At 68.2% G+C, this 57,671-nt stretch carries 51 protein-coding genes and 2 pseudogenes (1 of these 53 running past the window's edge); 34 read left to right on the forward strand and 19 right to left on the reverse strand.

Annotation, left to right across the window (positions count from 1 at the left end):
• A partial coding sequence (locus AB0J76_RS11670) for a transposase (RefSeq protein ID WP_364389779.1) occupies window positions 1-173 on the reverse strand: 173 nt, incomplete at its 3' end.
• Window positions 174-182: 9 nt separating this feature from the next.
• Between AB0J76_RS11670 and AB0J76_RS11675 the strand changes: the two genes are divergently transcribed.
• Complete coding sequence (locus AB0J76_RS11675; RefSeq protein WP_352328440.1) at window positions 183-713, forward strand: hypothetical protein; 531 nt, start codon at window positions 183-185, stop codon at window positions 711-713.
• 81 nt (window positions 714-794) lie between these two features.
• The gene (locus tag AB0J76_RS11680; protein WP_352328441.1) at window positions 795-1,181 is read left to right on the forward strand and encodes a hypothetical protein; all 387 of its coding nucleotides are present in this window, start codon (window positions 795-797) and stop codon (window positions 1,179-1,181) included.
• On the opposite strand, the gene AB0J76_RS11685 is transcribed toward AB0J76_RS11680, so the two are convergent.
• Entirely contained in the window at window positions 1,159-1,557 is a 399-nt protein-coding gene (locus tag AB0J76_RS11685; RefSeq protein ID WP_352328442.1) for a tyrosine-type recombinase/integrase, read from the reverse strand. The genes AB0J76_RS11680 and AB0J76_RS11685 overlap by 23 nt on opposite strands.
• A gap of 746 nt (window positions 1,558-2,303) precedes the next feature.
• Here AB0J76_RS11685 and AB0J76_RS11690 point away from each other — a divergent pair.
• Both AB0J76_RS11690 and AB0J76_RS11695 read left to right on the forward strand, forming a co-directional pair.
• A pseudogene (locus tag AB0J76_RS11690) lies at window positions 2,304-2,534 on the forward strand (integrase core domain-containing protein); the annotation flags it as partial.
• A 147-nt stretch (window positions 2,535-2,681) separates the two neighbouring features.
• Complete coding sequence (locus AB0J76_RS11695) at window positions 2,682-3,215, forward strand: adenylyl-sulfate kinase (protein WP_352330209.1); 534 nt, start codon at window positions 2,682-2,684, stop codon at window positions 3,213-3,215.
• 971 nt (window positions 3,216-4,186) lie between these two features.
• Here the strand turns inward: AB0J76_RS11695 and AB0J76_RS11700 are convergent.
• Window positions 4,187-4,333: a hypothetical protein gene (locus tag AB0J76_RS11700; RefSeq protein ID WP_352330207.1), complete on the reverse strand. Its 147-nt coding sequence runs from the start codon at window positions 4,331-4,333 to the stop codon at window positions 4,187-4,189.
• A 636-nt stretch (window positions 4,334-4,969) separates the two neighbouring features.
• On the reverse strand, window positions 4,970-6,151 hold the full coding sequence (locus AB0J76_RS11705; protein ID WP_352330205.1) for a saccharopine dehydrogenase NADP-binding domain-containing protein: 1,182 nt from the start codon (window positions 6,149-6,151) through the stop codon (window positions 4,970-4,972).
• Window positions 6,152-6,226: 75 nt separating this feature from the next.
• Between AB0J76_RS11705 and AB0J76_RS11710 the strand changes: the two genes are divergently transcribed.
• The 3 genes from AB0J76_RS11710 (at window position 6,227) to AB0J76_RS11720 (ending at window position 7,387) form a co-directional block, all read left to right on the forward strand.
• The gene (locus tag AB0J76_RS11710) at window positions 6,227-6,697 is read left to right on the forward strand and encodes a hypothetical protein (RefSeq protein WP_352330203.1); all 471 of its coding nucleotides are present in this window, start codon (window positions 6,227-6,229) and stop codon (window positions 6,695-6,697) included.
• Window positions 6,698-6,771: 74 nt separating this feature from the next.
• Window positions 6,772-6,912 (forward strand): hypothetical protein, encoded by a 141-nt coding sequence (locus tag AB0J76_RS11715; protein WP_364389361.1) that lies wholly within the window; start codon window positions 6,772-6,774, stop codon window positions 6,910-6,912.
• Between the two features lie 190 nt (window positions 6,913-7,102).
• Window positions 7,103-7,387 (forward strand): hypothetical protein, encoded by a 285-nt coding sequence (locus AB0J76_RS11720; RefSeq protein ID WP_364389363.1) that lies wholly within the window; start codon window positions 7,103-7,105, stop codon window positions 7,385-7,387.
• Between the two features lie 92 nt (window positions 7,388-7,479).
• Here AB0J76_RS11720 and AB0J76_RS11725 read toward each other — a convergent pair whose 3' ends face one another.
• Window positions 7,480-8,163 carry a pentapeptide repeat-containing protein gene (locus AB0J76_RS11725; protein WP_352329449.1) on the reverse strand — a complete coding sequence of 228 codons (684 nt, stop codon included), beginning with the start codon at window positions 8,161-8,163 and terminating at the stop codon, window positions 7,480-7,482.
• 650 nt (window positions 8,164-8,813) lie between these two features.
• On the opposite strand from AB0J76_RS11725, the gene AB0J76_RS11730 reads away from it, so the two are divergent.
• The 4 genes from AB0J76_RS11730 to AB0J76_RS11745 all read left to right on the forward strand — a co-directional run bounded on the left by AB0J76_RS11730 (window position 8,814) and on the right by AB0J76_RS11745 (window position 13,653).
• Entirely contained in the window at window positions 8,814-10,256 is a 1,443-nt protein-coding gene (locus AB0J76_RS11730) for an NAD(P)/FAD-dependent oxidoreductase (protein WP_352329456.1), read from the forward strand.
• Window positions 10,249-11,451: a saccharopine dehydrogenase NADP-binding domain-containing protein gene (locus tag AB0J76_RS11735; protein WP_352329451.1), complete on the forward strand. Its 1,203-nt coding sequence runs from the start codon at window positions 10,249-10,251 to the stop codon at window positions 11,449-11,451. The genes AB0J76_RS11730 and AB0J76_RS11735 overlap by 8 nt, the downstream gene beginning before the upstream one ends.
• Window positions 11,451-12,578, forward strand: coding sequence for a serine hydrolase domain-containing protein (locus tag AB0J76_RS11740; RefSeq protein WP_352329454.1), 1,128 nt, complete (start codon window positions 11,451-11,453; stop codon window positions 12,576-12,578). The genes AB0J76_RS11735 and AB0J76_RS11740 overlap by 1 nt, the downstream gene beginning before the upstream one ends.
• Before the next feature lie 178 nt (window positions 12,579-12,756).
• The gene (locus AB0J76_RS11745) at window positions 12,757-13,653 is read left to right on the forward strand and encodes a PaaX family transcriptional regulator C-terminal domain-containing protein (protein ID WP_364389366.1); all 897 of its coding nucleotides are present in this window, start codon (window positions 12,757-12,759) and stop codon (window positions 13,651-13,653) included.
• A gap of 49 nt (window positions 13,654-13,702) precedes the next feature.
• Here AB0J76_RS11745 and AB0J76_RS11750 read toward each other — a convergent pair whose 3' ends face one another.
• Entirely contained in the window at window positions 13,703-14,731 is a 1,029-nt protein-coding gene (locus AB0J76_RS11750; RefSeq protein ID WP_364389368.1) for an alpha/beta hydrolase, read from the reverse strand.
• A gap of 355 nt (window positions 14,732-15,086) precedes the next feature.
• On the opposite strand from AB0J76_RS11750, the gene AB0J76_RS11755 reads away from it, so the two are divergent.
• The 3 genes from AB0J76_RS11755 to AB0J76_RS11765 are packed head-to-tail and all read left to right on the forward strand — an operon-like array spanning window position 15,087 to window position 18,207.
• Entirely contained in the window at window positions 15,087-16,514 is a 1,428-nt protein-coding gene (locus AB0J76_RS11755; RefSeq protein WP_352321283.1) for a serine hydrolase domain-containing protein, read from the forward strand.
• 51 nt (window positions 16,515-16,565) lie between these two features.
• Entirely contained in the window at window positions 16,566-16,790 is a 225-nt protein-coding gene (locus tag AB0J76_RS11760) for a GNAT family N-acetyltransferase (protein WP_352321281.1), read from the forward strand.
• Between the two features lie 52 nt (window positions 16,791-16,842).
• Window positions 16,843-18,207: a M1 family metallopeptidase gene (locus AB0J76_RS11765; RefSeq protein ID WP_352321279.1), complete on the forward strand. Its 1,365-nt coding sequence runs from the start codon at window positions 16,843-16,845 to the stop codon at window positions 18,205-18,207.
• A 23-nt stretch (window positions 18,208-18,230) separates the two neighbouring features.
• Here the strand turns inward: AB0J76_RS11765 and AB0J76_RS11770 are convergent, their stop codons facing one another.
• The 7 genes and pseudogenes from AB0J76_RS11770 to AB0J76_RS11800 form a co-directional block, all read right to left on the reverse strand.
• The gene (locus AB0J76_RS11770; RefSeq protein ID WP_352321278.1) at window positions 18,231-18,440 is read right to left on the reverse strand and encodes an amidohydrolase family protein; all 210 of its coding nucleotides are present in this window, start codon (window positions 18,438-18,440) and stop codon (window positions 18,231-18,233) included.
• A gap of 804 nt (window positions 18,441-19,244) precedes the next feature.
• Complete coding sequence (locus tag AB0J76_RS11775) at window positions 19,245-19,739, reverse strand: pentapeptide repeat-containing protein (RefSeq protein WP_364389781.1); 495 nt, start codon at window positions 19,737-19,739, stop codon at window positions 19,245-19,247.
• Between the two features lie 90 nt (window positions 19,740-19,829).
• Window positions 19,830-19,925: pseudogene (locus tag AB0J76_RS11780) on the reverse strand (hypothetical protein); the annotation flags it as partial.
• Between the two features lie 181 nt (window positions 19,926-20,106).
• Window positions 20,107-22,260 carry a hypothetical protein gene (locus AB0J76_RS11785; protein ID WP_352321276.1) on the reverse strand — a complete coding sequence of 718 codons (2,154 nt, stop codon included), beginning with the start codon at window positions 22,258-22,260 and terminating at the stop codon, window positions 20,107-20,109.
• Window positions 22,253-24,301 (reverse strand): DEAD/DEAH box helicase family protein, encoded by a 2,049-nt coding sequence (locus AB0J76_RS11790; protein ID WP_352321274.1) that lies wholly within the window; start codon window positions 24,299-24,301, stop codon window positions 22,253-22,255. The genes AB0J76_RS11785 and AB0J76_RS11790 overlap by 8 nt, the downstream gene beginning before the upstream one ends.
• Entirely contained in the window at window positions 24,283-24,867 is a 585-nt protein-coding gene (locus tag AB0J76_RS11795; protein WP_352321272.1) for a hypothetical protein, read from the reverse strand. The genes AB0J76_RS11790 and AB0J76_RS11795 overlap by 19 nt, the downstream gene beginning before the upstream one ends.
• Before the next feature lie 63 nt (window positions 24,868-24,930).
• Entirely contained in the window at window positions 24,931-26,148 is a 1,218-nt protein-coding gene (locus AB0J76_RS11800) for an exonuclease domain-containing protein (RefSeq protein WP_352321271.1), read from the reverse strand.
• 862 nt (window positions 26,149-27,010) lie between these two features.
• Here AB0J76_RS11800 and AB0J76_RS11805 point away from each other — a divergent pair.
• From AB0J76_RS11805 to AB0J76_RS11825, 5 genes are all read left to right on the forward strand, one after another.
• Window positions 27,011-27,346, forward strand: a complete 336-nt coding sequence (locus AB0J76_RS11805; protein WP_352321269.1) for a hypothetical protein — start codon at window positions 27,011-27,013, stop codon at window positions 27,344-27,346.
• A 43-nt stretch (window positions 27,347-27,389) separates the two neighbouring features.
• A complete protein-coding gene (locus AB0J76_RS11810; protein WP_352321267.1) occupies window positions 27,390-27,617 on the forward strand; it encodes a hypothetical protein in 228 nt (75 codons plus the stop codon).
• A gap of 63 nt (window positions 27,618-27,680) precedes the next feature.
• On the forward strand, window positions 27,681-28,805 hold the full coding sequence (locus tag AB0J76_RS11815) for a hypothetical protein (protein ID WP_352321265.1): 1,125 nt from the start codon (window positions 27,681-27,683) through the stop codon (window positions 28,803-28,805).
• Window positions 28,806-28,913: 108 nt separating this feature from the next.
• Window positions 28,914-29,438 (forward strand): hypothetical protein, encoded by a 525-nt coding sequence (locus AB0J76_RS11820; protein ID WP_352321263.1) that lies wholly within the window; start codon window positions 28,914-28,916, stop codon window positions 29,436-29,438.
• A gap of 507 nt (window positions 29,439-29,945) precedes the next feature.
• Window positions 29,946-30,323, forward strand: a complete 378-nt coding sequence (locus AB0J76_RS11825; RefSeq protein ID WP_364389373.1) for a hypothetical protein — start codon at window positions 29,946-29,948, stop codon at window positions 30,321-30,323.
• Here AB0J76_RS11825 and AB0J76_RS11830 read toward each other — a convergent pair.
• Complete coding sequence (locus tag AB0J76_RS11830) at window positions 30,286-30,726, reverse strand: MarR family transcriptional regulator (protein WP_352321259.1); 441 nt, start codon at window positions 30,724-30,726, stop codon at window positions 30,286-30,288. The genes AB0J76_RS11825 and AB0J76_RS11830 overlap by 38 nt on opposite strands.
• Before the next feature lie 94 nt (window positions 30,727-30,820).
• On the opposite strand from AB0J76_RS11830, the gene AB0J76_RS11835 reads away from it, so the two are divergent.
• The 5 genes from AB0J76_RS11835 to AB0J76_RS11855 all read left to right on the forward strand — a co-directional run bounded on the left by AB0J76_RS11835 (window position 30,821) and on the right by AB0J76_RS11855 (window position 37,230).
• On the forward strand, window positions 30,821-32,437 hold the full coding sequence (locus AB0J76_RS11835; protein WP_352321257.1) for an MDR family MFS transporter: 1,617 nt from the start codon (window positions 30,821-30,823) through the stop codon (window positions 32,435-32,437).
• Window positions 32,430-33,056 carry a DsbA family oxidoreductase gene (locus AB0J76_RS11840; protein ID WP_352321255.1) on the forward strand — a complete coding sequence of 209 codons (627 nt, stop codon included), beginning with the start codon at window positions 32,430-32,432 and terminating at the stop codon, window positions 33,054-33,056. The genes AB0J76_RS11835 and AB0J76_RS11840 overlap by 8 nt, the downstream gene beginning before the upstream one ends.
• Window positions 33,057-34,324: 1,268 nt before the next feature.
• Window positions 34,325-35,158 (forward strand): SDR family NAD(P)-dependent oxidoreductase, encoded by an 834-nt coding sequence (locus AB0J76_RS11845; RefSeq protein WP_352321253.1) that lies wholly within the window; start codon window positions 34,325-34,327, stop codon window positions 35,156-35,158.
• Window positions 35,159-35,168: 10 nt separating this feature from the next.
• On the forward strand, window positions 35,169-36,488 hold the full coding sequence (locus AB0J76_RS11850; protein ID WP_352321251.1) for an MFS transporter: 1,320 nt from the start codon (window positions 35,169-35,171) through the stop codon (window positions 36,486-36,488).
• Window positions 36,489-36,615: 127 nt separating this feature from the next.
• Complete coding sequence (locus tag AB0J76_RS11855) at window positions 36,616-37,230, forward strand: TetR/AcrR family transcriptional regulator (RefSeq protein ID WP_352321249.1); 615 nt, start codon at window positions 36,616-36,618, stop codon at window positions 37,228-37,230.
• 60 nt (window positions 37,231-37,290) lie between these two features.
• Here the strand turns inward: AB0J76_RS11855 and AB0J76_RS11860 are convergent, their stop codons facing one another.
• Window positions 37,291-39,453, reverse strand: coding sequence for an MMPL family transporter (locus tag AB0J76_RS11860; protein ID WP_352321248.1), 2,163 nt, complete (start codon window positions 39,451-39,453; stop codon window positions 37,291-37,293).
• A gap of 22 nt (window positions 39,454-39,475) precedes the next feature.
• Window positions 39,476-40,024, reverse strand: a complete 549-nt coding sequence (locus tag AB0J76_RS11865; protein WP_352321246.1) for a helix-turn-helix domain-containing protein — start codon at window positions 40,022-40,024, stop codon at window positions 39,476-39,478.
• Window positions 40,025-40,149: 125 nt separating this feature from the next.
• Here AB0J76_RS11865 and AB0J76_RS11870 point away from each other — a divergent pair, with 125 nt between their 5' ends.
• A complete protein-coding gene (locus tag AB0J76_RS11870) occupies window positions 40,150-41,472 on the forward strand; it encodes a hypothetical protein (protein WP_364389377.1) in 1,323 nt (440 codons plus the stop codon).
• A 220-nt stretch (window positions 41,473-41,692) separates the two neighbouring features.
• On the opposite strand, the gene AB0J76_RS11875 is transcribed toward AB0J76_RS11870, so the two are convergent.
• Window positions 41,693-42,736 (reverse strand): LacI family DNA-binding transcriptional regulator, encoded by a 1,044-nt coding sequence (locus AB0J76_RS11875; protein WP_352321242.1) that lies wholly within the window; start codon window positions 42,734-42,736, stop codon window positions 41,693-41,695.
• 152 nt (window positions 42,737-42,888) lie between these two features.
• On the opposite strand from AB0J76_RS11875, the gene AB0J76_RS11880 reads away from it, so the two are divergent.
• The 9 genes from AB0J76_RS11880 to AB0J76_RS11920 all read left to right on the forward strand — a co-directional run bounded on the left by AB0J76_RS11880 (window position 42,889) and on the right by AB0J76_RS11920 (window position 55,692).
• Window positions 42,889-44,148: an extracellular solute-binding protein gene (locus AB0J76_RS11880; protein ID WP_352321240.1), complete on the forward strand. Its 1,260-nt coding sequence runs from the start codon at window positions 42,889-42,891 to the stop codon at window positions 44,146-44,148.
• 63 nt (window positions 44,149-44,211) lie between these two features.
• The gene (locus AB0J76_RS11885) at window positions 44,212-45,102 is read left to right on the forward strand and encodes a sugar ABC transporter permease (RefSeq protein ID WP_352321239.1); all 891 of its coding nucleotides are present in this window, start codon (window positions 44,212-44,214) and stop codon (window positions 45,100-45,102) included.
• Entirely contained in the window at window positions 45,099-46,007 is a 909-nt protein-coding gene (locus AB0J76_RS11890) for a carbohydrate ABC transporter permease (protein ID WP_352321238.1), read from the forward strand. The genes AB0J76_RS11885 and AB0J76_RS11890 overlap by 4 nt, the downstream gene beginning before the upstream one ends.
• Before the next feature lie 24 nt (window positions 46,008-46,031).
• Window positions 46,032-48,350 (forward strand): glycoside hydrolase family 2 protein, encoded by a 2,319-nt coding sequence (locus AB0J76_RS11895; RefSeq protein WP_352321237.1) that lies wholly within the window; start codon window positions 46,032-46,034, stop codon window positions 48,348-48,350.
• Window positions 48,347-49,288 carry an ROK family protein gene (locus tag AB0J76_RS11900; RefSeq protein ID WP_352321235.1) on the forward strand — a complete coding sequence of 314 codons (942 nt, stop codon included), beginning with the start codon at window positions 48,347-48,349 and terminating at the stop codon, window positions 49,286-49,288. The genes AB0J76_RS11895 and AB0J76_RS11900 overlap by 4 nt, the downstream gene beginning before the upstream one ends.
• Window positions 49,289-49,528: 240 nt before the next feature.
• A complete protein-coding gene (locus AB0J76_RS11905; protein ID WP_352321233.1) occupies window positions 49,529-51,097 on the forward strand; it encodes a cellulose binding domain-containing protein in 1,569 nt (522 codons plus the stop codon).
• 1,324 nt (window positions 51,098-52,421) lie between these two features.
• Window positions 52,422-53,987, forward strand: coding sequence for a pectate lyase (locus tag AB0J76_RS11910; RefSeq protein WP_352321231.1), 1,566 nt, complete (start codon window positions 52,422-52,424; stop codon window positions 53,985-53,987).
• 628 nt (window positions 53,988-54,615) lie between these two features.
• Entirely contained in the window at window positions 54,616-54,822 is a 207-nt protein-coding gene (locus AB0J76_RS11915; protein WP_352321229.1) for a hypothetical protein, read from the forward strand.
• A 96-nt stretch (window positions 54,823-54,918) separates the two neighbouring features.
• Window positions 54,919-55,692 carry a hypothetical protein gene (locus AB0J76_RS11920; RefSeq protein WP_352321228.1) on the forward strand — a complete coding sequence of 258 codons (774 nt, stop codon included), beginning with the start codon at window positions 54,919-54,921 and terminating at the stop codon, window positions 55,690-55,692.
• On the opposite strand, the gene AB0J76_RS11925 is transcribed toward AB0J76_RS11920, so the two are convergent.
• Together AB0J76_RS11925 and AB0J76_RS11930 are read right to left on the reverse strand one after the other, a co-directional pair.
• Window positions 55,685-57,382 (reverse strand): CBM35 domain-containing protein, encoded by a 1,698-nt coding sequence (locus tag AB0J76_RS11925; RefSeq protein ID WP_352321226.1) that lies wholly within the window; start codon window positions 57,380-57,382, stop codon window positions 55,685-55,687. The genes AB0J76_RS11920 and AB0J76_RS11925 overlap by 8 nt on opposite strands.
• A 105-nt stretch (window positions 57,383-57,487) precedes the next feature.
• Window positions 57,488-57,671, reverse strand: partial view of a beta-L-arabinofuranosidase domain-containing protein gene (locus AB0J76_RS11930; protein WP_352321224.1) — the 3' end only. It continues 1,766 nt past the right edge of the window; only the last 184 of its 1,950 coding nucleotides appear in the window; its start codon lies beyond the right edge, outside the window; its stop codon occupies window positions 57,488-57,490.

A 57,671-nucleotide genomic window follows, 5' to 3' on the forward strand; every position in this document is an offset into this window, starting at 1 on the left:
CAGGGGCCGAATCGTTCAGGCAGATCCCGCCAGGGCAGGCCGGTGCGAGCCCGGTACAACACGCCGTTGATCGTCCTTCGGTGGTCGTTCCACCGTCCACCCTGCTGGCCGCCCTCGGGCAGCAAGGGCCTGAGCCGCTCCCACTCCGCGTTGGTTAAGTCACCTCGACCCATAGGCCAATCGTGACGATGCAGGCACGATCAGTCAGCAGATCTAAGAAACAGCTCCTAGCCGAAGACGACGCCTGGCAGCCCGCACATGTAGCCGTGGCGCTGGGCCGCCGCGCTACCTGGACCGACCCGCTTCGCGCCGTCAATCTGTTCGGCCGGCTCATCATCCAGATCCGCTCCCATGGCCCCCAGACGCTCGCACGGTGGCTTCACTATGCCGTACGCGGCGCCGCCACCAGCGCGAACACCTCCGATGCCGCCGCCGACATCACCGCCTTGCTCCTGACCATCGCGATCCAGGCCGGACGGACACCCGCGCACGATGCCGTGCACCTGATGACCGCAGCGAAGGCAGGGCTTGCTGACGCAGCTGACCCCGATCAGCCCCCCGGTCCTGACCCGTTGCCCAGATGCGCCTGCCTTCTACGTGACGACTTCGCGCAAGAACTGTCTGCTGCGGCGGCCACGCGCCTTGCCCTTTCTCTGTTTGCGGGCCTTGCTGATCCGGATCGGTACGCGGTCCTTGAGGCGCTGCTCGCCTGATCCCTCACCTTGGCGCTCGCTCTCACGTGCGCTGCCCTGGTCATGGGGAGATGCGGTGCATCCTCATGGCAGGACATTCGTGTGGCGACGCGTTCTCCGGACGAGCGACACACCACCAGCTGGCAGCTCGACGAACAAGGTCTCGTGCTCAAGGAGATCGACCCGCGCGGCAACGTCGACGGAGCCGACCCCGACGCCTTCACGACCCTGTTCACCTATGACATCACCGGTCGCCTCATCGAGGCCAAGCTGCCGCTGGCGCAGATCGAGAACAACGGCCAGGTCGCCACAGTTCAACCCATCACCAGGTTCGGCTACAACACCACCGGTGACCAGACGCATCTGGTCAACCCGGAAGGCCGGGTAGTGGTCTCCACGTCCGACCGTCTCGGCAGGCCCACCTCCGCCACCGGGGTCAGCTACACCCCGCCCGGAGGCGCCGCCATCACCCCGACGATGTCGCTGTGAGCAGTTCGGCCAGCCGATGGACGGCGTGCTCGTCCAGCTGCGCCTCGCCGCGGTCGTAGCGCTGGGTGGTGACGGGGGAGGCGTGCTCCAGGAGCGCCTGGACCTTCTCCACCGGGACGCCCATGGCGAGCAGGAGGGTGGCGGCGGTGGCGCGGAGCATGTGCGGGGTCGGCTTGGCCACGTCCAGGCTGGCGGCACGGGCGGCGCGGCGGAGCGCGGTCTGTTGCCGCCAGCGGTCGAAGCTGCGGCCGTCGGTGCGCCGTAGCAGCAGGTCGCCGGGTTTGCGGCCGGCCAGCAGTGGCCTCAGCAGCGCCATGGCCACCTCCGGTAGCGGCACCACGATGACGGCGCCGCCCTTGAGCCGGAAGCGGATCACCCAGTGACCCGCCCTCGGGGTGGGCGGTCACGCCGAGCACGTGTACGAATCGGGTGCCGACCTCCACGACGAAGAAGACGTACAACCGGCGCAGCGTGACGGTGTCCACCGTGAAGAAATCACACGCCGGCGTGCTCGCGGCGTGGCAGCGGAGGAAGTCTCGCCAGCGGTCGCCAGCACGTCGCGGCGCCGGACCCAAGCGCCCCCGCTTGAGGACCCGACGGATCGTCGCACCGCTCACCTGATGGCCCAGATGCCGCAGTTCGCCCCGGATGCGCTCGTAGCCCCAGCGAGGATTCTCTCGCGTCAGCTGCTGGATCAACGCCACTACCGCCGAACCGTCGCAGGCCGCCCCATCCCTCGGTTCGGGTAGGTCCAGTGACGCGCGACCCAACGCCGGTGCCGGCGCAGCAGCGTCCCCGGCGTCACCAGTCGCTGTGCCCGCATCATCTCCGGCGGTCTGCGGGCCAGCGCAGACAGCACCGCCCTATCTGCCCACGACAGCCTCGGACGGCCAAGTTGACGGCGCAACACGGCGACCTCGTGCCGCAGCACGAGGATCTCCATGTTCTAGGTCGCGTTGCTACGAGTCGGCAGCGTTAGCCAGCCCACGATGCGGCAAAAGATCAGATAGAAGAGACGGAGCGCCACGAGCTGGAGCATGCGCGCCCCAGCTACTGCTCCGACCTGGAAGCCAAGACAAACCCGCAGCTCACGGTCGTGAACGGAGTATTGACACCCTTCAGGTCCAGTCCGGCTCCTGGGCCTTCACCCAGCACGCCAAGGACGCCGGCCTGTTGCCCTCGATGGGCAGCGTCGGGGACTGCTTCGACAACGCCATAATGGAGTCGTGCTGGTCTCGCATGCAGGTCGAGCTCCTCGACCATCAGCACTGGAACACTCGGATCGAGCCGGCGAACGTGATCTTCGAGTACCTGGAGATTTGGCACAATCGGCAACGACGGCACAGCAGCCTGGGCGCGCGCTTGCCTCTTTGGACGGTCGCCCAGTGTCTCGGCAGGTGATCGTACGCCTGCTCTGATTTGGCAACGGTGGGGTCGTGCTAGGCCGCGCCGTCGACCGGATGGGAGCCCGCACTCCGAGGTCTTGCCATGATGGTCTGCATGTCCACTGGTGAATCGTCCCGCGCGCTTTTGATCATCGGCACGGTGGGAGCTGGCAAGACCTCCGTTGCGGAGATGATTGGCGATCTGCTCTCCGACGCCGGGATTGCCCATGCTGTCATTGACTTGGATGCACTTCGCCGATCTTGGCCTCCGCCACCGGATGATCGGTTCAACTTCGAGATGACCCTCCGGAATCTGCGCAGCGTTGCTGGAAACTATCTGGACGCTGGGGCTGTCCGACTCGTCATGGCCGGCGTCGCTGAGACTCCAGAGCAGCGCAGGCGGTATGCAGAGGCGGTCGGCGTCGAGTTGACGGTATGTCGACTCCTTGTAGCGCTCCCTGTTGTCCGTCAGCGGCTGGCCAGGCGTCACCAAGGTGAGGAAGCCGCCCTTCAGTGGCATCTCAACAGGTCGGGCGAGCTTGACCAGATCATGGACAATGCTCAGCTCGAAGACGTTGTCGTCGAAGCCTCCGATGGTTCCGTTTCGGAGGTGGCCGAGGCCGTGATGAAAGCTATCGGCTGGGTCTGAAGCAGGCAGGTAAGCCACCAGCGGTACGAAAGCCCAGGGCAAGTCCGGACGGGGTAGGCAACTACGTCCGGGCCTCCCTTGAGCCGCAGGCAAGAGTACCGACGTGTGTCACGGAGGCTCGCATGGCTGGCCGAGCAACTCGGGCACCAGTTCGTCGAGCCGCGTCAGGAGAGCCTCGATCTCGCTGAGGGCGTGGGCGAGCAGCCACACGTGGCGCCAAAAGGCGTGGCCGCGGTCCTGGTCAGAGTGGCACGGCCCAGTTGTCGCCATCGGTCGGCTCGTCCGGTGATGTGCACTGCCAGGCGCGGCGAGATTTCTCCTCGGCATCGTTGCCCAGCCGCGGCGGGAGAGGCGGCCCTCGATCAGGCCAGGGCAGTCTTAGCCCAGCTCCGGCGGGCCCCATTGGGACAACGGCTGATCACGGTCGCGATGAGATACCGCGCACGTCACCGCGCACGTCACCGCGATCGTCTGACGACTGGTGCCCGCCCTGCGACGACAGGTCAGGGCCGCTCATTCGACCCGTCCTTGGCAGATGGCGGTGCAGGTGCGCTGGTCGGTGAGGTACCGGGTGGGATCGTGGGCGCGCGCCGTCGTAGACCACCTGGCCGGCCACCCGGTCGCTGAAGTGCGGCCGCAGATCCTTCACCACCGCCACGACGTCGCCGTGGTCGACCACGTTCGTCCAGACCAGTCTGTCACCGCCCGGCCAGCGGCTCTGCGGATCGGGGACGACCCCAGCCGGTCGAAGATCATTAGCGCGCCGAGCGGCGACTCTCGCGTGACCAGGGCGCACCCATACCCGTCCTCATCCTTGTTCTCGTGTGTCAGTGCGCACAGCGCCTCTTTAGGCGACCACCGAGCCGAGCGAATGCGCCACCCCAGCCGCGTGTCCGGCCCTTTCAGCGCCGTCACCCGATCTCGCGCCGCCTGCCGTAACTGCGGATCGGGCAGATACCGGCGCACCTGCTTCAGTTGAACACCAGCGTCTGTAAGGCCAGGTCGGCGAAGAACCGCGGCGCCGACGACGCCCGCAGCGCCGCCTGCACCGACCGCGGCGCGCGCACCAAGGTGTCCCCGTCGGGCGGCGACACCTCCGACTCGAACTCTGCCGCCACCAGGCCGGCAGCTCAGCCTCCAGCCCGTCCTCCACATCGACGGCGGTGTAGAGCAGATCGTCTACCGCAGCGTCTCACCGGGCGGCCGGTGTTCTGGTCGTCGACGTGACTGAAGCCGAGTTTGACGAGGGCGTTCACGTCGTCATGGTCAAGCCCGCGACCGGGGGATGTCGGGCTAGGAGGGGTACAGGACGACCTCTCGTGCTCGGCGATGCTGTGGGGGAATGCGAGGCGGCGCGGGGTGAGGCGGGCCCTGTGCCGGGCTCCTCGGATCTACCAGCTGAAGGGCGGCCGGGGCGTTGTCGTCCTCGGGGTGGTACTCATCGCCGTAGACGTCCTCACAGCCGAGGCCGGGGGCGGCGACATGGCACGTTCGGCGCAGTCGTGACGCCGGTGCGCGGCCGCGGGCAAGGCGGATGAGCTGGGCGAGTCGGCGGTGCGGTACTTGTAGGGGCTGAGTTCGCTACAACCCGTGTCGGCAGGACGGAGAGCCATTCACTGCTCACGGCTCGCGAGATTTTCTGGGCCGCGTACCTCACGGAATCATTTCGCTGAGGATAGAGGCGCGTGGAGCGTCACGAACGCCGGGAGACGTCCGACCGCATCGAGGCGGGATCACCCAGGGAGGCGCGCCGGTCACGATGCTTCCTCCATCATGACCGCGATGGGCCTGGCCAGCTCGTCCAGATCGGCGAAGAAGCGGTCGGGATCGATGGCAGCTTCTGGTGGGTGGACTCCTGGCCGGACGACAGTGCCGTCGAGCAGCTGGGCGAGCCCCGCCGCTGCCGGGATCCCGGTGGCCTCGGACATGTTCTTCATCAGCCCGCCCGCGCTGACAAGGTGGGCCAGGACCGTCAGCGGACGACCGTCCCTGGTTCCTGTGGCGGCGGCGAAGAACGGCGGCAGGGAGCCGGGCGTGCTGAACTTGACGGCGCGCAAGGCGGCCCGTACGGCGCGGCGCATCGTCGGTTTCGCCAGGTCCGCGGCTGCCGTCTCGTTGGTGAGCCTGCCGCTGTCCATGTCGCTGCGGAGCACGTCCAGGTAGGCCACGGCACCAGGCGTGATGACCATGAGATTGGCCGCGTCTCCGGTGGGTCGATAGCTGCGTTGCAGAGTCACCGGCTCGGGATGGCCGACGGTGTACGCGGTGCCCTTGTGGCCACCGGGCAAGGTGAGCGCGACCGGCCGCAGCGGTGGCTGCTGCACGATCTCGCCGTTGCTCACCACAGCAACCGTTCCCCTGATCTGCTGCATCCAGTGCACGGCGGCCGCGATCGGACGACCGTCCGGACCGCATAGAACAGTATCGTCGGCGCCGGCACCCGGCACGTCGACGGGCCAGGCCGTGTAGAGGTCGGTCACGGCGTCGAGCCGGGCTACGGCCCTGGCCGCGAGCAGGTTGCTGATGCCGGGGCTCGCGCCCATCCCGATCACGGCGCGTACCCCTGCCGCCCGGGCGTCGGCGTCCAGATCGAGCATCTCCAACGTGGGTTCCCAGTCGTCACAGATGTCGATGTAATGCGTACGAGCGCGGATCGCCGCCCGCAACACACCCAGGCCGAACCGGTAGTACGGACCGACGGTGTTGATGACGATGTCGACATCGCTGAGCGCTGCGTCGAGCTCGGCCTCATCCGTGACGTCAACCTTGCAGGAACTCAGCCGTACCCCCGAACCGCCCAGTTCATGGGCGAGTCGCGCTGCTGCGTGCGAATCGCGATCGGCGACGACGATCTCCCGGATGCCGGGCAGCCCGGTCGCCACGCGCACCGCGACCCGGCCCATCGCACCGGGTCCGCCGAGGGCGAGAACCTTCATGCGCCACTCCCTGAATACGTGACTAAAACTATCGTTTAACCTACGATCGTAGATGTGATGAAAATATCACTCGCGATGCTCATCCGCGAGCGTCCGGCGAGCCGGATTCTCGTCGTCGAGGCGCTGAGCGCCCTGCCGATCGGCGCGCTGACCCTGCCCTTCTCGACGCCGGACCGCGACCTTGTGCCCGACTGGGTTCAGCTCCTCGGCCTGACGATGCTCGTCGTGCTGTACGGCACGGCGCTGTCCACCTGGCGCCTGGTCATGGTCGGCGGATTGCGTTCGTCGCCGATGACCTGCCAACGGATCCGTGACGACCGGCGGCTTCGACTCCTGGTGCTGTGCTACCCACCCGTCCTGGCAATCCTGTTGACCCTGCCTCCCACCTGGACGGCGTTCTGGTTCGGGCTGACGCTGACCACAGTGGTCGGCGGCGCGGTTTCGCTGGTTCGGGTCGCGATCATGCTCCATGGTTCCGGAGCCTTGACCCGCCCTCTCTCTCGGCCGTTCACGGCCCGCTCACCGGGCCGCCGGGAAGACGCGTGATCCAGGAGTCCAGCTCGGTCATCCGAAGTGACTTCTTGTAATGATTCATGGCCCACGAAGGGGCCGAAGCGTCCATGGACGTCTTCAAGGCCATCGCCGAACTCTGCGACGGCGTCGAGGCGACCATCGCCGCCGTCCGGGACCTGGCCACTGGCTTCGCTTCGGACGATGCGGCGCCGGCGGCATCCCTGGATGAGAACGGCGGGCTGCCATGAGCGGCAGGCAGATATCCCGGCGGACCCATGGCGCTGTGAGACTGGCTTCACGCGGGCCGAGAAGGACGTCGCGGACGTGATGATCCGGCTTCGCTGCAACCACGGCCGCGAGCCCAGCTACGCCGATATCGCCGCTGGCGTCTAGATCCCTGACGGCCACCGGCTGCGGCAGGCCGTACGCGTCGTCTGGGTGATCGCGGCCAATCGGGGCGACCGCCTGGAACGGTTCCAGCTCTCGACCGACCTCGCCCGGTGTGACGCTGCCCGCCGCCGGGTCTGGCCCACCCGCTACATGCGCTCCGGGCACGGCGATCGAGTTCGCTTTCGCGAACTCGATCGCCAGCAAGGAGCTCGCCACGATGGCCCAGGCCGCCGACGAGTGCATCACGAAGTCGCCGGCCTCGACACAGTCGGCGAGCGGGCGGTCCGGCGCGAGAACACCAGCCTGCTGATCCAGATGATCGCTGGCCCGTAGGCCCGGCTCACCGATCCGGCAAGGGGTTGACCGAGACCACTTGCGCGTCGCGGCAGCGTTCTAAGGCGAACGAGGTCCTCGCCGGGGGATGTCTACTCCTGGATGAGGATGCCCAACGCGCCAGCCAGGGCGCGAACCAGCCCCTGCGCGTCGCGGCTCTTGACGGTCGTGCCCTTGAGACTGGTGACACCACCGATCCCCAGCAGCACGCAGTCGGAGAGGTGCGCGCCGTCCATCTGCGCCTGGGAGAACTGAGCCCCACTTAGATCGCAGCGCTCGAAGCGAACTCCCCGCAGGTCGGCGTTCTGAAAATTAGCCTCCGGCATGATGCAGTCGCGGAAGACGGTGTTCTTGAACGTCGAGAATCGAAAGCCGATGAGATCGGCACGGCACGCGTCGAAGAGCACGTCACGGAACGAGCATTCGGTCCAGGTCATGCCGGTCAGCCGACTCGCCGACATGCGGACCCGATGCATGCCCGACGCCCTGGCCGTCATGTTGGACAAGTCGCAGCGCTCTAGCTCCACATCGACGAACCCGGCCCGGTACAGTTCGCTGCCCGCGAAGCTGGTGACGACGAATCGGCAGCCCTCATAGTCAGCCGCATCCACCTCGCGAGAAGTCAGGTCGCTGCCGTTGAATTCCAGGCCGCGGTAGGTGCCGTCGTCCTCCACGTCATGCTCGGGCAGCTGCGCCACGACCAGCGACGAGGGCAATTTAGGTGCAGCCGGTGCTTTGAGCCGCTTCTGCTGTTGATGACGAGATCGGGAAGACATCGGGCAGCAGCCTAGCCCACGCCCGATCATCCTGCAGATGACCCCTGGCGCCCTATCGTTCAGGCCCCAGCGACGACTGAGACGAGATTCTCGCGGTCTTGACACTGCTGTGATCTGCACGAACACCAAGCCGTCAGTGTGAACATCAAGGACCTGGCAACGTCACGTTGCCCGGTTCTTCCCACTCCAGACGATCCGCAGGCGCGGCAGCTACGGCTGGCCTACTTGCCTTACATGGCTTAACGACCTTCAAGCAGCTGACCAGCCAGTTCGCTTGGCTACTCCAGATATCCATCGAACCGGCCGGGCGTAAGGCCTGGACGGTGAGGCGATGGCGGACCACTCCGGCGCCAGCGCGAGCGTCTGTTGTCACGTGCCTGTCTCGGAGGCTCTTCCGGCTGGGCACACGGCGTCAGTCACCATCGAGCGGCATGTGCGGAGGGAAGCGGTCATGTGGCCATACCGCATAGGCGCCCGGGCGAGGCCACGCTGCTCATAGCCGCCGAGTGCAGCGACCTGGTGCGGCCATGACGGGCGAACGAGCGAAGCTGCCGACGCACACCCGCGGTGCTGCGAACCTCGTCCGCCGAAACCTTCATATCCACTCAAACATGACTTCTGTTACTATCGTTCCCGTGACGAACGTTCCTATGTCGAAAGCATTGCGATACGTGGACGTGTTGGTCATCGGGGCGGGGCTTGCGGGCGTCGGCGCCGCCTGCCGGCTGCGGAAGACGGGCCGTACCTACGCGGTGCTGGAGGCAAGGGCCCGTCTTGGTGGCACGTGGGACCTGTTTCGCTACCCGGGCGTCCGGTCGGACTCAGACATGTTCACCTTGAGCTACCCTTTCCAGCCGTGGCGGGGGAGCAAGTCGCTGGCTGATGGCGACAGCATCCGCCGCTACATCGAGGAGACGGCTCGCGAGCACGGCATCGACCGGCACATCCACTGCGGCGTCAAGATGGTGGCCGCCGCATGGTCCTCCAAACAGTCCCTGTGGGTCGTCGAAACCGAGGAGGACGGGCAGGCGCGGATGTGGACGTGCGCGTTCCTCTACATCTGCGCCGGCTACTACGACTACGAGCACGGCCACCAGCCGGACTTCGCGGGCCTCGACGCCTTCGCCGGCCAATTCGTGCACCCGCAGTTCTGGCCGGACGACCTCGACGTGACCGGCAGGCGAGTGGTCGTGATCGGCAGCGGGGCCACCGCCGTCACGCTCATTCCCGCGCTGGCCAGGACTGCGAAAAAGGTCACGATGTTGCAGCGGTCGCCCACCTACCTGGCCTCCCTGCCCGAGGTCGACCGGGTGGCCGACGCGCTGCGCCGATGCCTGCCCCCGCGGCTCGCGCACGCGGTCATCCGAGGCAAGAACGTGCTGAACAGCCAGCTGACCTACTGGCTGAGCCGACGTTTCCCGGAACAGACCAAGCGGCACCTGCGCGCGGCCATCCTGCGACATCTGCCGGATCCCGGCTATCTGGAGCGGCATTTCACCCCCCGCTACCAGCCGTGGGACCAGAGGCTGTGTGTCGTACCCGACGGCGACTTCTTCCGCGAGGTGACCGCCGGCCGAGCGGCCGTGGTCACCGACAGGATCGCCCGGTTCGCGGAGCACGGGATTGTGCTGGAGTCGGGAGCGATACTCGAGGCCGACGTGGTCGTCTGCGCAACTGGCCTGTCGCTGATCCCCCTCGGAGGGATCCACCTCTCGGTGGACGGGCGCACCGTCGATGTGGCCCAGACCACCGCCTACCGCGGGCTGATGCTCAGCGGCGTGCCCAACCTCGCCTTCTGCGTCGGTTACACCAACGCCTCCTGGACGCTCCGCGCCGACCTGTCCTCGCGCTACGTCGTCCGCCTGCTCGGACACATGAGACGGCGCGGCCTCACCCTCGCGATGCCCGCCAGGCCCTCGGGCGAGGCCAGGCGGCCGCTGCTCGGCCTGACCTCCACCTACATCCAGCGCGCCGCGCACCTGTTCCCCCAGCAGGGCGAGCGCGACCCCTGGACAGTCGGTCAGAACTACCTGCTCGACCGGGCCCGGTTCCCCTTCCTCGACCTCCGCAAGGGAATGGTTTTCGATGACTGACCTGACCGGCCGCCGCGTGGTCGCCCTCGGCGGGGCTGGAGCGATGGGCCGGCCCGCGGTCGAGGCGCTGGCCACCCGCCGGGACATCGCGGAACTGGTGATCGCCGACCGCGACCTCGCCGCCGCCGAGCGGCTCGCCGCCCGGCTGGCCGGCACAGGCACCGCCTCCCTCGTCCCTGTCGCCGTCGACGCGACCGACCAGGCGGGGCTGCGCAGCCTCTTCCGCGATGCCGATCTCGTCGTCAACACCACTGGCCCCTTCTTCCGGCTCGGGGTGCCCGTCCTGCAAGCCGCGATCGACACGCGTACCCACTACGCCGACATCTGCGACGACTGGGAGCCGACGCTGGAGATGCTCGCGCTCGACGCCGAGGCGCGCGGCGCGGGAGTGACCGCCGTGATCGGTGCGGGGGCCAGTCCGGGCACCAGCAACATGCTGGCCGCGCTCGCCGTCCGCGAGTTGGAGAGCGTCGACGATCTGTTCACCGCGTGGCCCGTGGACGTGCCTTTCGTCGGCGACGACCCAGTCGAGAACGCCACCGCCGACGTCTCCGCCGCCACGGTCCACTGGATGCAGCAGCTGTCGGGAACGATCCGGACCTGGAGCGCCGGCGCGCCCGCCGTACGACCTCCGCTCGAAGCGGTCACCCTGGACTATCCGGGACTGGGCAAGGGCACCGCATACACCGTCGGCCATCCCGAGCCTGTCACGCTGTCGGCCACCCTCTCCGTCGCCGGCGACTCGGCCTGCGTCATGGTGGTCCAGCCGGCGACCGCCGCGTACCTCATGGCACTGCGCGACGACATCGATCGCGGGAAGCTGACGCTGGGGCAGGCCGCCGCCGCCATCGAGGACCCGGCCGCGGGCGCCCTCGCCCGCTCCGTTCTTCGCCGGCTCTCCCTGCGTGGCCCCGGCGCCCTGCCCGCCTTCTTCGCGCTGGCTACAGGCAGCCGGCACGGTCGGCCGTACACCGTGGGCGCACGACTCGTCGCCTCCCCTCGGGGGATGGCCAGGGCGACCGGGATACCGCTGGCGCTCACGGCGGGGCAGATCCTCGACGGGGCGGTCCGCGACTGCGGCGTGCATCCGCCCGATGCGGTGCTCGACCCCGACCGGTACTTCACCGAGCTGGCCGTCCACTGCGATCCGCCGCGGAGCGGAAGCGGCGACGTGGTCGCGGTGGATCGCGCCTGATGACCGCTCCGACGCTCCGCGGCGACGTCGCCTCCGGCTGGGAACCCGTCCGCGACGCCTTCGCCGCGCTCATGAACAGCCCGGCGGAGCGCGGCGCCGGATTGCACGTCATCCACCGCGGCTCCACCGTCGTCGATCTCTATGGCGGCGACCACGGCCCGGACACCACCCAGGTGATCTTCTCCGCCTCCAAGGGCGTGGCCGCCGCGTGCCTGGCGCTGCTGACCGACCGTGGCGAACTTGACCTCGACGCCGCCGTGACCAGGTACTGGCCCGAGTTCGGTCGCCACGGGAAGTCGGCGATCACCGTCGCGCAACTGCTGAGCCACCAGGCCGGGCTCATCTCTCCCGCGCGTCCTGTCACGCTCGCCGACGTGCTCGATGGACGCCCGCTCGCCGCCGCCCTGGCGGACGAGCGGCCCCGCTGGCCCGTCGGCAGGCCCGCCTATCACGCGGTCACCTGGGGAACCCTCGCCGACGAACTGGTGCGCCGCGTCACCGGTGGGCGGCTCGGCGAGGTGCTCGCCGAGTTGGTCTGCCGTCCCCACGACCTGGCGATCGGCATCGGCGCCCCCGCCGGGGCCGTGCCCCTGCCGGTGCACGCCGCCGCCCGGATCCCCTTCACGGTACGCCTGGTCACGGCGATCTTCGCCCGGCGAGGGACGCCGCTGTGGCAGGCGATGACCGTGCATGGCGCCATCGAGGAGCCTCCCGACGTGTGGGTGCGCCGCTCGGAGACCCTCAACGCCCAACTCCCCGCGGCCAACGCCGTCGCGACCGCCGCCTCGTTGGCCCGGCTCTATGCCATGCTGCTGCCGGGGACCAGGACTCCGCTGGTCAGCGATCGCACTCTCCGTGCTGTGACTCGTCCCCGGGTGGCCGGACGGGACCGGGTGCTCGGTGTTCCGTCGGCCTTCGGGTGCGGGTTCGCGTTGCCGAGCCGTGCCTGGTGGCTGGGGTCCGCCTCTGCCTTCGGCCATCCGGGGATCGGTGGCGCGCTGGGCCTGGCCGATCCCCGCCGGGGGCTCGCTCTCGCCTTTCTTCCGCTCGCCATGCCCGCCGACGCCCTGAAGGACGTTCGCCATCGCGCTCTGCTGAACGCGGTGGCGAAGGTCATCGGACCATGACGGTCGTCGCACACGTAGGGGGGGCGCACCAACTATCGTGCATATTCGATAGTTGAATGACGGATAGACGAGGAGCCTCTCGTGAGGCACCCCGGCGCCCTGCTGTCCGCACGTACCCGACAGTGGGCGGCGTCGCCATCCCGGCGTGCCGCCCGGCCGTACTCGAAAGGCCCGCAGCATGACCGCCGAACCCCCGATCCCGGGAGCCGACGTCCAGGTCCCCACCCGGATGCTCGTCGAAGCGCTCGTCCGCGCCGACCTCACGGTCGACACGGGCGAACTCTACGCCACCGGCAACCTGCTGGGCATGACCGACCAACAGGTGCGCCTGTGCATCAAACGGCTGGTCGCCGAAGGGCGCTTCACCCACGAAGGCCGAGGACGCAAGGCGACGCTGCGGGCCACCGGCGCCACAGAGCGGATGCTGGGCCTCGACGTCGAATTCGTCGCCCACGCTTTCCGCCAGGACGCCGGGCTCGCCCCCTGGGACGGCACCTGGCACCTGGTCGCCTTCGCCGTTCCCGAGACCGCCCGTGCCGCCCGCGACGCCCTGCGTGCCGCGCTCACCCGCCTGGGCGGAGCTCCCATCCAGGGGGGCCTGTACATCAGCGCCAACCCGTGGGAACCCTACGTCCAGGACCACGCCCGCGACCTCGGCGTTCTCGGCCATCTCACGGTCGCGACCACCCGGGACCTGCGCCAGGGCGAGGAGGACGACCCGGCCGCACTCGCTCGCACCCTGTGGCCCCTGGCCGAGATCGCCGAGCGTTACCACCGGCTCACCGCCATCGCGGAGCCGCGCCTCGATCGCCTCCGCGACCACGCCGGTCTGTCGGAGGCGGAACGGCTGACCATCGCGGTGGAGCTGGCCGCCGAGTTCACCCGCGCCATAGAGCCCGACCCCCTCCTGCCTCCCCAGTTGCTCCCTCAGCCCTGGCCGGGCGGTCAGGCCCGGGCGCTCCTGGCCCAGTGCTGGGCGCTTCTGGCCGAGGCCGCCGCCCCGGACAGCCGCGAGAGCACCCGCGTGTTCCGCCTCTACGACGACATGACCCGCACGGCAGAGGCCCGCCGGTAGGCGGCGGCCGCCTACCGGCGCGAGCGCTCTGGTCCGTGGTCCTTCGTGGTCAGCGCCCGTGCTTTTTCGCGTACTCGGTGAGCATGTCGAGGTAGCCGGGCACATAGAGCGAGCGAGGCGCGGCGACGGCTGTGATCACGGCCCAAAGGCTGTCGGGGTTGTCCAGTTCGTTCTTGACCGCGTTGTGGGAGCCGTTCGGGAGGTTCGCGACCGTGAGCAGGTCCCGGGGGACGCCTGCTCGATAGGCGGCTTCGGTCTCCTTGACGTCGACGTTGCGGTCGAGCTCCCCGAGTACGAGAAGCGTCGGCGTACGTACCTTCGGCAGCTGGTCGGTCACATCGGCGCGGAAGTTCTTGAGCACGAACCCCCAACGGTCCTTGCTCATCGGCGGGTTGTCCAGACCGGAGGCGACGTATTGGTCATATCCGACACCTTTCTCCAGGAGGCGGATCTGAGCGGCACGCCGACGGAGTTCGCTGTCGAGCTTGGCTTCCGGTGCGCCCTGCTCACGAAGTTCTGTCCGCAGGTTGTACTCGCCCTGCCGCAACCAGTTCACCGCCGCCCCGACCAGGATCATGAAGCGCAGGTCGGTACGCTCTCCCGCCACCTTGGGCAGCACCCAGCCACCCTGACTGATCCCCCACAGGCCCAGCCGGTTCGGGTCGATCTCCGGTTGCTTCTTGGCCCAGTCCAGCGCTGCTTCCACCTCCGCGCTGCGATCGCTCATGCTCTGGTGGAGCCAGTTCCCCGGCGCGCCGTCGATGCCGGGCTTGTTCCAGGACAGCGAGGCGTAGCCGGCACGTGCGAACGCCTCCCAGATGGGCCGGTAGAACCCGTCCCGGGAGGCGTCCGCCTCACCATCCCCGTGAGCGAAGACGACCAGTCCCCGCCGCCCTTCCCCCTCCGTCGGCAGGGCGAGCACCGCCTTCAGTGGGTGCTTCGGTCCGGGAATGGTGACCTGCACCTCGCGCACGGCGAAGTCGTTCTGCACGACGACCCACACCCCGAGCCCGGCCACCAGGGCGAACACGCAGGCGAGGGAGATCCAGAGTCGCTTGACCCAACGTCTTGCTTTCATGAAACTATCGTAACAGCTACGATAGTATGCAAAACTAACGAAGTGCTGCGTGTCTCCACTGACATGGAGATGTCGCCGCGCACCTCCAGGCGCATGTTGAAGTAGGGGTGGCCGTTGAACTTGAAATCAGATACTCCTCGTCGGGCGAGGAGGACACCTCCGTCATGCGGTGGACGTCGTAGCGGACGCTGAACTCGGCAGGCTGCTGGATCTGCGTCGCGCCTACGCCGACCTCGCGCCATCTTCGCGCCTGGCGTGGTCAGTGTGACTGGGTGCCGGAGGACGGCGACGGGCAGCGGCTCTCGCCGCTCTGTCCCGCGCGGCTGGGCTTCTGTCCGGGCGCGCGGAGCCGCTCATGTGGCCCGTCGTCGTGCTCGCCCGCGCCGATCGGCTCGCCGAGACAGCCGAGGCGAGAGCGACCGCGCTGGCCGTCAACCTTGATCTCGGCGGCTTCTCCGACCGGCTCCGTGACCAGGGCAGCCGGACGCTGCGAAATCTGCGGAGTTTGGCGGTTGCGTCACTCGTGTGGCTGGACTCTTGGCGCTCCCGTCAAAGCTCAGTCATAGGACCGGATTCACACTGGTGCGAACTCATCCAAGAAGAGAACCGCAGACCCCACGGAAGGACAGCAATGGTCAAGACGTCGGAAAGCAGCCTGCCCGCGGGCGAGCGCGTTCCTCCGGAGGACACGGCGGCGGCCGGAGTCGGGGAGGGGCCGGTTCGGGTTGCCCTGGACAAGGCGTTCACCAGGGCGGCCGCGGAGTTCGGTGATCCGGGCGTCCAGGCGGTCGCGATGTGCGACGGCGAGCTGATCTGGTCGGCGAACTCCGGCAAGGCGATCAACGACCCGCCCGCGCCGGTCACCGGCTCGACGATGTTCAGCTTCGCCAGCTTCGGCAAGCTGATTCTGTGCGCGTACACCCTACGCCAGGTCGAAAGCGGGGTCCTGGCCCTAGACAACCCGATATCGGCCTATGTCGGGCAGGACGTTCCGGGCTCCGACCTGGTCACGCCCCGGATGCTGCTCACGCACACCGCCGGCTACCCGGACCTGTACGAGCTCCCCGAGACCGCTCCGCTGTTCGAGGGCGGCGACCACTACGATCCGAACGAGCCCTACACCTTCGCCATGCTGGCGAAGGGCATCTTCCAGCCAGTCAACCCCGGCGAGCGGTTTGAGTACTCCAACGCCGGATTCCTCGTCCTGACGTACATGCTGACCAGGATGTCCGGCGGAGACGAGGCGCTCGAGCGCGACCTCCGGCACTTCCTCCGACCGGCAGGGGTGACGAACGAGTCGCTGACCGCCGAACGGTCCCAGGAAGCCTTCCGTCGCCTGGCCCACGGTTACTCCATCGAGAAGGAGGGCGTGCTGGTCGACTTCTTCACTGCTTTCGGCGCCACGGGCATCCCCACCGACTTGTACGGCCTGCCGTTCGGGGACGGGCTGTTCGCTGGCACCGCGCTCGGCGGGGCCAAGTTCCTCGACGCGTTGTTCGTCGGGAAGCGGCTCCTTCGGCCCGACACGATCGAAGAGATGATCAGGACGTCTCCGCAGGCGGCCGCGCAGAGCGACACGTACGGGATGGCCACCGAGCGGGCCGAGGTCAGCGGGCGCGTCTGGCAGGGCCACCCGGGCGGGTACGGCGGATTCGGCTCGATGGGAGCGACCGACCTGACGCGTGGCGTGACCCTGATGGTCGTGGCCAACCGCATGAACGCCGATACTGCTGTGGAGATCTGGAAGGAACTGGCCGAGGCGTACGCCTCCGTCGCTCCCTGACGCAGTTCATATCCATCGTCGGGTTCGTCCTCGTCGACGTGCTGCAGGGGAATGGCCGTTGCGCGGCGGGCCGTTCGGTTACATCACGCCGTCGGAGTACGGCGGGACGCGCAAGGACAGGGGCTGGCCCGCACGCTGCTGGCCCATGTGCTGCGAGGACTGCGGGCCGACGGGTTGGACCATGCCGTACTCGACGTCGACGCCGAAAGCCCCACCGGCACCGTCGGCCTGTACCGGAGCCTCGGCTTCACCGTCACTTTTTCGGCATCCCTGTAGATAGACAGGAAAAAATGTGTAACAAGAGCGATCTGACTGTCGAATGTTCACTATGAAGCGATCTCTGGCGCTTGCCGCAGCAGCCCTCCTGACGGTCTCCGCCTCCTCGGGCGCGCCTGGCGACGCCGGTGGGGGAGATCCGTACTTTCCCGGGCAGGGCAACGGCGGTTACGACGCGGGCCACTACGATCTCGTACTCGACTACAACCCGAGCTCCAACGTCCTTCGCGGCGTCGCGACCATCAAGGCGCGCGCCACGCAGGAGTTGAGCAGGTTCAATCTGGACCTGACCGCTGACCTCGGCGTCAGCGAGGTAACGGTGAACGGCGCGCCCGCGACCTTCACCCAAGGCGGGACGGAACTCGCCGTCACGCCCGTCGCGGCGCTCGCCTCGGGCCGTGCATTCACGATCGTGGTCACCTACAAGGGCAGGCCCAAGCACGTCGTGGACCCCGACGGCTCACGCGGCGGCTGGATCCGTACCAGCGACGGTGTGTTCAACGCCAACGAGCCCCAGGGCGCGATGACCTGGTACCCCGGCAACCACCACATGACCGACAAGGCCACCTACCGCTTCTCGGTGACGGTGCCGAGTACCAGAGTGGCGGTCGCCAACGGTGACCTGATCTCGCGTAGGAGCACCGGTGACCGCGCCACGTACGTCTGGGACGCCAAGGAGCCGATGGCCAGTTACCTCGCAACCGTCACCATCGGAAAGTTCCGGCTGACCGACGCCAAGATCGGAAAGTACCGGACCATCGTCGCCGTCGACCCCAAGCTGGCCGGCAAGGCCGCGAACCTGGCCGAGCGCCACGCTCCCGTCCTCGACTACTTCGCCTCGCTCTTCGGCCCCTATCCCTTCTCCTCCACCGGCGCGATCGTCGATCACGCGCCGAAGGTGGACTACGCCCTGGAGACCCAGACCAGGCCCATCTACGCGGAGGTGCCCGGCGAGGGGCTGCTCGCCCACGAGCTGGCGCACCAGTGGTTCGGCGATTCGGTGACGCCCAGTCGGTGGCAGGACATCTGGCTCAACGAGGGCTTCGCCACCTACGCCGAGTGGCTCTGGCAGGACAAGATCGGCGAGCGAGGCCTTCAGACGTCCTTCGACATGGCCTACGCCACCCCCGCCAAGGACGCGTTCTGGAGGACGCCGCCCGCCGACCCCGGCGGCCCGGCGGCGCTCTTCCACGACCCTGTCTACTACCGCGGCGCGATGACCCTCCACGCCCTGCGGGGCAAGGTGGGTGACATGGCGTTCTTCCAGATCCTCAGCAGGTGGACGGCGGAGCACAAGTACGGCAACGCCGATACTCGCGCCTTCATCGCTCTGTCGGAGCGGGTCTCCGGCCATGACTTGTCCGGTCTCTTCACAGACTGGCTGTTCAAGCCCGGCAAACCGGCTTTCTGGTCTTAAGACGTTCGGGAGGGGGAGTCCTGTCACCCCCTCTCCGTTGAGCGCATGACGCGGCCAGCCTTCATCACCAGCTTCACGTGCTCCTCTGGCCGGGCCAGCACGGCGATGTCCTCCAGCGGATCGCCCTCCACCATCAGGACGTCGGCGTAGGCGCCGGGCGTGGTCTCGCCGATGCGGTCCTGCAGCCCGACGAGCCGCGCGGCGACGCTGGTGGCCGAGCGCCAGGCGGACATCGAGGGCCTGACCGTCGGCCCCAAAGATCAGAAGATGGGCCAGGAGGGCGCGTGGACGGCGGACGCGACATTTCGAGGTGTCCGGGTCGGCCGCGACGCCCTCGTAGGCGGCGACGGTGCGATCGGATACAAGGCGGCGATGACGCCCTCTCCAGCGGGACGGCCGGAACCGTCGAGGCTGGCGCTCCCCTGGTGTGGAGCGCGCAGTTGGAGACGAAGGTCGTCGACAAGCCGGGGACCGTCCCCAGCAGTAGGCGCCCCGCCAGGAGCAGACGGCCACCGCCGGGCCGTACGCCATGGACGCGTACCGCCCCGGCGGTCGCCTCCTGTGCGTGGACGGCGACGGCGTGCGGCCGGTGATACCGGAAAGTAGGGTCGGTCGCAGAGCCGGGAGAAGGGCTGGTGACGCGGTGGCCGGCTTCGTCCCCGCCGACCACCCGCGCACCATCGCCGACGGCGACCCGGGACTGTGGGCGCCCATGGTGATGAGAAGGGTTAAAGATCAAGCTAGGTCGGCCCGGCGCCGGGTCTGGGTCATCCGCTACACGCGCTGCGGACACGGCAACGAGTTCGGCGCCCGCGACGCCATGTCCACCGCACGAGCGGCGATGACTACGACGAAGGACATGCACCACGCCACCACCTTCGGGGCCGGTAAACCCCCACTCGATTGCACACAAGGAGTTCGCCACGGTGGACCAAGCCGCCAGCGAGTGCGTCACGAAGAACGAAGGTCGCCGGCTTCGACAAGCTCGGCCGACAGGAGAACACCAGCCCGCTCACCCGGATGATCAATGATGAGGTCTACTCCTCGATTAGGATGCCCAACGCGCCGGCCAGGGCGAAAACCAGTCCATGCGCGTCCCGGCTCTTGACGGTCGCGCCCTTGAGGCTGGTGACACCGCCGATCCCGAGCAGCACGCAGTCGGAGAAGTGCGCGCCATCCATCTGCGCCTGGAAGAACTGGGCCATGCTTAGATCACAGCGCTCGAAGCGAACTCCCCGCAGGTCGGCGTTCTGGAAATTGGCCTCCGGCACGATGCAGTCACGGAAAACGGTGTTCTTGAACGTCGAGAACCGAAACCCAGTCAGATCGGCACGGCACGTGTCGAAGAGCACGTCACGGAACGCGCATTCGGTCCAAGTCATGCCGATCAGCCGACTCCCCGACGTTCGGACACGATGCATGCCCGACGCTCTGACCGTCATGTTGGACAAGTCGCAGCGCTCCAGCTCAACATCGGTGAACCCGGTCTGGCACAGTTCGGTGCCCGCGAAATTGGCGGCCGATCCCGCCAGGCGTAGTAGCCGGACACCGAGACGTCCAGCACGCGGCAGGCCACCTCGACGGCGATGCCTCCGCCAGGTGTAGATCGTCTGACTGCTGATCTCCAGGTCGCACGCCAGGTCGGTGACCTTACGCCCCGCCTCGACCAGATCCAGCACCTTGCGCCGGAACTCTGGCGAATAGCCTCGTCGTTTCATGCGACTTTCCTCTCATCAAGCGGCACAAGAATCCAGTAACCCACCTCCACTCAACCCGGGACACACCACAGTCTCCACCGAACCCGGGGCGCTTCATGGCATTACGGCTTGATCCACCGGGACGGGAAAGAGGCGACGCCCCATCGGCCTCCGAAGGACACAAGGCAACTGGCCATGTCCACTATTGGTACCGACGCAGGATTGTTTCGATGGCCGACTGATAGATCGGCCATCCATTGTCAGGCCCGCCCGACCATGACCACTCGTACCGGCTGACCCCGAACTCCTTAGGTTCAGGCGCCCGTCCCAATGCCTCGAACATCTGCAGATACGTGACTCCAGCACTCGCCAGCCGGGACTTCTGCCGGTACACGTCGGCCAGAGGGAAATCTGTTACCCGCAGGAGCTCCTCGTATGGCTGTCCGCCGAGCTCTGCGTAGAGGGCATCGACGAAGTCATGTGCGGCGATCGGTAGGAGATCGACGCGAGGAGGGCTGGTGGGTGCCTTCTCTCCGATGGCGGTGTAAAGGCCGGTCAGGTCGCCGTTGAACCAGTGGTTCGCTGCCTTTGCGGCGAAGCGGGCGAACCGCTTGAACGTCGGCGGTCTGCCGGTGGTGGCGATCGTCTTGTTGAGTTCTCGGGCCACGGTGGTGAGTTCGGTGTGCCACCGTCGTCGCAAGTAGTCGTCGAGGTAGCGGCTGGTCCATCCGCGCCGATGACGAGTAACGATATCGCGCAGAATGCTGAAGCCGTTGCGGCGATTGCCTCCACCGGTCACTCGAAGCGCAAGGCCATCATTACCCTGGAACCAGTGCTCGTAGGTAGGAAGTTCCTCCACAGGCCCGAGGCGGCCCTCTGCTTGCTCCAGTTCGTCGAAGAGGCTGGGGTGAATAGGCGTGCCGATGTCGGCGAGTTCCGCGAGGTGGCCCTCATGGTAGGCACGCAAGCCTGACAGGGTGGTGCGTGACGTCGGCCCCTCGCAGATGTACCAGGTGGTCAGGGCTACTGCGTGCCAGAACGGCACAGCGATGCCGAAGGTCTCGGCCATCAGCCGGTGGGGATAGGGCTCGCTCACGATGGCCTCGGGCCAGCGGGAGAGGGTCGTGCCGTCCCAGAGGGAGTCGATCTCCTCCACCAGGTCGGATGGAAGCAGGGTTCGGTAGAGCCTGTGGTCCGGCCGCTGGCCGTACCCGACCGAATATCCGCCATCCTCTACCAGGCCCCAGAGGGGTTTCATTCCGGACTCCTGCCGAGCATGCACGGAGTCGAACTCTCCCCACCACCGGCGCAGGGCATCGACACGCTGCTCGACGGGTGAGACCGCTGTGGTCTGGTTGAGGAAGGCGGCCAGCATCGCCGCGACGTCGCCGACCTCTACTCCGTGCTTGGCCGCTGTCGAGCTGGCGTTGGAAATCCCGCCGACATAGAGCTTCGTCGCCGGCAAAGCGGTGACCAGCTCTTCTCCTGGGTTGGGCGGCATGCCGAGGTAGTCGAGACAGGCCAACCAGTCGCCGGCGAAGTAGGCGCTCAATGTCGGCTTCAAGGTCGAGTTGAGGACGCGACGGGCGAGTGGCGTAGTCGCGCGCGTTTTCGCGACGATCGCGCGGATGACTGTACGCAGACGCGTCGCGCGGAGGCGCGCGGCGACGGAGAGCAGGTCGTGCCGGGCCAGAGCATCCAGCAGCAGGACGCGGGCGTGGGCCTGACCAGCCCGATCCAGATGCCCCCATCCACCTCCGTAGGTGAATACCTCCACTTCAGGGGTGCGTGCTATCCCGAGGCTGGTGTAGGAGTCCAGAACCGTCGCCCAGACAGAGCGTTGATCGTCAGCGGACTGCTCCGATCCCACGGCGCGGAGCACGAGGGGCGCCATCAGAGTGTCGAAGAGCGGGATGAGCAGAGCCCAGACCAGCAGTGCGTCGGCGGTCGAGCTGAGCTGGGTACGAATCGAGTCACTCTGAGCGAGCGTGAAGCACTGTCCGGGATGATGGCGAGCATAGGCCGGAAGGTTCAGGTTGCCGGCCTTCAGCCGTGCCTCCTCCGGCAGAAACCAGGCTCCCTTTCGCTGTTGTCTCTCCAAGGAGAAAGTGTCATCGACAAAGGCACGGTCCTGCGGGGTCAGGAAGGTCATCGACACGGTGTCGCCGCTGCTGCGTCCAGGTCTGCCCGGCGTCATGGAGACCAACGGGCGGCCTGACAGCGCCATGAGCATCAGGTTCGCTGTCAGGACATCGAGCTGTTTGAAGGCCGCCTCTTGCCCTGCCTCGCGTTCAATGTGGAGAAACTCATCGGCGCCTGCGGATGCCAGCCTGGAGGCGAGCTCGGTTTCACCCATGGGCACTCCTGATCACAGCGACGAACTCCTCGAAGGTCCTCGGGCTGGTCGTGGTGGCGACGTAGGCGGCGTAGCGATGGGCCAGGGTGTTCAGTTCGCGTTCCTGGCGTCTCGCCTCCACCTGGTCGACGGTGTGGAGATATTGCTGACGATTGTCGCCGTGCTCTGCCATGACGGTCACGTGCATGTCGGCGTGCACCGGTGAGTCGATGGGGGGTGCGCCGCGATCAGGCACGGGCGCGTCGCCGAAGTCGTCAGGGACCGCGGGCCGAGGATCCATGTCGTTTTCCCTGCGCAGCGTTTCGAGGTGATCGTCCAGGCCGAGCTCTCCGTGGTAGACCAAGTCCAGATGTTGTGGCTGCGCCCGTTGGGCCAGCGCCGGATGATGCACCGTGCGGATGCCACGCCCGACCAGCTGATAGAACTCACCGAAGCTGCCGTAGGGGCGCATCGGCACTACCACAGTGATCGCCGGGAGGTCGTACCCTTGGCCAAGCATCTTCAGCTGCACGATGGCCTGAAGGTTGCCGGATTCGGACTCGAAGCGCTTGCGGATGGCGGCAATCTCTGAGTCGGTCATCGAATGGTGCAGTGTGCCGGAGGCGATGCCGTGAGCGTTGGCGATGCGGGCGATCTGCTCGGCGTGACTTTGGCCGAGCGCGGCGAACAAGGCTCGTGGCCGCACCGGTGACAGTGCCTGCGTCTGCTGGGCCAGGCAGTCACGGACGATCCGCATGACGCGGCGGATCGGTTCCTCAGAAGTGGCGGTGATTCTGGCCACCTTCCGCTCGTCATTCATGATCTCCAACAATGCGGCCTTGCCGACGATCGGTTCACGCTCGCCGCTGGGCCAGACAATCTCGTACTCCGTCTCCTCCACGTCGGGGGTGAACCTGTGGGCCCGCAGGTGCTTGGCATGGCCGTCGGCGATCGAGTCGATGAGCCGGTAGCGGTACACAACGTCCGCGGTGATGGTCCTGCCATCGGCACGGTTGAAGCATGCGGACATCAGCAAGCGCCGGGCGCGCGGGAATCGTGCAAAGAGACGCCGGTATGACTCTGCAGCGGCGATATGGGCCTCGTCGATCACGATGAAGTCGATGTCATCCGGCTCCAGCTTGGACAGCAGGCCGCTGTCCGGACCTCCGAGGGAATGGAAATTGGTGACGATCACATCTGACTTGAGCAACTGCACCCGGCTGACAGCCTGGATCGTGCCTAGCTCGGTGTCGAGGATCTCGGCGGCCGGAGCCCTCATGCCGGAAAGCAACGGTCCGCCCCGCAGTGTGTAGAGCACGTTTCCCGCCCTCTCCGGGTCCAGGGCATTGGCAAACGTTCCCCGGATCACGCGTCCCGGAGTGACGATCAAGGCCCTGCGCCGGGTGAAGGCCAGTGTGGCGGCCACGCCCAAGGCCGTCTTGCCGGCGCCGACGGACATTACGCAGGCGGCGTTGATGTCACCGCGCCGGTAGTAGTTCGCCAGTGCGACGAGGGCTTCTTTCTGGCATTCACGCAAGGGGCTCAGGTTCAGGTGCCGGCGGGCGCGGTCGAAATAGCCGCCCGCGGTCACCGTCGGCCGGGGCGGCGGGGGAGTGATGAACCCCAGCGGGTTGGGGTCCATGTCGTCAGGGACCGGGACGATGGGATCGGGAATCAGATAGGTGGCCAACAGCGGATCCCGTCGCAGCACTTTCTGCAGCTGCGTCACACAGCGGGCGGTGTGCTCACGGATGGCGGCATAGGAGAAACGGAGAACCTCATATTTCAGCCCCACGAGGTCGTTCTGCCGAATCCGATCGTGCACGAAGGCTGACCTGGAGCTGTGGAACTCGTAGCCGTCGAGCTCGACTACTACCTGTGATCGCACGCCGGAAATCAAGTAGTCGAGATGATAGGAACGGTCGTCGGCCGATACCGGATGCTGTGCGTGCACGTGCGTGGCGATGCCCGGCATGGCGGCAGCACTCAGGACCCACTTGAGAAACGCGTTTTCCAAAAAGGAGTCACCGGTCAGGGCGTCGATCAGGCGAGTCTCGTGCACCGGGCCTCCTCGTCGAGGGCGGCGACCTTGGCTTCAAGATCCTCCAGCCGGTATCCGTCGTCGAAGCGCCGTAGCCTCCTGTTGATCGCGAGAGCTTCTCGTAGTGCTCCTTCCGTCCGCAGGAGCGACACCCACGTCGCCACACCGGAGAAGTGGAAGTAGCCTTTCGTTGCGTCATTCTCATCGATCAGGAATGGCCGGGGGGCGGCCTCGATCAGGCGGAGATCCAGATCGGCGAAGATCTCAAGGAACTGCAGGCCGCCCGGATCAGAAGCACGAGCCGACCACAGCCGGCCGATCGCGCTCTGCAGCAGGAAATGGTAATCCGAGATGGTACCTGGGATTTCCAGCCCTTCCCACACCCATCGAACCAGTGACGGGATATCCATGCCGCGCATCTCGGCGGAGGCTCTGGCATGCGCTGGCGAAGCGGATGTGTGCCCGCTGGGAGTGGGCCAGTAGATGTAGCCGTTGTCCGCCTTGATGGGCCTGACGTGGGTCTCAGGCAGGCGGCTTCTGTCCACGCCGGGGCTGCCGGCGAATCCGACACCGCTGACCTCGGCCATTCGGGGATACCACGCACGCACCAGGGGATGCTCCTCTCACGTTCAGGGGGTCGGAGATCTAGATCAGCCAAGCATGCGGGCGAAGGCATGGGGGGTGACGATGGGGATGCCGTACGCGCGTGCCTTGCGAGCCTTGCCGGATAGGGAATCGGGGTCGGCCGCGACGACGAGCCTGACCTTCTTGGTCACGTTGGGGTGCGGGAGGTAGCCCGCTTGGCGGGCTCGGCCCTCCCACACTTCCCGGCCGTCGTCCATCTCGCCGGTGAACACGACCGGGTCACCTGGATGCAACTCGAACCGCCTTACGGTGGCGACGGGGACGGTGGCCACGTTCAATGCCTGTTCGACGGCGGTGTCGGGCAATCCGAGCAGAGAGGCGACGAGCTCTAGTTCGCGTCGTTCCGCGTTGGTGACGATCCCGTCAGCCAGGGCCGCTCGTGCGATCTCAGCGAGGTAGTCGCGGTGCAGGGCTTCGAGTTCTACGCGGCTGAGACCGAGTGAGGTCGCCAGCTCCACTAGGGCGTCGGCTTCGGTGGCGGAGATGTGGTGGTCGAGAAGCACCCGGTCCAGGAGAGCAAGGTACGGCTCGGCTGTCATAGGCTGCGCCGTCTGGGGGACGCGGTCAAGGATGCGGGCGAGGAAGTGGCTCTGGCGTTCGGCTGAGATGCCTCTGCGCACACAGTCTTTCCGGGTCTCGTCGAGCACCGGCCATGGGATGGTCGTGTTGGTGCTGTGAAGCACTGTCGGCCAAGGGTAGGCGGGGCGGGACAGGGCCAGATAGTGATGAAGCAGCTCGGAAGCAGCGCGAGCGTCGATCAAGGCGTCATGGTGGCAGTCGAGGGATATGTCCGCTACTGCGCAGCAGCCTGCCAGGTTCCGTGGTGCGTGGGGCAGGAAGCGGCGTGCCTCGGTCATGGTGCATACGCCGAAGTCCAGCAAGGATGGAATCGGGGTACCGATGCGGGCAAATTCGTATTGCAGGAATTCGGCGTCGAACCGGAGATTATGGGCCACCGGCACTCGATGCCGCAGCAGCGAGAGCACAGTGCCTGCGATTTCCTTGAAGGTCGGCGCGTGGCGGATGTCGGAGGCGCTGATGCCATGGATGTGCTGCGGGCCGAGGTCACGTTCCGGGTTGACCAGCGTGTTCCACTCGCCCGTCACCCGCCCGGTGGGATCGGTGTGGACGATGCCGATCTCGATGATCCGGTCATGCCATGACGGACGTAGCCCTGTCGTCTCAACATCGATCGCCGCATAACCGATCTGGCTGGCGCTCATGGTTTCCTCCTCGCGCATAGTCCCTTAGAGAAGTCGCCTGCCAAGAAGGAATCGCCTGCCCTGTCTGCGGAACGTGATTGAAGCGTGATGTCCGGGGGGTGAAATGCCTCGTATGTTCTGGATGCCGCATTTGAATTAGCCAATGGCGAGGCGCTCAAACAGTTGCCAGTCAGTGCCTTCCTGGCAAGGAGTCATGCGCCAGAGTTCTCGTCCGCTGGGCTCGCCCGCCGCCCCCACCCTCTTTGCGAGCTGTCCCAACGTGATGAGTGCTGGAACTCGCGCGATGGCTGCGCCCGATGGGATGCGCCCCTCAGGATCGGTCTGCGCTTGGGCCATCGCCAAGCTTTCTGCTGGAGGGTCAAGCCGTGATTCCGGACCTCGTCGCCCGGCCTCTGCTGCATGTCGGCCGATGATCGTGCGCCCGCGCTGACTTGGCTCGTGAGCATCTCGTACGCACCGATCAGCGCGAAGCCCGTCCATCCAGCGATGAGACGCGCGGCGAGTGTGGGTTAAGCGACGGCGATGTTGGTCGCCACACTGGCGATGCTGCTTGCGAGAAGCATGCTCCACAGCAGCGGCCCGCGTCGGGATCCGCTGCGACTGGTAAGGAGCGAGGATATGGAGGCGGCGACGATGGCGCCGTCGTGGCACGCCGACCAGGTGAAGCGACGCTGGACCTCTCCCAAGTACCAGCCGTGACGGCCACCGATCCCGCCCACCATGCGCGCCCTCGCTGTGCCTGGCCGCCGAGAACCCGGACTGGGGTGCCGGCGTATCTCCGACCTGGGCCGAAACACGTGTGCTGACGATAGAAGGCCAGATCAGATTCTATGGGCGAGTTTCGGCACCGCATAGGGCCGACGTGCGTGCCTTCACCGGGTTTCGGGAGTGCGGTGTCGAGGATGCCGAGAAGGCGGCCGAGTGGCTGTCCGGCGACGTGTGCCTGTCCGAGCGGCGGGCCGACCGGGTACGGGCGGCGCTGCTGGCCCATTTGAAGGATGAGCGGATCGAGCCGCCGGCCAAGCAGCGACTGCAGCGGATCGTCGGCTCTGCGCTGGACCAATCCGAGAAGGCACTAACACTGCGCGTCTGGTCACGGGTCAGTGACGACGTGGCCGAGCGCATGTTCACCCTGATCGAGCGCCGCGGCGAGGACGGCGCCGAGACGGAAGATCGGGATTCAGGAGGCCGGTGGTGAGATCGGGGACGGCGGTGAGGAGGTGTCGGCGGAGGCTGAGGGCGTGGACGTGTTCGCGGCGATCCGGCAGGACCCCGGCAACGTGAGCGTCACCACGATGGGGGGTTCACGAGTAGGCGTGAGCTGGGCGAGCATGGGCCTGTTGATCATCGCTTCCCAGGGACGACTTGATCGTTTCCCGCGTGGTGTCGGTGTACAGGTCGATCCGCATGGCGCGGTTCAGACACCCATGCCGCCGGACCAGGTACGGCGCTCCAGAGCGACGGCGTAATGCGGCATTACCGATGCCTACGCACGTTGTGTGATCCTTAGTCGGATGCGAAAGGCTTCGAGTGTGCTCGCTGTCCTGGTCCTTGCCAGCGTGTGTGTGTTGGCCTCCGACACGGCCCTGAGCGTTTATGGGCGGACGGCTGATGACGCCGACGAGTCGGCGTCGCGCTGGACGGTGAGATACACCACCCAAAGCGGTTTACGGTTGGTGCCGACGGCGGACGGCGGGGCATTACTGTTCGCCGCGGAGGGTCGTCGGCGTGCCTGGTCGATGCTGCGCTGGGATGGGGTCTCCTGGAAGCGCGCCGGGCTGCCCAAACAGCTCGGCAAGGCCTCGCAGCTCGAAGTCGGCGGCTCGCCATCCGGCGAGACGATCTGGGCGGTCGCGACCGTGCAACATGTGGACGACAACACAGAGGATCTGTGGCGGTGGTCTCATGGAAGCTGGACGCGGCAACGGTCCCTAAGCGCGATGTGGAACCCGGTGATCGATATCGCCGTGGACTCCCGAGACAATGCGTGGTTCGTCACCTCCATGGACCCCGACGGCGGGGATTCGACGGTGTTGTATCACAGCGGGAAGGCATGGCGTCAGAGCACGCTGCCGGTGCGCTCTTTGGCCGCGGTCGCCGCAACGGGTCCGGATGACGTGTGGGCGGTGAGCGACGCGCAGATGAGCAATGAGGTGGCCGTCACGCTGCATTGGAACGGCACAGATTGGAAGAAAGTCGATCATCCGTGCATGGTGGAGTCGGCTCGGTCATCGTGTCGCGGGCGGCGCTACCTCCAGCAGATGAGTCTGGCCGCACAGCCAGATGGCCACGCGTGGGCGGTCGGCCCCGCCTGGGCGGATGGTGGCAGCCCGATCGTGCTGCACTGGGACCGCACCCAATGGAAGCAGGTGAGCCTGAACCTGGTGCAGACAGCTTTGACTGCGGTGCGCACCGACCCGGCGAGCGGTCTGTGGATCGCCGCCAACCCCGCCTCCGGCGCCCCCTATGTGATCAACCTACGCGACGGCAGATGGACCAAATCAACCTTGCCCGGGGGCAGTCCGGCTGACCGCATCATCGATATCGCACCAAGGCCGGGCACGACGCGGCTCTGGGTCCAAACCGAGCGCCACGAACTCGCCGACAACCAGCGCGGCGACAAGAAGACTTCATCGATATACGAGCTAGTTCAGTAAGGGATCTTGCAGTCTTGGGGGGTCAGCGATGCCATTGCCGCCTACAGTTTGGAGTTGCAGCCATGCGTTGAGTGATGGTGATGGTCTGGGATCGCCGCGAGGGAGGCGATGGTGACGTCACTGCTGGCAAAGCTGGAGCGGGCCGAGGAGTCTGCACGGCAGCAATGGGCTGAGCTGTCCGGGCAGATGGGGGAGCTGCAGGAGCGGCTGGCCGTGGCGGAGCGTCGCCTGGAACGGCTGTCCATCGCGCGCGAGGAACTGACCGCGCTGGAGGCGGCCGACGGGCCGGCTGTGGTGGAGGCCGGGAAGGTCGCTGGCATCCGTCCTCATGGTGCGGGCGACACCACGCCGAGGGCTTCCGGGCGCGCGGAGGTTCCCCAGGAGCGTCCGGTTCTGCGGGGGTTGGGCAAGGACGCGGTGGTGTTGCTGGCCAGTTCCGACAAGCCGTTGCGGGCGCGGGAAGTGGTGCGGGCGCTGGGTCAGCAGGATGTCCGCGGTCAGGTGGAGGGGATGCGCGCGCGGCTCAAGCGACTGGTGGACGATGGCTGGCTGGCCGAGCGGGAGCAGGGCTTGTTCACGATCGGGGCCGGAGGGAACGGGTTCGCCGGTGAAGGGAGCGCCGCCACGAGCTGAGTACGGCTTGCCGGTCTGGTGCCGGATCGAAAAGTGGTGCCGCCGAGTTACAGCTCGATGGCACCGGGTTGCGTGAGCGCAACAGGTCCTAACTCTTTGAAGGCTCGCGCTTTCCGAGCGTAACGCGATAGGTGATCGCTTGGAGGCTGTCGAGCCACATGACGGCCGCTTCTGCCCGGATGTCCGGGTTGTCGGGGCGGCGGAGAGAAGGCTCGACCATGCCGTCGAGGTCATCACGGCGTTCTGCTCCGGGCTCGGCGTCGTCATCGGGACGCCGGAGTTCCCTGCGGCCACAGCCGGACCCCGAGCGCGGTCTCCAGCAGGGCGAGGGTGGCCACGTCCGGCCAGGAGCGGCCGGCGAGCAGGTCGGCGTTCTCCGGGGGAGCTCAGCCTGTGGTGTGATGTTGCAACTGTGGTGACGGGAGAGGGTTTCGCAACAGTTCTCCTGCCCTATGGCTCTTGTGGCTCGTAGTTGTCATACCTCTGTCTCGAGAGCGAGGTGGGCGGGTGCGAGCCTTCCCGGTGACGATGCCCTCTGGCGCGCGGTACTGGACGGTGCTTGGTGAGGACCTGGCGGTCGTGCCGGTGGCGGATCAGTTCCTGCGGGAGACCCGGCTCGGGCGCGACCGCGCCGAGTCGACGACGGAGGCGTACGCGCGGGCGATCGCGTTGTTCCTGCGGTGGTGCGTACGCACCGGCCGCGACTGGCGGACGGCGGCCGCGGAGCTGGGCCTGTTCATGGTGTGGCTGAAGTTCACCCCGGCAGGAGCGGGCACCGTTGTGCGGGGGCCGGGCGGCGAGCCCGCGCGCGCTGCGGACGTGATCGGTGGATCCTCCGATGCCGGTTTCAGATGTGGTCGAAGAGGTCTGCCGCCTTGCCGATGACTCGGATCGCGGCCTGCAGGTCCTTGGGCGGGACGTCCGCCAGCGCTTGCTGCCATCGCTGCTGCCATCGGTCGCGGGCCTCGGTCACGAGGGCGCGCCCGTGGTCGGTGAGGACAATCTGGATGGCGCGCCGGTCTGTGAGGCTGCGTTCACGTCGGATCACACCCTTGGCTTCGAGGGCGTCCAGCATGCCGGTCATGGTCGCCGGGGTGACGTCGGCGTAGTCGGCCAGTTGCCGCGCGGTGGCCTGCCCCGCCTCAGCCAGGCCGTCCAGCGCGCGCAGCTGGGTTCCCGACAGTTCACCACCGGCGGCCTGCTCACGGCCGCGCTTGCGCCGAAACGCCGCGAACAGCTCCGCGACCGCCTGCTCCACCTGTTCGACCTGGTCCTTCTCCGCACCCATCTGCGGATCCTAACAGTCTGGACCCTGATGATGTGGACATATATTCTATGGAGCCATATTGTATGGAGCCTAACTAATGAAGTGAGGTCCCCACGTGACTGAATCTCTTGCCCCTGCCGCCCCCTCGGGCGCCGCGCCCCAGCTCGGGCGCGGCGTCGTGGCGGCGGTGATGGCGGCGCTGATGCTCGGCCTGCTGCTGGGCGCGCTTGACCAGATGATCGTCGCCGCGGTGATGCGGACCGTCGCCGACCAGCTGAACGGCCTGACCCTGCAGGCCTGGGCGACCACCGCCTACCTGATCACCGGAGTGGTCTCCACGCCGCTGTACGGGCGGCTGTCGGACATCTACGGCCGCAAACCGCTCTACCTGGCCTCGATCTCGCTGTTCCTGGTTGGCTCGCTGCTGTGCTCGGCGGCGCAGTCGATGTACGAGTTGGCCGCGTTCCGCGCCGTGCAGGGGCTCGGCGCCGGCGGGCTGATGGCGCTGGCGTTCGCGATCCTGGCCGACATGCTGCCGCCGGAGCGCCGTAGCCGGTACCAGGCCTGGTTCGGGGCGGTGTTCGGGATCTCCAGCGTGGCCGGACCGGTGCTCGGCGGGCTGTTCGCCGGGATGGACAGCTTCCTCGGCGTGGCGGGTTGGCGCTGGGCCTTCCTGGTGAACGTGCCGGTAGGGCTCGTCGCCCTCGTCCTGGTGGTCAAGCTCTACCGGCTGCCGCACACCCGCACCGACCACCGCATCGACTACGGCGGCGCGGTGACGCTGCTGCTCGGACTGGTGCCACTGCTGGTCGTGGCCGAGCAAGGAGGCCACTGGGGCTGGGCCTCGTCGCGCACGCTCGTCCTGGCCACCGTGGGCGTCGCCGGGCTGGTCGGGTTCGTGCTGGTCGAACGGCGGATGGGCGATGAGGCCCTGCTGCCGCCGCGGCTGTTCGCCAGCCCGCTGTTCACGATGAGCAACGCCGTCAACGTCGTGGTCGGCATGGGCGTGTTCGGCGGGCTCAGCGTCCTGCCGCTCTACCTGCAGATCGTCAAGGGCCTGTCCCCGACGGCGGCGGGGTTGATGCTGCTGCCGCAGACCCTGGGAATCGTCGCGGCGGGCCGGCTGTGCGGCCCCTTCGTCACCCGTACGGGCCGCTACAAGGGCCTGCTGCTGCTCGGCCTGGCCGTCATGACCGCGTGCGCCTTCGCCTTCACCCGATTGTCGCCCGGCACGCCGCTGTGGTTCACCGCTCTCATCACGACCGTCATGGGCCTGGGCATCGGCCTGTGCTTCCAGGTCATGCTGATCGCCATCCAGGCGTCCGCACCCGCAGGTACCATGGGTGCCGCCAGCGCCTCCTACACCTTCTTCCGGCAGCTCGGCGGCGCCGCCGGAACCGCCGTCTACCTGTCGATCCTCTTCTCGCTGGCCGAGGAACGCATCGCCGCCGTCCTTCATCGGGCGGAGAACACCACGGCCTTCCAGGCCGCGCTGCACACCCCTGCGGTGACCAAGGATCCCGGAGCGCAACGCCTGCTGGCCGGTCTGGACGGCAGAGCCGGCATCGACCTCAACGACACCTCCTACCTCGACCATCTCGACGCCCGCCTGGCCGCGCCCGTCCTGGACGGCATGGCCAGCGCGATGGACACCGTGTTCGTGGTGGTCGGCTGCGTCATGGCCGTCGGTCTGGTCCTCGCACTGTTCCTGAGGGAGAAGACCCGTGACTGAGGTGGAGATCTGGTCGGACATCATGTGCCCGTGGTGCTACATCGGCAAGAAGCGCCTGGAGCGGGCCCTCGCCGGCTGCGACGACATCCGCGTCACCTGGCGCAGCTTCGAGCTCCGTCCCAGCCAGCCGGCCATCCCCGGCGCCACCCTGGCCGAAATGATGGCGCAGCGCTTCGACCTGCACGGTCCCGACCTCGCGGCCGTCTTCCAACGCATCCGGCAGCTGGGAACGGTCGAGGGGCTGGATCTCAATCCCGCCACTGCCCGCCCGGTCAACTCCTTCGACGCGCACCGCCTCATCCACCTGGCCGCCGACCATGACCTGGCAGACAGCGTGGTCGAGCGGCTGTTCCAGGCCCATCTCGCCGACAACATCAACGTCGCCGACCCCGCAATTCTTCGGCCCCTCGCCGCACGCGCCGGCCTGCCCGACGCGGCAGTCCGTTCCGTCCTGGACACTGACGCCTACGCCGCTGACGTCCGAGCCGATGAGGAACGCGCGATCCAGCTCGGCGTCCGTCAGGTACCCACCTTCGTCATCAACGGCGCACCCGCCATCGCCGGAGCCCCTGAGGTCACCGAACTCCGCACCCTCCTGACGAGCAAGACATCGCGATGACACGCCGCAGCCGACCTCCATGTCCCCCATGATCGGAGTCCAGGGCTCGCGCGGCCCCAGCGGCGGCGGGGCTGTCTTCGCGTCGAGCACGGAGGCGTTCGGTTTGTGCCTGCGTGTGCAGGTGTCCGCGTTGGAAGCGGCGCGCAGCGAAGGGCTGGGATGTCGAAGGTGTGCCAGGGTCCGAACCACAGGGAGGCCCCGCGCGACGTGGGCCGCCTTCCTGCGAGAGCGGGAGGCGCACGCGGACGCGGTGGACCGCTGGCCGGCCGAGGGCGGCGAGGGGGAACCGCCTGCCGAACCCCTGGTGCCGGTGGTGGTGTGGCGGCCGGGGGAGCCGCTCCACTGCGGCCGGTGCCGGGCGCCGTCGTGCAGCCGGTGACGGGCGAGCTGCTGGCGCTGCGCCGGGGATCGTAGGGGAGCGGCCGGCGCTCGCGGACCTGGTGCCCGCGGGCCGGTCCGGGGTGGTGCTGAGAGTTCTCATTTTCTGTCAGTACTGATTGTCATCAGGTTGTCAGTAAGAACAGATGGAGCTTCATGGGAGTCGATTCTGGCATCGGGAGGGAGGAACGGACGGCCAAGCGCGAGGCGAACGACTGTGGGTAGGTAGGTGGGCATTTCCGTAAACGTCACAGTTTCCCGGCTTTGATCGTTACACTTTGGAATCATTTGGATTGCTAGAGTTACCATTCGGGGTGTTGGCCGCGCATGTGACCGAACTGCCCAAGTGCGGCAACGCGTCTGCACGCACGCGTGCTCACCGCCGGTGCGAGGGAGCGGCTATGCGCAAACGCGTCGACACCTCCAATGAGGGCAGTCTCCATCACCTCCGCGGGGCCCGCCACGCGCCGCCTTCTGGCACTCGATGAGCGTCAGGAGCTCACCACCGCGCACGTCCGCCTGCTGAGCACCTGCATGGGGATCAGCGAGCGAACACTATGGCGATGGGTCCGCGCCGGGCATGAAGAAGGCCGCACCTGGAGGAATGGCTGACCCGCCTCGAACTCGCCCGCCTGAAGGCGTTGCTCGGCCTGTTCAAGGTGACTCGACCGTCTGAAGAAGATCTGAACCGCCCCGGGTTGATGGAGGCTTTGGTGTGCCCTGGGTTCGATGGAGTCGTTGTAGACCCGCGGCCGGGCAGCTTGAGAGCGGCGTCCATCACGGACGAGTATCGAGGCGATCACGCGGTATTCTCGGAGCTAGCAAACCGACTGATCAGTCAGTAGGCTCGCCGACGAAATCCACAGCGGCTTCGAGCAAGGGACACCGCGATGCCTGGACCTGATCAACTCGCCGGCCGTACGGCGGTCATCACCGGTGGGGCCAGCGGCATCGGGGCCGCGCTCTCGGCCGAACTCGGCGCGCGCGGGATGTCGGTCGTCGTGGCCGACATAGACGGCGCCGACGCCCGGCGCCTCGCCCGCGAACTGGGCGAGAGCGGGATTCCCGCGCTCGGCATTCGCGTCGACGTCTCCGACCCCGAGTCGGTCGACGCCCTCGTGCAGGCCAGTTACGCCGAGTTCGGCTCCGTCGAGGTGCTCTGCAACAATGCGGGCGTGCTCGCCTTCGGCACGGTCGCCGAATCGTCGCTCGGTGACTGGCGCTGGCTCTCGTCGGTGAACATCGAGGGCATGCTCAACTGCCTGCGTGCCTTCCTGCCGAGGATGCGCGAGCGGACCGGGTGGCGACACGTGATGAACACCGCGTCGACCCATGCCTTCCTGCCTGAACCGCAGGGCACGTCCCTCTACAGCGCCACAAAACACGCCATCGTCGGCCTCTCACTCGGGCTGCGGGCCGAACTCGCGCCCGACGGCATCGGTGTCACGATTCTGTGCCCAGGGCAGGTGGCGACCCGCATCCTGGACTCCCAGCGCAACCGGCCCGACGTGTTCGGTCCCCCGGCGGCCGACTTGTTCGGAACAGGCACCGTCCCGATGGCCATCGAACCCGGCGTGGTCGCGCGCGACGCCGTCGAAGGCATGCTGCGCGGCGCCCCCTTCGTCTTCTCGCTTCCCGCGCACGACCACGACCGGTTCCGGGCCCAGTTCGAGGAGCTGTGGCGGCTCGCGGGCGACGCCCTGAACGACAGCGTCGAGCCGTAGGGACATCTCGATGGACGAGCGGCTCCCGCCCCAGTCCCCGCCGCAGACTCACGCGGCCGGCGTCTCTTCGACCGCGCCCGCGCCTCCTGAGTTGTCCGGACCCGGCGACCGGCACGGGGAGGAGCGCGGTCTGCGGCGGCTGTTCGTCACCGTGCCGTTCGTCAGCGCCGCCGCACCGCTGGGCTACGCCGTCTCGGCCTACTTCCTGGCGCTTCAGGTGCAGGCCATCGACACCACGGCCAAGGTCGAGAACCTGACCATCGTCAACACCATGAGCGCGCTCGCCGCGATGATCATCCAGCCGCTCGTCGGTGTCCTGTCCGATCGCACCCGTACGCGCTTCGGCGCACGTGCGCCATGGATGCTGGCCGGAGCCCTCTTCGGCGCCGTCGGGCTGATCACCGCGGGACTGTCGACGACCGTGACTCAGTTGGTCGTGGTCATGATGGCCGTACAACTCGGCTTCAATGCCCTCCAGGGTCCGCTCGCGGCGATCCTGCCCGACCGCGTGCCCTCCCGGCTGCGCGGACGGTACTCGACGCTCACCGGGCTCGGCGCGATCGCCGCGGCGATCGCGGGCCCGGTCCTCGCTTCCGCCTTCGCCACCCGCATCCCCGTCGGCTACGCCGGCTTCGCGGGCGTCATCCTGCTGATCATCGTGGTGTTCGTCGTGGTCAATCCCGACACCGACAACCGCGGTGTGGCACGGCCGGCGTTCTCCATCCGGGCCTTCCTCAAGGCGTTCTGGGTCAATCCCCTGCGCCATCCCGATTTCTTCTGGGCGTTCCTGGGCCGCGTGCTCATCTTCGGCGGCTACTACATGGTGCAGACCTTCAACATCTACATCGCCCAGGAGTACATCGGCCTGAGCCTCACCGAGGCTGCGCGGCTGGTTCCCCTGATCGGACTGATGGGCCTGCCCGGGTTCATCATCGCCATCGCGGTGTCCGGGCTCCTGTCGGACCGTGTGGGCCGGCGCAAGCCGATCGTCCTGGTCGGCGGGCTCATCATCGCCGCATCGGCGCTGTTCCTGCTGATCTTGCCGAGTGTGGCCGGTCTGATGATCTCGACGGTCGTCCTGACCATCGGCTTCGGTGTCTTCATCTCGGTGGACCAGGCCCTCGTCTCGGAGGTCCTGCCCAGTGAGGACGACCACGCCAAGGATCTGGGCGTGATCAACATCGCCGCTACCCTGCCGAACACGATCGCGCCCGTCGTCGCCGGCGGCATCGTCACGATCTTCGGAGGGTACGCGGCGTTGTATCCCGTGGTGGCGATCGTCGCGGGCGCGGGCGCTCTGGCGGTTCTTCCGATCAAGAGAGTGCGCTGACGGGGCAAGGCGCCCTCCCGAGCGGCCGGCCACGCGGGTGAACGGTAGGCTGTCGCGGAAGAAATTGGGCCTTGCGCAACCATGTCCGCCTGCGTCGAGCGAGGCACCCCGACGACAGGAACGACGGATGGCGAAGACGCATGACGCCGAGCGAGCCGGTGCCGCCCGGCGCGCCAAGATCGTGAGCTCCGCCCTCAGGCTGTTCGCGGTACAGGGCTACCGGGGGACCTCCCTCGCGGCCGTCGCCAGGCAGGCCGGGATCACCCAGTCCGGCCTGCTGCATCACTTCCCCACCAAGGAAGCTCTGCTGGCCGAGGTGCTTGCCGAACGCGACCGGCAGACATTCGACGCGGTCGAGGTCGGCCGCGAGTACGAGGGGCCGGCCATGGTCCGCGCCCTGGAGATCGTGGACGACATGGTCAGGCGGAGCCGGCAGAACCGCGAGCTCACCCGCATGGGGCATCTCGGCGCCTTCGGCTCGAACGACCTCCCGGAGATCGCGCTGGAATGGGCGCGGGAGCGTGTCCGCACGTTCCGTGCCCATCTGGCCGCCGTGGTCCAGGAAGGCGTCGCTACCGGGCACGTACGCGCGGATGCCGACCCCACTGCGGTGGCGTCGCTCATCATCGGCACTATCACCGGCCTTGAGGAGCAATGGCTGCTCGACGAGTCCTTCGACATGGTCGCGGCGATGGGCGCCTTCATCCGGATCCTGCGCCGCGACCTGATCATCGAGGGCTAGCGCCGCCCCGGCCGGAACCGTGGGCGAAGCCCGTGCGGGCCTCGCCCACTTGATCGGTTGTCAGACCTTGACGGCGTTCGTGGAGTCGGCATGCTGCCGGTCGGCCTCGTTCCCGCGCAGGCTCTCGCCTTCGATGTCGAGATTCGGCAGGACCCGGTCGAGGGGCCGGGGCAGCCACCAGGCCGCGCGGCCGAGCAGCGACATCGCGGCCGGCACCAGGGTCAGGCGGACGACGAACGCGTCGACGAGCACGCCGACGGCCAGCGCGAAACCGATGGACTTGATGATCGGATCGTCCATGAACACGAAACCGCCGAACACGGCCGCCATGATCAGCGCGGCGGCGGTGACGACGCGGGCGTTGTGACCCAGGCCGTTGACGGTGGCCTGCCGTGGGCTGTCGCCGTGCACGAAGTCCTCGCGCATCCGGGAGACGAGGAAGACCTCGTAGTCCATGGCCAGGCCGAACAGGATCCCGATGAGCAGGATCGGCAGGAAGCTCACCAGCGGCCCGGGGACGTCGATGCCGAGCAGGTCGGCCAAGTGCCCCTGCTGGAAGATGGCCACGGTGATGCCGAACGTGGCGCCGACGGTGAGCAGGAAGCCCAGCGCCGCTTTGAGCGGCACCAGCACCGAGCGGAAGACCAGCATCAGCAGCAGGATCGACAGCCCGGCGACGAGCAGCAGGTAGACGGGCATCGCCTCGGCGAGTTTCGCCGACACGTCGATGCCGATGGCGGTGGCGCCGGTCAGGGCGATGGTGGCGCCCTGGACGGCGGCCACGCGCTCCCGGATGGAGTGCACGGTCCGCTCTGTGGCCGCGTCGGTCGGGCCGGCCTTGGGGATGATGGTCATCAGTACGGTGGTGCCCTGCTGGTTGGGCTGCGGCGGGGAGACGTGGAGCACACCGTCCGTGGACTCGATCAGCCGCGCGGCCTGCTCGGCGGCCATGCTGGTGGCCTGGGCGTCGTCGCCGGAGACGACGGCGATCAGCCTCCCGTTGAAGCCGGGCCCGAATCCCTCGCTGATCAGGTCGTAGGCCTCGCGGGCCGCCGAACCGGAAGCCGCGGTGCCGGCGTCGGGCAGGGCCAGGCGCATGTCCTGGGCGGGCAGGGCCAGCGCGCCCAGCCCGGCGACGCCGACCAGCAGGATCGGGATCCGCAGCCGGGTGACGAGCCGGCCCCAGGCGTACCCGAAGCCCTCGGGCCCGGGGGCGGGCATCCGCCCGCCACGCTGCCTACGCGGCAGGACGCGGGCGTCGGCGAAGCCGAGCATCGCGGGGAGCAGGGTGAGGGCGACCAGCACCGCCAGGGTGATGGTGCCGGCCGCGGCCAGCCCCATGACGCTCAGGAAGGGAATGCCGACCACGGAGAGGCCGGCCAGGGCGATGACGACGGTGGCGCCGGCGAAGACCACAGCGGAACCCGCGGTGCCGATCGCACGCCCGGCGGCTTCCTCCGCAACCTCACCCTCGGTGAGGTACTGCCGGTAGCGGAAGGTGATGAACAGCGAGTAGTCGATGCCCACGGCCAGCCCCAGCATCAACGCCAGGATGGGCGCGGTGCCGGTCAGTTCCAGCACCCCGCTGAGGGCGAACAGCCCGGCCATCCCGGCCGCGACGCCGATCAGCGCATTCAGCAGCGTCATGCCGGCGGCCACCAGAGAACCGAAGGTGATGAGGAGGACCACCGCGGCGACCAGGACACCGAGCGCCTCAGTGGAGCCGATCTCCCCTCCCGCCTTCATGATCTCGCCGCCGTGCTCCGCCCGGAGCCCGCGCGCGGAGGCGCCGACCTGCTCGTACGCCGTACGCTGCGCCGCGCTGACCTCGTCGGCCGGGGTGTCGAACTGGACCTGGACCAACGCGTAGCGGCCGTCGGGAGTGACCGAACCGGCCGTGAAGGGATCGATGGCGGCGATCACACCGGGGACTCCACCGGCCTCCCGCACGACGGCCGCGACCGCGGCCTTGTCCAGTTCCCGTCCTTCGGGCGCGGCGAGGACGATGGTTCCGGTCACGCCACCGGCCTGCGGGAACTGCACCCGCAGGGAGTCGAGCGCCCGCTGGGACTCCGTGCCGGGGATCGAGAAGTTGTCAGTGGTGGGACCCATGAAGGCGGCGGCCGCCCCGCTCAGCAAGGTGAGCAGGAGCAGCCAGACGGCCAGCACACGCCCTCGGCGGCGGAAGGAGAACCGGCCGAGCCGATACAGCACAGAAGCCATGAAGGATGTCTTTCCTCGAAGTTCAGCGGGGGTCGCGGCCGAGCGTGCGCAGGGCGCCGTCGATCAGCTCGGCACGCAGGTCCTCGTCCGGCACCGGTATGTCACTGGCGCAGGTCACCGATACCGCGCCGATGACCATGTAGGCGGTGACCAGGCCCCGGGACTCGGTCGAGCCGTCCACCATCGCGGTCATCAGCCGCCCCACGACGGCGGGCACGGCACCCAGAGCCGGATGACCGGCCAGCGCGGGAATGTCCTGGAACAGGACTTTTACCTCGCGCCGGAACCTCATGGCCAGATCGACGAAGCCCGTGACGGCCGCGTCCACCGCCTGGTCTCCCTCAAGCCCGGAAAGCCGGGCGTCCAGCTCTCCCAGCCCTTCACCAGCGGGGGTCAGCAACTCGGCGAGGATCGCCTCCTTGCTGACGAAGTAGTAGAGCAAGGACGCCTTCGAACAGCCGACCACCTGAGCGATGTCGTGCAGTGAGGTGCCCTTGTATCCACGCGTGGCGAACAGACTCAACGCCGAGTCCAGGATGTGGCCGCGCAGGGCGGAAGCGGGACGTGCCATGCCCTCAACCATAACTGTCCGATCGGTCAGATCTGACCGATCGGACAGGATTCGACTGTGGCCTTCCTCACGGCCCTCCGCTCGGGTCCGTGGTCATCAGATGCAAAGTAGCTGCAAGTGTGGTGGTGCTCGGCTTCGATGCGACGGACCGGGTGCGCACCGTGCTGGCCGGGGACGCCGAGCCGCTCGGCGCGCAGGCCCTGGGCACCGCGGAACGCGGCCTGGCCCTGGACGGCGAGTGGGAGATCGCCGTCGAGGAGTACGAGACCGCCCGCGCCCCCTACTCCTGCGCCGGCGGCACCTTCGACCAGGTGGCCAAGGCCGCCCGCGCCGAGTTCGACACCTTCGCCGACGCGGTCGCGCCCTGGCGCGGCGACGGCACGCCCGCCGCCGAACTGGCCGCCTACGTGTTGTGGTCGGCCACCGTCCGGCCCGCCGGGTTCGTCACCAGGCCCGCTGTGCTGATGTCGAAGCACTGGATGGACAAGGTGTGGAGCTGGGACCACTGCTTCAACGCCATCGCCCTGGCGGGCGGCCTGCCCGAGCTGGCCTGGGACCAGTTCCGGCTGCCCTTCGACCACCAGGACGACGCCGGCGCGCTGCCCGACTCCGTCACCCATTCGGAGATCCTCTACAACTTCGTCAAGCCGCCCGTGCACGGCTGGGCCCTGCGCCGCCTGCCTCCGGCGCCCGACGTCTACCCGCTGCTGGAACGCTGGACCACGTTCTGGCTGACGGCCCGCCGCGCCCCCGGACGCGAGCTGCCGCACTACCAGCACGGCAACGACAGCGGCTGGGACAACGCCACGACCTTCGACCCCGAGCGCGTCGTCGAGACCGCCGACCTGGCCGCCTTCCTCGTGCTCCAGATGCGCGAACTGGCCCGCCTGGCCCCCGACCCCGGCAGGGGGGCGCACTGGTCCGGCGCCGCCGACCGCATGCGGGACGCGCTGCTGGCCGAGCTGTGGACGGGGGAGCGGTTCGTCGCCCGCGGCGCCCATAGCGGACGCACCTGGTCCACCTCCAGCCTGCTCGACCTCATGCCCATCGTGCTCGGCGACGAGCTGCCCGAACCGGTGCACACGGCGCTGGCCGCCCGCATCGAGTCCCACCTCACCGCGTACGGACCGGCCACCGAACACCCCGACTCCGAGCACTACCAGGACGACGGCTACTGGCGCGGGCCCATCTGGGCCCCGTCGACCGTGCTCGTCGAGGACGGCCTGCGCCGGGCCGGCCACACCGCCCTGGCCGACGAGATCAGCGCCCGTTTCCGCAGGCTGTGCGAGCAGTCGGGGTTCGCGGAGAACTTCGACGCGCGCACCGGCGAAGGACTGCGCGACCGCGCCTACACCTGGACGGCCGCCGCCTACCTCATCCTCGCGGGCGCCCATGAGCAGCGCGAGCAGCGCGGGCAGCGGCCTGACCCGGCCTTGGGACCCTCCTGATCTCGTGACATCGATTCGAGCCAGGCTCGCCGTCCCGTCGGCGCGGGGGACCGGGTGAACATCGCGGAGATCGCCAGGCGGGCGGGCGTGTCGCGGAGCACCGTCTAAGCCGCCTGGCTGCCGCCTTGTTCAGGACGGCGGGCCGCCTTGGCGCACAACGCTGCTCCCCCGTACGCGTGTGGGCCTCCGCTGCTCCGCTGCCGAGCGCGAGATCACAGGCTCACGAATCGCTTTCGGGAATGTCGTGCCGGGTAGGTGCCGGCCCGGTGCTGGCCCGCGGAGTCAGATGGGGCGCCACATCCTCGAAATGCTCGGTTCGCTCTCCAGCGATCACTGCCATGAGGGTGCGCGCGGCGTTCATGCCGTAAGCCGGAATGTCCCGGCTCAGTGCGGTGAGCGCCGGCCGGACCACCTGGGAGAGCGGCGAGTCGTCCCAGGCCACGATGGACAGCTCGCCCGGAACGTTCATGTCGAGCTCCTGCGCGACGGACAGGCCGGCCACTGCCATGATGTCGTTGTCGAAGACGATGGCGGTGGGTCGGCGCGGTGAGGTGATGAGCCGGCGGGTGGCGCGTGCGCCCTGCTCCCCGGAGTAGTCGGTGTGCTCGATCGTCCACTCCTCGACCCTGGCCGCCTGGCAGACGGCAGCGAAGGCGTGGTCACGTATCGCGGTGTGGGCCAGCTTGGGCAGGCCGGCGACCCGTGCGACGTGGCGATGTCCTAGGGCGGCCAGGTACTGCACGGTTTCTCGGATGGCGGCGCTGTCGTCGGACCACACCGCGGGGAGGGAGCCCGACACGGACGGGTGGCCGATGGTGACGGCAGGCATGTGCAGCGATTGGACCACGGGGATGCGCGGGTCCTCGGCATAGAGGTCCACCAGGATCGCTCCGTCGATGCGGCCCTCGCCCCACCAGCGGCGGTACAACTCGATCTCCTCGGTGTGGTCCCTGGCAACCTGCAACATCAGGGCGTAGGAGTGCATCGACAACGCATCCTCGATGCCGCTGATGAGCTCCATGAAGAAGGGCTCCATGCCGAGGGTGCGCGCGGGCCGGCGAAGGGCCAGGCCGATCGTGCGGGCCTTGGCCCCGTTCAGGGCGCGGGCCGCGCTGTTGGGCCGCCAGCCGATCTCGGTGGCGATGGCCAGGATGCGCGCACGGGTGGCCTCCGACACACCCGGCTGGCCGTTCAGGGCGTAGGAGACCGCCACCTTCGACACTCCGGCGCGCTGCGCGATGTCCGCGATGGTTGGACGCTTCACCGAGGCTCCTTAATTAGTTAAGTAAACTAAGCTGAATTTAGCACGTCGTAATCCCTGGGAAATCCGGCGTTGACAAGGTTGCCATGCCACTCCTACATTAGGCGCAACTTACACGGTTAAGTTAGCACCCCCCACACTCTCAGGAGGACACCGTGAAGAGGCGCCGCACGGCCACGGTGACTGTCGTCGCGCTCGGCCTGCTGGCCGGTGCCTGTGCGACCAGCACTGCACCCAAGCAGGGGCAGGCCCCGGCGGAGGGCCCGGCCAACCTGACGTTCTGGATGACCGGGTCGGAGGACGAGGCCTTGGCCGTCCAGAAGGCCGCGGATCTCTACACCCGGACCCATCCCGACGTGAAGATCAAGGTCTCGGCGCTGAGTTGGGACGACGGCCACGCCAAGGTCCTGGCCGCGGCCACCAGCAAGACCGGCCCGGACATCGTCTCCGGTGGCCTGTCGTGGGGCATCGAGTTCGGAGCCCTCGGCGGCATGATCGATCTGCGCGACCACGGGCTGCCGGAGGCGATCAAGGCCAAGACTCAGCAGGGCGTCTGGGAGTCGATCACCTCGCGCGACGGCGCCGTGTACGGCACGCCGCTTGACATGACGGTGTACCTCACCTACTACCGCACGGATCTGCTGGAGAAGTCCGGCCTCAAGCCGCCGAAGACGTGGGAAGAACTGACCGCGGCCCTGGACAAGCTCAAGGCCGACGGCGTCAAGGTGCCCTACTCGATGGACTGGGGCAACATCGACTGGCTGCAGTACTTCAACTTCCTGCGTCAGGCCGGCGGCACTCTCTACACACCGGACTGCAAGCCCGCGCTCAACAACGACGCCGGCGTCACCGCGCTGACCTATTGGGCCGACCTCTACAAGAAGCACAAGGCGCCCACCCAGACGGCGGAGACCCCGGCGGCACTGGCCAACGGTGTGGCCATGGTGTCCGGTGGAAGCTGGCAGATCAAGGCCATCGACACCGCCCAGCCGAAGATCAAGGACAAGTGGGCCACCGCCCCGCTGCCCGTCGGCCCGGCCGGCGCCGGCGCCTTCATCGGCGGCCGTATCGCCGGCGTCATGTCCTACAGCAAGCACGCCGCCCAGGCCGCCGAATTCCTGAAGTCCCTCTACACTCCGGAGGCGGTCAAGGTGATCACCGACACCGCCGCCACCAGGGGTGTGCTGTGGATCTCGCCGCTCACCGACAACATCGCCAACCTCCCCGTGACGCCGGACCAGGTGGAGGCCATCAAGGCCGCCTTCGCCTCCGGGTACGGCCCGCCGAACTGCCCGGGCTGGGAGACCAGCCAGGCCGAGGTGACCAAGAAGCTGCAGGAGGTCATCTACGGCAAGGCCGAGCCCAAGGCCGCCCTGGACGCCGCCGCGAAGATCATGGAGCAGAACGCCGGCTGATCCGCCCCCGGCCGGTCGTCACCTGGCCCGACCGGCCCGTCCTCACCATCGAAAGGCGATCCGATGGCCACCAAGAGGGGCACTCTCACCTCCGTCGTGATGCTCCTGCCGTTCCTGGCGCTCTTCGCGGGCTTCCTGATCTGGCCGCTGATCAATTCGCTGTACTTGAGCCTCACCAAGTTCAACGGCGTCAGGCCGCCGGAGTTCGTCGGCCTGGCCAACTTCGCGCGCCTGCTGGAGGACGAGCGCTTCCTGCGGGCACTGTCCAACACGCTGGTCTACGTCCTGGCGGCGGTGGTGCTCACCACGACGTTCGCGCTCCTGCTCGCGCTGGCCTTCCGCGGCCAGGGCTGGGGCGACCGAATCATGCGCACCGTCTTCTTCCTGCCTTCCGTGACCTCGACGATCGCGCTGTTCCTGATGTGGCGCTGGATCTTCGCCGCGGAGGACTACGGCCTGGCCAACACGGTGTCCGGCTGGTTCGGCGGCGAACCGGTGGCCTGGCTGGCCACGCCGTCTCTGACGATCCCGATCATGGTGTTGATGGCCGCCTGGTCCGGCATGGGCTACGCGATGGTCATCTTCGTCGCCGGGATCAACACCATCCCGGAGGAGTACTACGAGGCCGCGCGGATCGACGGCGCCACGACCTGGCAGCAGTTCACCGGCATCACCCTGCCGCTGCTGCGCCCGGTCACCACCTACGTCGTGATCACCACGATGATCGCGGCCTTCCAGGTGTTCGAAGCGGTCTACATCGTGTTCCGTTCAGTCAGCAACGTCGGGGGCGTCATGGATTCCGGCCTCATGATCGTCCCCTACCTCTACGACATGGGCTTCACCAAGTTCCAGCTCGGCTACGCCTCGGCGATCGCCTGGACGCTCTTTCTGATCATCTTCGCCATCAGCCTGGTGCAACTGCGCCTCGGCCGGACCACGAAGGAGCTGGGATGACGGCCGTGCACCGGGCGGCCAAGCCTCGCACGCGCATCCGCTGGGCCAAGGCGCCGCTCTACCTGCTGGCGTTCACGATGATCGTGCCGTTCTACTGGATGGTGATCACCGCGTTCAAGCCGGTCTTCGAGATCACCCGCAACCCGCCCTCGTTCGTGCCGCAGAACCCGACGACCGTCGGCTTCAGCGACCCGGACTGGAATCCGGCGGCCGACAACCCCGGCCACGTGGCCGGGCTGTTCCAGCGTTTCACCGAGGTGGACCTCGGCTTCTGGCGCTTCGCGATCAACAGCGTGCTCATCGCCACCGTGATCACCGTGCTGGCGCTGCTGGCCGCCTCGCTGGCCGCCTACGTGATCACCAAGCACCGCGTCCCCGGCCGCCGGGTGATCTTCCTGATGATACTCGGCTCGATGATGATCCCCTGGCAGGCCACGCTCGTCCCCAACTACCTGGTCGTGCGCAACCTCGGCTGGATCGACAGCTATCTCGGCTACGTCGTCCCGGCCATCCCCAAGGCGTTCGTCGTCTTCTTCCTCGTGCAGTACCTCCAGTCGATCCCGAACGACCTCATCGAGGCCGCCAGGATCGACGGCGCGGGGGAGTGGCGCATCTGGTGGCAGGTGGTCATGCCGCTGCTGCGGCCGGCGCTCGCCGCAATGTCGATCTTCGTGATGCTCAACGAGTGGAACAACTTCCTCTGGCCGTTGATCATCGTCGAGAGCGATCAGATGGCCAACCTGCCCGTGGCCCTGGCCAGGCTGAACTCCGCCTTCACCGGCGCCCAGCACATGGGCGTGATCATGACGGCCTCGCTGCTGGCCTCGCTGCCGACCGTCGTGTTCTTCCTGTTGTTCCAGAAGCACTTCACCCGTGGCATCGCGATGTCCGGCCTCAAGGGCTGACACCCGTCTCTAGGAGAAACCACGTTGAGCACTCACCGTCCGCTGCACGACGGCTGGACCCTCTCGGCCGTCTCGGAGGACGTCCGGATCACCGGCGTGCCTGCCGCCGTACCCGGCTGCGTGCACACCGACCTGCTGGCCGCGGGCTTGATCGAGGACCCTTACCTCGACGACAACGAGGATCGGCTGGGGTGGATCGGCCGCACGGACTGGCTTTACCGGACCGAGTTCACCTGGGCCGGCGACGGGCACGAGCACACCGACCTGGTCTGCGCGGGGCTTGACACCGTGGCCACGATCACGCTCAACGGCGTCGAGGTGGGCGGTACGGCCAACCAGCACCGCTCCTACCGCTTCCCGGTGCGGCACCTGCTGGTCGAGGGGGTCAACACGCTCCAGGTGCGGTTCGCATCGCCGTACGGCTACGCCGAGGCGAGACGGGCCGAGCTGGGCGAGCGGCCGGGGGCCTATGCCGAGCCGTACCAGTTCATCAGGAAGATGGCCTGCAACTTCGGCTGGGACTGGGGGCCCACGCTGGTCACCTCGGGCATCTGGCAGCCGATCGGGCTGGAGAGCTGGAGCGGGGCGCGGCTGGCGCAGGTCCGGCCGCTGGTGCACGGCGACGGCCGGGTCGAGGTGCACGTCGTCGTGGCGGGCGCGGGCACGGTCTGCGCCGAGGTGGCCGGGGTCAGGGTCTCCGCCGAGGTCGCGGGGGAGGGCATGCTGCGGCTCCAGGTGCCTGAGCCGCGGCTGTGGTGGCCCCGCGGGTACGGCGAGCCGCACCGCTACGACCTGACCGTGCGCCTGGGCGAGCAGGTCGTGCACAAGCGGATCGGCTTTCGCGACGTGCGCCTCGACCAGACCGGCGGCGCGTTCGCCCTCCAGGTCAACGGCACGCCGGTCGCGGTGCGCGGCGTCAACTGGATCCCCGACGACTGCTTCCCCTCCAGGCTGACGCGCGACCGGCTGGCCACCCGGCTGACCCAGGCCGTCGAGGCCAACGTCAACCTGGTGCGGGTCTGGGGCGGCGGCCGCTACGAGAGCGACGACTTCTACGATCTGACCGACGAGCTCGGCCTGCTGGTGTGGCAGGACTTCCCGTTCGCCTGCGCGGCCTACCCGGAGGAGGAGCCGTTCGCGAGCGAGGTCGAGGCCGAGGCGCGCGAGCAGGTGGCGCGGCTCAGCGCCCGGCCGAGCCTGGTGCTGTGGTGCGGCAACAACGAGAACATCGAAGGCCATGAGGACTGGGGCTGGCGGGAGAAGCTGGGCGAGCTGTCGTGGGGCGCCGGGTTCTACTTCGACCTGCTGCCCAAGGTGGTCGCCGAGCTCGACCCGACCCGCCCGTACTGGCCGGGCAGTCCCTACTCGGGCGCTCCGGACCTGCCGCCGAACGACCCGGCGCGCGGCACGATCCACATCTGGGACGTCTGGAACCGCGAGGACTACACCCGCTACGCCACCTACCGGCCGCGCTTCGTCGCCGAGTTCGGCTTCCAGGGGCCGCCCACGTACGCGACGTTGCGCGAGGGGAGCACGCAGGAGCCGCCGGCCGGGCACCAGAAGGCGATCGACGGCGAGCAGAAGTTGCTGCGCGGCCTGGGCGAGCACCTGCCCCAGCCGCGCGACTTCGACGACTGGCACTACCTCACCCAGGTCAACCAGGCGCGCGCGGTCGCCTTCGGCATCGAGCACTTCCGCGCGCAACTGCCCGTCTGCATGGGCACGATCGTTTGGCAGCTCAACGACTGCTGGCCGGTCGTGTCGTGGGCGGCGGTGGACGGCGGCGGGCGGCGCAAGCCGCTGTGGTACGCGTTGCGCCGCGTATACGCCGACCGGTTGCTCACCGTGCGTGAGGGCGAAGTCGTCGTGGTCAACGACTCGGCCGAGGTCTGGTCCGGCGAGCTGGAGCAACACCGGCTGACCTTCGACGGCCGGACGCTGGCCAAGGGCAGTGTCGCTGTCGAGGTGCCGGCGCGGTCCACGGCCATGGTCCCGCTGCTCGGCGGCCCGGACGCCGACCTGGTGGCGATCACCCTGGGTGAGCGGCGTCGGCTGCACTTCTTCGCCGAGGACCCCCGGGCCGGCCTGCCGGTCGCCGCCTACGAGACGCGCGTGACGGCGGAGCCGGACGGGGTGGCGGTCACCGTCACCGCCCGGACCCTGCTGCGGGAACTGGCGCTCTTCCCCGACCGGCTCGACCCGGCGGCCACCGTGGACGAGCAGCTCGTCACGCTCCTGCCCGGCGAGTCGATCACCTTCCGCGTGGCCACCGAACGCGAGCTGGACCCGGCCGCCCTGGTCGGCCACCCGGTCCTGCGCTGCGTCAACGAGGCGAGACCGTGACCGTGCCGGCACTGGATCTCGGCGGCACCAAGTTCGCTGCGGCGGCCGTCTCGGCCGATGGCGAGCTGCCGGCCCGCGCTGAGCTGCTGCTCGAACCCGCCGTGCCGGCCGAGCGGACGCTGCTGGTCATGATCGAGGCGATCACCCGGGTCGTGCCCGCCGAGTGCCTCGAAGCGGTCGGCGTGGGCGGCGGCATCGTCCTGGACGGCCTGCCGTACACCGGGCCGACCGGCAACGCCGGGCACATCGGGCACATCGGCCACCTCGCCGCAGACCCCGGGGGACCGCCCTGCCCGTGTGGCGCGACCGGCTGCGTCGAGATCCACGCCGGCGGTCCCAACATGGCAGCCTGGGCCCGCGACCAGGGCTGGGACGGGCTTGACGCCAAGCACCTGACGGCGGACGTGGTGGCTGGGAATGTCATCGCCACCCGGGCCTTCGAGCGCGCGACGAGGGCGCTCGCCAACGGCATCCTCCGCTCAGCCGTCCTGCTCGACCTCGACCACGTCGTCATCGGCGGGGGGCGTGGCCGCCGCAGGGCCGACTCTGTTCGGCCCGCTCAGGGGGGCGGTGGAGGAGTACGCGGATTCGGCTTCCTCCGCCGCCTGCGGGTGGGAGCCCACGCGCCTGGGCCGCGACGCCGGACTGCTCGGGGCCGCCGCTCTCGTCCTGAACCCGCCAAGGAGCACACCATGAAGCCCGCCGCGCTGACGGCGCGGCCGGGAACTGGCAGACCGACGCCGGGACCGTCGCGCCCGCGCGTGAACACGCCACCGACGGCGCCCGCAGCCTGCCTGGAGGTCATGGGAAGTTTGACACTGTCGTCCGCGCCGGCCTCGCCGTGCGGTCATTTCTGCCGACGAATCAGGCTCGCTGTGATCCGCGCTGGTGAAGAGGCTGAACTCAATGGTGGATATCCTGGAATTATCTTGTCGTGAAGGGATCTGTGCAGGTAGAAGCAGTAGCTGTCTTTCTGGGGGAAGCCTCCTTCTCGTGGGTGCATGGGGTCTGGGTCGAGGGCGACGTGTTTCGGGTCGAGCTTAATTTGGATCGGTCCATGATGGCCACACAAATATCGCGTTGAATTAGCCTGACCTCTTGAAACTTAACTGGTTAAGAATTTCACTGGAGGTATGAACGCCCACCCCCCTGTAGCACGCGGCCCCATCATGTGGGCCGTGGTCATCGCTCTGGTCGTCGCGGGAGCCGGACTCCTCGCGATTCGGCCCTCCGCGGCCGCCACCGCTCCGCCCGGGTTCGCCTACCGCTGCGGTGTGCACTTCTGTCTGGACGGCAAGACCTTCTTCTTCGCCGGCGCCAACACCTACGACCTCTTCACGTACGGCAGCGCCTCGGGCGACACCGAGACGCAGTACATGGACAAGGCCCGCATCGACGCCCATTTCGCCCGCCTCCAGGCGGACAAGGTGACCGTGCTGCGTACCTGGCTGTTCAACCACGAGAGCTGGCACGGCTTCGAAACCGAGAAAGGCGTCTACAACGAGCAGCAGTTCGCCCTGTTCGACTACGTCATCGAGTCGGCCAAGCGGCACGGCGTCAAGCTGCTGCCCGTCTTCGAGAACTACTGGGAGGCCTACGGCGGCATCGACACCCGGCTCCGGTGGGAGGGCCTGTCCGGCGGGCACCCCGGCCGCGCGGCCTTCTTCGACAAGACGCGCTGCGCCGGCTGCTTCACCTCCTACAAGAACTACGTCAGCTACGTGCTCAACCGGACCAACCACTACAGCGGCGTTAAGTACAAGGACGAGCCGGCCATCGTCGCCTGGGAGCTGATGAACGAGCCGCGCTACCAGGACGTCAGCCCCGACGAGAACAAGTCCGGCCACACTCTGCGCAAGTGGGTCGACGAGATGGGCGCCTTCATCAAGGGCATCGACGCCAACCACCTGCTCGGCACCGGCCTGGAGGCACACGAGACGCGGTTCGGCTTTGGCGGCGACGAGGGCAACCCCTTCGTCTACATCCACCAGTCGCCCTACATCGACTTCACCTCGGCGCACCCCTACCCGACCGAGCAGTGGGCCGATCTGAGCATCGAGGAGACCCAGGCGCTGGTACGCACCTGGATCCGCGAGTCGCACGACGGCATCGGCAAGCCGTTCTACCTGGGTGAGTTCAACGTGCACAACGTGGACCGCACGCTGTGGTGGAATGCGATCTTCCAGACCTTCGAGGCGGAGGGCGGTGACGGGACGGGATTCTGGTGGTATCAGGACCGGCAGATCGACGGCAAGTTCGGCGTCGCCCAGGGCGCTCCCGAACTGGCCGCCTTCCGCGCCCACTCCGACCGCCAGGTCGCCAGGAACGGCCCCGGCCCTTCGCCGACGGTCACCCCGACCGGGAGCCCGTCCCCGACGGTCACCCCGACGTCGAGCCCCACTCCCACGGTGACTCCCACGCCCTCCGCCTGCACGGTCTCGTACGGGCTGTCCGACTGGGGATCGAACTTCAACGCCGAGGTGACGATCCGCAACAACGGCGCCGTTTCGATCAGCGGCTGGACGTTGCGGTTCGCCTTCCCGGCCGCGCAGACGATCAACAGCGTCTGGAACGCCAAGGCCACACAGTCGGGCCGGCAGGTCACCGTGACCAACGAGTCCTGGACCTCGAACATCGCGGCCGGCGGCACGGTGAGCTTCGGCCTCAACGGTTCCTCGGTCCAGGGCACCAACGGCGTCCCCGAGACCTTCACCCTCAACGCCATCCCCTGTGCGGTGGCGAGGTAGACGTCGGAGATGCTGCCGCTTCCCTGGGTTCTTCACCGTCAACGCGAAGATCCCAGGGAAAGCAGCGTATGACGGGGTGGGTCGCCCAACGGCAGCATGCCATCATGACGACGGAGCTCCTGGCAACCTGCGCATAATCTGATCGGCGACCATTGGTGCCGCCTCCGCTGCGACAGTTCGGCGACCTGTCTCGGAGTGAGTGCGGAGGAGTCGGCGGGGCTGTGAAGAGTGCCGGTCAAGCTGCCAGTCAACGAGTGGTTGCATCTTGGGGAAGGAAGCGATCATCGAGTAGGTGGACCACGGTGATCTCATCGAGTCGCCTGGAGGCGAGCGCGACGCTGACGGGCGGGCGTGACCGCGTCATGCCTCAGGCCGAGCGCCACGCCAGCGACAGCCGGGCCGCGACATCGAACCCCGGCCCATCGGCAGGCTCGACGACGACGTGATCGAGAAGCAGGCCACGGCCGGCACCCGCACGCGCGCCGCCACGCGTACCAGGCCGCAACCGCACCCACCGCAGGTCACCAGCCCGGCGAGGCTCAGGTCGGCGCGCCAGCCGTACTCAGCTGTCGTCTCGTCGCGGCCGGGAGCGCGGCGATCATCTCGGTGGCCGGCTCGCCCGAGTGACAACCGAACAGCGGGGCGTCCAGTTCAGCGCGTCCATGCTCGAAGCGGCAGATGACGCGCATGGTGTCGAACTGCTCCGTAAGGCTCCGGGCGATGCGTCGCGCCGGAAGGGGCACGGGCCGCAGGGAGCCTGACGGTGCTTGAGCGGGTCCACTTTCGCCGGATCCGAGGCGAGGCGCTCAGGAGCGGGAGGGCCGGCGGCCGTCACCCGTGGACGGGGCCGCCACGGCCGGGGTGTCGAACCCGGCCACCAGGCCGCCGGCGGTCACCAGGCCCGCGGTCAGGACGACCGCCGTCTGCGGCCGACATGGTTGTTGTTAGGCACGTCGAACTCCGTTCGAGAGGTTGGCGCGAATTCTCCGGTAAGCGCTTTCCGCCCTTTTGCTGCGAGTCAAGCACATGCTTCGGCGGCGGGAGAAGGCGCGAGACCTCGAAGGCTGCAAACGCACGCAGCGATCTCGCAGAAGGGCATGCAGGTGTGACATGGCGCATGGACATGAGGCGCAGGTCACGGACGTTTCCCGGGCTTCAGCCCCTTGCGCGGATGCCGGATTTGTCCGATGTAACTTTCACGGCTGCGGGCTCGCGTGCGGTCGCCTCTTTACAGGCATGGCGGCGCGTGCTTAACTCTGCCCAACTCTCCGGAAAGCGCTTGCCCACCTTTTAACCGCTGCGAGCACCAGAAGGAGAGATGACGATGAGACGAGCGACCGCATGGCGGCTCAACACGGCGCTGGCCACAGCGGCCGTCGTGGGCCTGGGCCTGATCGGCGTGGCGCTACCGGCATTCCAGGCGTCGGCCGCCGCGGGCGGCGCCACCGGCTTCGCGACCGGCAACGGCGGCACCACCGGCGGCGCCGGAGGGTCCACGGTACGCGCCACCACGGGCACCGCGATCCACCAGGCCCTGTGCAGCAGGGCCAGCAGCTCCACCCCGATCGTCATCCAGGTCGAGGGCACCATCAACCACGGCAACACGACCAAGGTGTCGGGCCCGAGCTGCAACACCAACAGCGGCCTGATCGAGCTCAAGCAGATCAGCAACGTCACGATCGTCGGGGTCGGCAGCGGCGCCGTCTTCGACCAGCTCGGCATCCACATCCGCGAATCCAGCAACATCATCGTCCAGAACGTGACCGTCAGGAACGTCAAGAAGGCGGGCTCCCCCACCTCCAACGGCGGCGACGCCATCTCCATGGAGAGCGACGTGCGCAACGTCTGGGTCGACCACGTCACCCTGGAGGCCTCGGGCGGCGAGGACGAGGGCTTCGACGGCCTGTTCGACATGAAGGACAACACCCAGTACGTCACCCTGTCGTACAGCGTCCTGCGCAACTCCGGGCGCGGCGGGCTGATCGGGTCGAGTGAGAGCGACCTGTCGAACAGCTACATCACCTTCCATCACAACCTGTACGAGAACATCGACTCCCGTGCGCCGCTGCTGCGCGGCGGCATCGCGCACATGTTCGACAACCACTACGCGAGCCTCAACAAGTCCGGCATCAACTCCCGGGCCGGGGCGCGCGCCAAGGTGGAGAACAACTACTTCGAGGACTCCAAGGACGTCCTCGGCACCTTCTACACCGACGAGCTGGGCTACTGGCAGGTCGCCGGCAATGTCTTCGACAACGTGACCTGGTCCGCGCCCGGCGCCGAGAACCACCCGGCAGGCCCCGACCCGCGCTCCACCATCACCGTCTCCATCCCCTACTCCTACAGCCTCGACCCGGCGAACTGCGTGCCGGACGTCGTCCGCCGGACCGCGGGCGCGGGCAAGGGCCTGCAGGTGTCGGACGGCAGCTGCACGCCGACGACCCCGACGGCCACTCCCACCGGCCCCACCGCGACGCCGACGAGCACGCCGACGAGCACGCCGACGACCGGCCCCACCCCCGGCGGGACCAACCTCAGCATCGGCGCCGGCTCCGACGGCTCCAGCAAGGCCGACGGCACCAGCTACGCCAACGTCCGCGACGGCGACCTGAGCACGTTCTGGTCGCCGAACGGCACGACCGGCGACATCTCGATCAAGTGGAGCTCCGCCAGGACGGTGTCCGCGATCGTCATCCGCGAGGCGTCCGGCTCGTCGGGGACCATCGGGTCCTGGCAGGTCCTCAACGGCGGCACCGGCGCGGTGCTGAAATCCGGCACCGGGGCGGGCGCGATCACGTTCTCCCCGGTCTCGCTGAGCAAGATCACCTTCAGGATCGCCAGCGCGACCGGCGCCCCGAAGGTCGCCGAGTTCGAGACGTACGCCGCCTGACCCCCTCCGCCCGTGGGCCCCTGCGCTCACGGGCGCTGCGTGCGATCATGAGGCGTGACGATGGAAGACCCTCTCCGTCTGCTGCGCCGCCTGCGGCTCGGCAGGGAGGAGTACTGCCAGCGCCTCATGACCATGCTGATCCTCGACGGCCCCTATCCGGCGTGGAACAGCCGGAACAGGCCGTCGTCCCGTGGCGTCCGGTTCCTGCGGTCACTCGACGTGTTGTCGTTCGGCGGGGGCGGCGATCGGCACGGGCCGCCGCTGTTCGTGGACGAGTTCGAGTTACCCCCGCGCCACCATGACGAGCAGGGCGGGGCGCCCGACTACGCGGTGCTGTGGAGCGAGCGGCTCTGGATGATCGAGCTGAAGACGGAGCGTTCGAGCCACCGGCGGGACCAGCTCTCCGGTTACCGCACACTCGCCGCCCACCACCACCCGGACCTCGCGGTGGACCTCACGTACCTGGCGCCGGCGCCCCTCGCGCTCACCGCGCCGCCCGCCTCGGACGGCACGCGGTTCGCGCACGTCACCTGGCCCCAGGTCCTCCCGCTGCTCCAGGAGACGTGGGGCGGCGCGGACGACGAGGCACGGCACGTGCTCGCCGCCCTGCTGGCGGCGCTGGAGAGCCGTGGACCACCCGGCGGCCGACCTCGACGAGCTCCACCGGCTGCGCCTGACCCTGCGGCGGGCCATCTGCGACGGTCCGGCCCCGCTCAGGCACGTACGTCCCTGGTTGTGGCGCGCGGCGACCAGCGGCGGTGTCGCCCTCACGGACGCCGGTCGCGAAACGGGCTTCGAACTGCGCCTCTCCCGCTACCGCGACCCGGGATGCTGACTCCCGGATCACACAGGTGCACGCCCCTGTGTCAGGAGCACGATCTGCACATTCGGCCCCGAGGGTTCTGCACACGGCCGTGCGAGCATCCCGCGCATGGCCAGATACGTGATGATCGTCGTGTTGGCGCTGCTGGTGGCGGGTTGCGGCACGGCGGCCAAGACCGCTCCCGAGGTCGCCGGGTACGTCGGGGCGTACCTGCGGGAGCACCCGGACGTCGAGCGGGTGGCGACGAAGGGCGTCCGGACCGCCACGGTGATCGTCAAAGGTCAGGACCGGGACATCCGCGCCGGCCTCGGCGAGGGGCTGGGCGGGCGGCTCGTCCGTACGGGCGACGCCGCGTACATGCGGATGGCGGGAGAGGAGCCCGCGCCCGGCAAGCCCTGGGAGAAGATCACCGCGGAGCACGAGCCGTACAACCTGTTCGTCCTCGGCATGGTGACGGGCGAGGCCATGAAGCTGGTCGACAGCCACCGGGTGCACGGGATGCTCGCCGCCCGGGGGCAGGTGAGCGGCCCGGTCTCCGAGGGCGGGCTCGGCCGCTACACGGTCGCGGTGGACGTGCGGGCGGCACTCGACGGGCTGGACCTCGCCGCGTTCCTGGACGTGTACGACCCGCTGCCGGCCATGCAGGACATCGAGGACGAGTACGAGCGGGTACGGGCCGGCGATCCGGCGGCGCAGGCGCGGCTGCGCGGCAGGCTGATCGAGGAGTTCGGGGAGCGGGCGACGTACGAGCTGTGGATCGACGGCGAGGGGCGGCCGGTGCGGGAGCGGCTCACCGCCGTGACGCCTGTGGAGGTCGTGTTCTCCCATTGGGACGCCACGGCGGTGAGCGCTCCACCGGCCGATCAGGTCATGGTCAGGTGAGGTGGATGTAGTCGAGTTCGGCGTACCCGGTGCCGCCGGTGAAGTACGGGGAGCCCTTGGCCAGGCGGATCACGTTGTAGCCGGCCTTGAGAGTGACCGTGGTGCTGACGGTGGCGCCGAACTGGCCCCAGCCGGCGGTCGGCGGGTAGCTGACCGTGGTCCAGGGGCCGCCGTTGTAGGCGAGGCCCTGGGTGGCGGTGGCGCCGGTGCCGTTGGCGTAGCCGATCGTCATCGTGTACGCCCGCGCCGCCGGCACGTTGACGACGAAGTCGACGTAGCTGTCGGTGCGGGGCGTGCCGGAGTTGTCGATGCGGCCCACGTAGCCGCCGGCGGACGCGCTGGGGGCGGTCAGCCTCTGGGCGCGGAACACCGAGGCGTTCTCGGCCTCGTAGCGCTGCTGGTAGGCGGGCACGCCGGAGGCGGGTTCGACGACGAGCTGGTACGCGCTGCCGGCGACCATGCCGGGCACCGAGACGCTGAGCTGGCCGCCGCTGACCGTGCGGGTCGTGGTGGACAGCGGGGTGGGGGCGGCGACGGCGGTGAAGCGGCCGCTCGCGGGGGTGGACAGGAGCGTGACGCGGACGCTGGAGCCGAGCGCGCCGAGGCCGGTCAGGTTGACGGTGTTGGTGCCGGCCTCGTTGCCGAGGACCACGTTGACGATCTTGCGGGTGGGGTCGTAGGCCGCGAAGCCGTCCAGGCCGGTGGTCGTGGTGGAGGTGGTGGTGACCATGTTCCCGGCCATGTCGCCGTACCACTTGTACAGCCACCAGGTGCCGGTCGGCTGGGTGTTGTTCACGACCAGGCCGTTCATGGTGCCGTACTCGTACCAGAAGGCGCGGTGGGCGGACTCGACGCCGCCGCGTTCGAGCTTGGCGACGTAGCTGGCGATCGACCCCGGTACGTCCACCTCGCCGGTGGTGGCGTACTCGTTGACGGAGATGCGGCGCGGGCTGATGCCGAGCGAGGACTCCAGGTTGCGGTAGTCGGCGATGTCGGCGGCGATCCTGGAAGGGCCGCTCAGCTCGTGCCAGCAGATGATGTCGGGCAGCGTCCCGGTGTCCCTGGCGTGGGTCAGGAACGACTGCATCCAGGAGCGGCTGTAGACGGCGGTGCTCGGGCCGACGATCGGCGTCTGTGCGTCGAGGGACCGGACCGCCCGGTACGTTCGGGTCCATCCGTCGTTGAAGGAGCCCGCGGCGGCGGTGTTCCAGGTCCAGTCAGGCTCGTTCCAGAGCTCCCAGCCGATCACGTTGGTGACTGTCGTGGCCGACAGGCGGGCGTTGACCATGGTGGTGACCTTGGCCAGCCAGTCGTCCCAGCTCACCCACCTGTAGGGGAAGTCGGGGTAGATGTCGGGCATGCGGATGAACTCGCCCGCTCCGGCGCGCGTGGCCTGCGGGGCGACCAGGAGCGCGTCGCCGCCGGGCGGCTGGCCGTTCGGCTTCTGGCCGACGCCGGGGGCGGGCTGGGTCAGCGAGTTCACCCTGAGCGGTAACAGGGTGGAGTCGGCCGGGCGGGAGTTCTCGGCGAGCCCGTACAGGCCGCCGGCGGCGACGTGGGTGACCGGCCGGAACGGGCGGCCGACGTCGACGGTGAGCGTCGCGCCGGCCGCGGCGGCCGGGGGTGAGACGGCCGCCAGGGTCGCGGCGGCCACCGCGACGGCGAGGGCGACAGCCCTGGTTCTGTGCATCGTTCTGCCTCCTTGTGCTGGTGATGCGAGAGGTGGGCAGGACCGGCCCCCGATGCCGTTCGGCCCTTGCCGTGCCCGGCGTCCCGGGGCGGGACGCCGGCCGAGTCATGAGGACGCGGGCAGCCAGACGCGCATGCCGGACGGGCCGCGCCGCGCCCACGAGTGGTACGGCCGCAGCGGCACGTCGAACCCCTCGCCGCCCGAGCCGTCCGGGCCGGTATCGGCGTCGGAGATGAGCCACGCGGCGTGCGGGCGGGTGGCGGTGTAGGGCCAGCCGGCGTCGGGCCTC

The sequence above is a fragment of the Nonomuraea sp. NPDC049624 genome, from assembly GCF_040675255.1.
In the GTDB taxonomy this organism is placed as follows: Bacteria; Actinomycetota; Actinomycetes; order Streptosporangiales; family Streptosporangiaceae; genus Nonomuraea.

Excerpts from the sequence above, each read along its gene's own strand:
- AB0J76_RS11785 (WP_352321276.1), bottom strand. The coding sequence starts at position 22,260 with ATGGGTGAAACCGAGCTCGCCTCCAGGCTGGCATCCGCAGGCGCCGAT.
- AB0J76_RS11795 (WP_352321272.1), bottom strand. The coding sequence starts at position 24,867 with ATGGCCGAGGTCAGCGGTGTCGGATTCGCCGGCAGCCCCGGCGTGGAC.
- AB0J76_RS11910 (WP_352321231.1), top strand. The coding sequence starts at position 52,422 with ATGAGACGAGCGACCGCATGGCGGCTCAACACGGCGCTGGCCACAGCG.
- AB0J76_RS11830 (WP_352321259.1), bottom strand. The coding sequence starts at position 30,726 with ATGGGTGCGGAGAAGGACCAGGTCGAACAGGTGGAGCAGGCGGTCGCG.
- AB0J76_RS11735 (WP_352329451.1), top strand. The coding sequence starts at position 10,249 with ATGACTGACCTGACCGGCCGCCGCGTGGTCGCCCTCGGCGGGGCTGGA.
- AB0J76_RS11755 (WP_352321283.1), top strand. The coding sequence starts at position 15,087 with ATGTGGCCCGTCGTCGTGCTCGCCCGCGCCGATCGGCTCGCCGAGACA.
- AB0J76_RS11925 (WP_352321226.1), bottom strand. The coding sequence starts at position 57,382 with ATGCACAGAACCAGGGCTGTCGCCCTCGCCGTCGCGGTGGCCGCCGCG.
- AB0J76_RS11730 (WP_352329456.1), top strand. The coding sequence starts at position 8,814 with ATGTCGAAAGCATTGCGATACGTGGACGTGTTGGTCATCGGGGCGGGG.
- AB0J76_RS11750 (WP_364389368.1), bottom strand. The coding sequence starts at position 14,731 with ATGAAAGCAAGACGTTGGGTCAAGCGACTCTGGATCTCCCTCGCCTGC.
- AB0J76_RS11855 (WP_352321249.1), top strand. The coding sequence starts at position 36,616 with ATGGCGAAGACGCATGACGCCGAGCGAGCCGGTGCCGCCCGGCGCGCC.
- AB0J76_RS11860 (WP_352321248.1), bottom strand. The coding sequence starts at position 39,453 with ATGGCTTCTGTGCTGTATCGGCTCGGCCGGTTCTCCTTCCGCCGCCGA.
- AB0J76_RS11710 (WP_352330203.1), top strand. The coding sequence starts at position 6,227 with ATGCTCATCCGCGAGCGTCCGGCGAGCCGGATTCTCGTCGTCGAGGCG.
- AB0J76_RS11745 (WP_364389366.1), top strand. The coding sequence starts at position 12,757 with ATGACCGCCGAACCCCCGATCCCGGGAGCCGACGTCCAGGTCCCCACC.
- AB0J76_RS11885 (WP_352321239.1), top strand. The coding sequence starts at position 44,212 with ATGGCCACCAAGAGGGGCACTCTCACCTCCGTCGTGATGCTCCTGCCG.
- AB0J76_RS11845 (WP_352321253.1), top strand. The coding sequence starts at position 34,325 with ATGCCTGGACCTGATCAACTCGCCGGCCGTACGGCGGTCATCACCGGT.
- AB0J76_RS11740 (WP_352329454.1), top strand. The coding sequence starts at position 11,451 with ATGACCGCTCCGACGCTCCGCGGCGACGTCGCCTCCGGCTGGGAACCC.
- AB0J76_RS11695 (WP_352330209.1), top strand. The coding sequence starts at position 2,682 with ATGTCCACTGGTGAATCGTCCCGCGCGCTTTTGATCATCGGCACGGTG.
- AB0J76_RS11850 (WP_352321251.1), top strand. The coding sequence starts at position 35,169 with ATGGACGAGCGGCTCCCGCCCCAGTCCCCGCCGCAGACTCACGCGGCC.
- AB0J76_RS11765 (WP_352321279.1), top strand. The coding sequence starts at position 16,843 with ATGAAGCGATCTCTGGCGCTTGCCGCAGCAGCCCTCCTGACGGTCTCC.
- AB0J76_RS11760 (WP_352321281.1), top strand. The coding sequence starts at position 16,566 with ATGGCCGTTGCGCGGCGGGCCGTTCGGTTACATCACGCCGTCGGAGTA.
- AB0J76_RS11770 (WP_352321278.1), bottom strand. The coding sequence starts at position 18,440 with ATGTCCGCCTGGCGCTCGGCCACCAGCGTCGCCGCGCGGCTCGTCGGG.
- AB0J76_RS11705 (WP_352330205.1), bottom strand. The coding sequence starts at position 6,151 with ATGAAGGTTCTCGCCCTCGGCGGACCCGGTGCGATGGGCCGGGTCGCG.
- AB0J76_RS11920 (WP_352321228.1), top strand. The coding sequence starts at position 54,919 with ATGGCCAGATACGTGATGATCGTCGTGTTGGCGCTGCTGGTGGCGGGT.
- AB0J76_RS11715 (WP_364389361.1), top strand. The coding sequence starts at position 6,772 with ATGGACGTCTTCAAGGCCATCGCCGAACTCTGCGACGGCGTCGAGGCG.
- AB0J76_RS11890 (WP_352321238.1), top strand. The coding sequence starts at position 45,099 with ATGACGGCCGTGCACCGGGCGGCCAAGCCTCGCACGCGCATCCGCTGG.
- AB0J76_RS11865 (WP_352321246.1), bottom strand. The coding sequence starts at position 40,024 with ATGGCACGTCCCGCTTCCGCCCTGCGCGGCCACATCCTGGACTCGGCG.
- AB0J76_RS11820 (WP_352321263.1), top strand. The coding sequence starts at position 28,914 with ATGGTGACGTCACTGCTGGCAAAGCTGGAGCGGGCCGAGGAGTCTGCA.
- AB0J76_RS11800 (WP_352321271.1), bottom strand. The coding sequence starts at position 26,148 with ATGAGCGCCAGCCAGATCGGTTATGCGGCGATCGATGTTGAGACGACA.
- AB0J76_RS11725 (WP_352329449.1), bottom strand. The coding sequence starts at position 8,163 with ATGTCTTCCCGATCTCGTCATCAACAGCAGAAGCGGCTCAAAGCACCG.